At 63.6% G+C, this 50713-nt stretch carries 47 protein-coding genes and 2 pseudogenes; 23 read left to right on the plus strand and 26 right to left on the minus strand.

Features of this window, described 5'->3' with window-relative positions; all coding sequences use genetic code 11:
- A partial coding sequence (locus AB4099_RS32610; RefSeq protein ID WP_441481120.1) for an amino acid ABC transporter ATP-binding protein occupies positions 1 to 429 on the plus strand: 429 nt, incomplete at its 5' end.
- A gap of 183 nt (positions 430 to 612) precedes the next feature.
- Here the strand turns inward: AB4099_RS32610 and AB4099_RS32615 are convergent.
- The 6 genes from AB4099_RS32615 to AB4099_RS32640 all read right to left on the minus strand — a co-directional run bounded on the left by AB4099_RS32615 (position 613) and on the right by AB4099_RS32640 (position 7594).
- Positions 613 to 3645, minus strand: coding sequence for an aminotransferase class III-fold pyridoxal phosphate-dependent enzyme (locus tag AB4099_RS32615; protein ID WP_441481121.1), 3033 nt, complete (start codon positions 3643 to 3645; stop codon positions 613 to 615).
- A gap of 152 nt (positions 3646 to 3797) precedes the next feature.
- Entirely contained in the window at positions 3798 to 4583 is a 786-nt protein-coding gene (locus AB4099_RS32620) for an inositol monophosphatase family protein (protein WP_441481122.1), read from the minus strand.
- Positions 4584 to 4591: 8 nt separating this feature from the next.
- Entirely contained in the window at positions 4592 to 5332 is a 741-nt protein-coding gene (locus AB4099_RS32625) for an amino acid ABC transporter ATP-binding protein (RefSeq protein WP_113514317.1), read from the minus strand.
- A complete protein-coding gene (locus AB4099_RS32630; RefSeq protein ID WP_441481123.1) occupies positions 5329 to 6030 on the minus strand; it encodes an ABC transporter permease in 702 nt (233 codons plus the stop codon). The genes AB4099_RS32625 and AB4099_RS32630 overlap by 4 nt, the downstream gene beginning before the upstream one ends.
- On the minus strand, positions 6027 to 6722 hold the full coding sequence (locus AB4099_RS32635; protein WP_113514321.1) for an ABC transporter permease: 696 nt from the start codon (positions 6720 to 6722) through the stop codon (positions 6027 to 6029). Before AB4099_RS32635 ends, AB4099_RS32630 begins: the two co-directional genes overlap by 4 nt.
- 56 nt (positions 6723 to 6778) lie before the next feature.
- Positions 6779 to 7594 carry a transporter substrate-binding domain-containing protein gene (locus AB4099_RS32640; protein ID WP_441481124.1) on the minus strand — a complete coding sequence of 272 codons (816 nt, stop codon included), beginning with the start codon at positions 7592 to 7594 and terminating at the stop codon, positions 6779 to 6781.
- 207 nt (positions 7595 to 7801) lie between these two features.
- On the opposite strand from AB4099_RS32640, the gene AB4099_RS32645 reads away from it, so the two are divergent.
- On the plus strand, positions 7802 to 8902 hold the full coding sequence (locus AB4099_RS32645; protein WP_441481160.1) for a pyridoxal phosphate-dependent aminotransferase: 1101 nt from the start codon (positions 7802 to 7804) through the stop codon (positions 8900 to 8902).
- A gap of 55 nt (positions 8903 to 8957) precedes the next feature.
- Here AB4099_RS32645 and AB4099_RS32650 read toward each other — a convergent pair whose 3' ends face one another.
- The gene (locus tag AB4099_RS32650) at positions 8958 to 9824 is read right to left on the minus strand and encodes a helix-turn-helix domain-containing protein (RefSeq protein WP_441481125.1); all 867 of its coding nucleotides are present in this window, start codon (positions 9822 to 9824) and stop codon (positions 8958 to 8960) included.
- 74 nt (positions 9825 to 9898) lie between these two features.
- The gene (locus tag AB4099_RS32655) at positions 9899 to 11179 is read right to left on the minus strand and encodes a cysteine desulfurase-like protein (protein WP_441481126.1); all 1281 of its coding nucleotides are present in this window, start codon (positions 11177 to 11179) and stop codon (positions 9899 to 9901) included.
- A 319-nt stretch (positions 11180 to 11498) separates the two neighbouring features.
- Here AB4099_RS32655 and AB4099_RS32660 point away from each other — a divergent pair, with 319 nt between their 5' ends.
- From AB4099_RS32660 to AB4099_RS32675, 4 genes are all read left to right on the plus strand, one after another.
- Positions 11499 to 12341 (plus strand): hypothetical protein, encoded by an 843-nt coding sequence (locus tag AB4099_RS32660; RefSeq protein ID WP_441481127.1) that lies wholly within the window; start codon positions 11499 to 11501, stop codon positions 12339 to 12341.
- A gap of 186 nt (positions 12342 to 12527) precedes the next feature.
- Positions 12528 to 13028, plus strand: a complete 501-nt coding sequence (locus AB4099_RS32665) for a MarR family winged helix-turn-helix transcriptional regulator (RefSeq protein ID WP_113514331.1) — start codon at positions 12528 to 12530, stop codon at positions 13026 to 13028.
- A 139-nt stretch (positions 13029 to 13167) separates the two neighbouring features.
- The gene (locus AB4099_RS32670; RefSeq protein WP_441481128.1) at positions 13168 to 14271 is read left to right on the plus strand and encodes an HlyD family secretion protein; all 1104 of its coding nucleotides are present in this window, start codon (positions 13168 to 13170) and stop codon (positions 14269 to 14271) included.
- Positions 14264 to 15817 carry a DHA2 family efflux MFS transporter permease subunit gene (locus AB4099_RS32675; RefSeq protein WP_441481129.1) on the plus strand — a complete coding sequence of 518 codons (1554 nt, stop codon included), beginning with the start codon at positions 14264 to 14266 and terminating at the stop codon, positions 15815 to 15817. The genes AB4099_RS32670 and AB4099_RS32675 overlap by 8 nt, the downstream gene beginning before the upstream one ends.
- Here the strand turns inward: AB4099_RS32675 and AB4099_RS32680 are convergent.
- A complete protein-coding gene (locus AB4099_RS32680) occupies positions 15807 to 16799 on the minus strand; it encodes an Ldh family oxidoreductase (protein ID WP_441481130.1) in 993 nt (330 codons plus the stop codon). The two genes, AB4099_RS32675 and AB4099_RS32680, sit on opposite strands and share 11 nt — an antisense overlap.
- A 212-nt stretch (positions 16800 to 17011) precedes the next feature.
- Positions 17012 to 17482: a hypothetical protein gene (locus tag AB4099_RS32685; RefSeq protein WP_441481131.1), complete on the minus strand. Its 471-nt coding sequence runs from the start codon at positions 17480 to 17482 to the stop codon at positions 17012 to 17014.
- A gap of 397 nt (positions 17483 to 17879) precedes the next feature.
- On the opposite strand from AB4099_RS32685, the gene AB4099_RS32690 reads away from it, so the two are divergent.
- From AB4099_RS32690 to AB4099_RS32710, 5 genes are all read left to right on the plus strand, one after another.
- Positions 17880 to 18620 (plus strand): class I SAM-dependent methyltransferase, encoded by a 741-nt coding sequence (locus AB4099_RS32690; RefSeq protein ID WP_441481132.1) that lies wholly within the window; start codon positions 17880 to 17882, stop codon positions 18618 to 18620.
- A 230-nt stretch (positions 18621 to 18850) separates the two neighbouring features.
- On the plus strand, positions 18851 to 19366 hold the full coding sequence (locus tag AB4099_RS32695; protein WP_441481133.1) for a DUF305 domain-containing protein: 516 nt from the start codon (positions 18851 to 18853) through the stop codon (positions 19364 to 19366).
- Between the two features lie 12 nt (positions 19367 to 19378).
- A complete protein-coding gene (locus AB4099_RS32700) occupies positions 19379 to 20839 on the plus strand; it encodes a YncE family protein (protein ID WP_441481134.1) in 1461 nt (486 codons plus the stop codon).
- 88 nt (positions 20840 to 20927) lie between these two features.
- Positions 20928 to 21455 (plus strand): sigma-70 family RNA polymerase sigma factor, encoded by a 528-nt coding sequence (locus AB4099_RS32705; protein WP_441481135.1) that lies wholly within the window; start codon positions 20928 to 20930, stop codon positions 21453 to 21455.
- Positions 21452 to 22237, plus strand: a complete 786-nt coding sequence (locus AB4099_RS32710) for an anti-sigma factor family protein (RefSeq protein ID WP_441481136.1) — start codon at positions 21452 to 21454, stop codon at positions 22235 to 22237. The genes AB4099_RS32705 and AB4099_RS32710 overlap by 4 nt, the downstream gene beginning before the upstream one ends.
- Before the next feature lie 125 nt (positions 22238 to 22362).
- Here the strand turns inward: AB4099_RS32710 and AB4099_RS32715 are convergent, their stop codons facing one another.
- From AB4099_RS32715 to AB4099_RS32745, 7 genes are all read right to left on the minus strand, one after another.
- Entirely contained in the window at positions 22363 to 22866 is a 504-nt protein-coding gene (locus AB4099_RS32715) for a DsrE family protein (RefSeq protein WP_441481137.1), read from the minus strand.
- Positions 22867 to 22913: 47 nt separating this feature from the next.
- Positions 22914 to 23555 carry a hypothetical protein gene (locus AB4099_RS32720; RefSeq protein WP_441481138.1) on the minus strand — a complete coding sequence of 214 codons (642 nt, stop codon included), beginning with the start codon at positions 23553 to 23555 and terminating at the stop codon, positions 22914 to 22916.
- A complete protein-coding gene (locus AB4099_RS32725; RefSeq protein WP_441481139.1) occupies positions 23552 to 24592 on the minus strand; it encodes a TAXI family TRAP transporter solute-binding subunit in 1041 nt (346 codons plus the stop codon). Before AB4099_RS32725 ends, AB4099_RS32720 begins: the two co-directional genes overlap by 4 nt.
- 65 nt (positions 24593 to 24657) lie before the next feature.
- Positions 24658 to 27564, minus strand: a complete 2907-nt coding sequence (locus AB4099_RS32730) for a hypothetical protein (protein ID WP_441481140.1) — start codon at positions 27562 to 27564, stop codon at positions 24658 to 24660.
- A 327-nt stretch (positions 27565 to 27891) separates the two neighbouring features.
- Entirely contained in the window at positions 27892 to 28284 is a 393-nt protein-coding gene (locus tag AB4099_RS32735; RefSeq protein ID WP_113517434.1) for a hypothetical protein, read from the minus strand.
- Positions 28285 to 28474: 190 nt separating this feature from the next.
- A complete protein-coding gene (locus AB4099_RS32740; protein ID WP_441481141.1) occupies positions 28475 to 29659 on the minus strand; it encodes a MalY/PatB family protein in 1185 nt (394 codons plus the stop codon).
- Positions 29660 to 29667: 8 nt separating this feature from the next.
- A complete protein-coding gene (locus AB4099_RS32745; protein WP_113517432.1) occupies positions 29668 to 29898 on the minus strand; it encodes a hypothetical protein in 231 nt (76 codons plus the stop codon).
- On the opposite strand from AB4099_RS32745, the pseudogene AB4099_RS32750 reads away from it, so the two are divergent.
- A pseudogene (locus AB4099_RS32750) lies at positions 29897 to 30697 on the plus strand (class I SAM-dependent methyltransferase). The gene AB4099_RS32745 and the pseudogene AB4099_RS32750 overlap by 2 nt on opposite strands.
- Positions 30698 to 30877: 180 nt before the next feature.
- Here the strand turns inward: AB4099_RS32750 and AB4099_RS32755 are convergent.
- The 3 genes from AB4099_RS32755 to AB4099_RS32765 all read right to left on the minus strand — a co-directional run bounded on the left by AB4099_RS32755 (position 30878) and on the right by AB4099_RS32765 (position 32169).
- Positions 30878 to 31150 (minus strand): hypothetical protein, encoded by a 273-nt coding sequence (locus AB4099_RS32755; protein WP_162768345.1) that lies wholly within the window; start codon positions 31148 to 31150, stop codon positions 30878 to 30880.
- Between the two features lie 123 nt (positions 31151 to 31273).
- Positions 31274 to 31525 (minus strand): hypothetical protein, encoded by a 252-nt coding sequence (locus AB4099_RS32760; RefSeq protein ID WP_441481142.1) that lies wholly within the window; start codon positions 31523 to 31525, stop codon positions 31274 to 31276.
- Complete coding sequence (locus tag AB4099_RS32765; protein ID WP_441481143.1) at positions 31522 to 32169, minus strand: lysozyme; 648 nt, start codon at positions 32167 to 32169, stop codon at positions 31522 to 31524. The genes AB4099_RS32760 and AB4099_RS32765 overlap by 4 nt, the downstream gene beginning before the upstream one ends.
- 78 nt (positions 32170 to 32247) lie before the next feature.
- On the opposite strand from AB4099_RS32765, the gene AB4099_RS32770 reads away from it, so the two are divergent.
- From AB4099_RS32770 to AB4099_RS32805, 8 genes are all read left to right on the plus strand, one after another.
- Positions 32248 to 33711 carry an acyltransferase family protein gene (locus AB4099_RS32770; protein WP_441481144.1) on the plus strand — a complete coding sequence of 488 codons (1464 nt, stop codon included), beginning with the start codon at positions 32248 to 32250 and terminating at the stop codon, positions 33709 to 33711.
- Between the two features lie 353 nt (positions 33712 to 34064).
- A complete protein-coding gene (locus AB4099_RS32775) occupies positions 34065 to 34646 on the plus strand; it encodes a class I SAM-dependent methyltransferase (RefSeq protein ID WP_441481145.1) in 582 nt (193 codons plus the stop codon).
- A gap of 531 nt (positions 34647 to 35177) precedes the next feature.
- Positions 35178 to 35714 carry a hypothetical protein gene (locus AB4099_RS32780; protein WP_441481146.1) on the plus strand — a complete coding sequence of 179 codons (537 nt, stop codon included), beginning with the start codon at positions 35178 to 35180 and terminating at the stop codon, positions 35712 to 35714.
- Positions 35715 to 35768: 54 nt separating this feature from the next.
- Complete coding sequence (locus tag AB4099_RS32785; protein ID WP_441481147.1) at positions 35769 to 37385, plus strand: sulfatase-like hydrolase/transferase; 1617 nt, start codon at positions 35769 to 35771, stop codon at positions 37383 to 37385.
- A 157-nt stretch (positions 37386 to 37542) separates the two neighbouring features.
- Positions 37543 to 38424, plus strand: a complete 882-nt coding sequence (locus AB4099_RS32790) for a diacylglycerol/lipid kinase family protein (RefSeq protein ID WP_441481148.1) — start codon at positions 37543 to 37545, stop codon at positions 38422 to 38424.
- A 526-nt stretch (positions 38425 to 38950) separates the two neighbouring features.
- A complete protein-coding gene (locus AB4099_RS32795; RefSeq protein ID WP_441481149.1) occupies positions 38951 to 39916 on the plus strand; it encodes a glycosyltransferase family 2 protein in 966 nt (321 codons plus the stop codon).
- Positions 39917 to 39929: 13 nt separating this feature from the next.
- Positions 39930 to 40292, plus strand: a complete 363-nt coding sequence (locus AB4099_RS32800; RefSeq protein WP_441481150.1) for an EamA family transporter — start codon at positions 39930 to 39932, stop codon at positions 40290 to 40292.
- Between the two features lies 1 nt (position 40293).
- On the plus strand, positions 40294 to 41214 hold the full coding sequence (locus AB4099_RS32805) for a class I SAM-dependent methyltransferase (protein WP_441481151.1): 921 nt from the start codon (positions 40294 to 40296) through the stop codon (positions 41212 to 41214).
- A 6-nt stretch (positions 41215 to 41220) separates the two neighbouring features.
- Here AB4099_RS32805 and AB4099_RS32810 read toward each other — a convergent pair whose 3' ends face one another.
- Both AB4099_RS32810 and AB4099_RS32815 read right to left on the minus strand, forming a co-directional pair.
- Positions 41221 to 42036, minus strand: coding sequence for a phytanoyl-CoA dioxygenase family protein (locus tag AB4099_RS32810; protein WP_441481152.1), 816 nt, complete (start codon positions 42034 to 42036; stop codon positions 41221 to 41223).
- A 9-nt stretch (positions 42037 to 42045) separates the two neighbouring features.
- Positions 42046 to 42978 (minus strand): class I SAM-dependent methyltransferase, encoded by a 933-nt coding sequence (locus tag AB4099_RS32815; protein WP_441481153.1) that lies wholly within the window; start codon positions 42976 to 42978, stop codon positions 42046 to 42048.
- A 375-nt stretch (positions 42979 to 43353) separates the two neighbouring features.
- On the opposite strand from AB4099_RS32815, the gene rffA reads away from it, so the two are divergent.
- Genes rffA through AB4099_RS32830 form a run of 3 tightly spaced genes read left to right on the plus strand, consistent with a single transcriptional unit; the run spans position 43354 to position 45902 of the window.
- A complete protein-coding gene (gene rffA, locus AB4099_RS32820; protein ID WP_441481154.1) occupies positions 43354 to 44508 on the plus strand; it encodes a dTDP-4-amino-4,6-dideoxygalactose transaminase in 1155 nt (384 codons plus the stop codon).
- The gene (locus AB4099_RS32825) at positions 44509 to 45240 is read left to right on the plus strand and encodes a WbqC family protein (RefSeq protein WP_441481155.1); all 732 of its coding nucleotides are present in this window, start codon (positions 44509 to 44511) and stop codon (positions 45238 to 45240) included.
- Complete coding sequence (locus AB4099_RS32830) at positions 45237 to 45902, plus strand: class I SAM-dependent methyltransferase (RefSeq protein WP_441481156.1); 666 nt, start codon at positions 45237 to 45239, stop codon at positions 45900 to 45902. The genes AB4099_RS32825 and AB4099_RS32830 overlap by 4 nt, the downstream gene beginning before the upstream one ends.
- Here AB4099_RS32830 and AB4099_RS32835 read toward each other — a convergent pair.
- The 4 genes and pseudogenes from AB4099_RS32835 to AB4099_RS32850 all read right to left on the minus strand — a co-directional run.
- Positions 45860 to 46762 carry a glycoside hydrolase family protein gene (locus AB4099_RS32835; protein ID WP_441481157.1) on the minus strand — a complete coding sequence of 301 codons (903 nt, stop codon included), beginning with the start codon at positions 46760 to 46762 and terminating at the stop codon, positions 45860 to 45862. The genes AB4099_RS32830 and AB4099_RS32835 overlap by 43 nt on opposite strands.
- Before the next feature lie 5 nt (positions 46763 to 46767).
- Positions 46768 to 47430, minus strand: coding sequence for an acetyltransferase (locus AB4099_RS32840; RefSeq protein ID WP_441481158.1), 663 nt, complete (start codon positions 47428 to 47430; stop codon positions 46768 to 46770).
- Positions 47431 to 47449: 19 nt separating this feature from the next.
- On the minus strand, positions 47450 to 49396 hold the full coding sequence (locus AB4099_RS32845) for a hypothetical protein (RefSeq protein WP_441481159.1): 1947 nt from the start codon (positions 49394 to 49396) through the stop codon (positions 47450 to 47452).
- Between the two features lie 342 nt (positions 49397 to 49738).
- Positions 49739 to 50713, minus strand: a pseudogene (locus AB4099_RS32850) (hypothetical protein); the annotation flags it as partial.

Below are 50713 nucleotides of genomic sequence, written 5' to 3' on the forward strand. Positions count from 1 at the left end.
CTGGCCCCGATCTGGGTGCGCAAGATGCCGAAGAAGGATGCCGAGGAGATCGGCATGCACTATCTCAAGCGCGTCAAGATCCCGGAGCAGGCGCTGAAATATCCGGGCCAGCTCTCGGGCGGCCAGCAGCAGCGCGTCGCGATCGCGCGCTCGCTCTGCATGAGCCCCAAAATCATGCTGTTCGACGAGCCGACCTCGGCGCTCGACCCCGAGATGGTCAAGGAGGTGCTCGACACCATGGTGAGCCTGGCGGACGAGGGCATGACCATGCTCTGCGTCACCCATGAAATGGGCTTTGCCCGCCAGGTCGCCGACCGCGTCATCTTCATGGATGCCGGCCAGGTCGTCGAGATGAACGAGCCCAACGAGTTCTTCAAGAACCCGCAGCACGAACGCACCAAGCTCTTCCTCAGCCAGATCCTGCACTAAGCCGGGCTGGACCGGCAAAGGCGTGCGGATGGGTGCCGGAGACAGCCTATTGATACAAACATGATCGGATGCGGCGCTCCGATCCGTCGAGGCTTGTCGCCCTTTCTCCTCGGCATAGCGCACCTCTGTGCCCGAGCGCGGGCGCAGCCGCCACGATCGCGCGAAATCCGCTTTCGGCCACGATCATCCTAGGAGTCTGCTTTGGTATCGCGCTGTTTCCACTTCGCGCAGGCAGATATCTAGCCGAGCAAGCAGCATATCGACATCTTCGGCCTCGACTGTCAGAGGCGGCCTGATCTTCAGGATATTGTCCGCCGGTCCTTCGCGCCCGATCAGGATGCGCATGTCGCGCAACCGGTTCACGACATAGTCCGCGGCCGCCGTCGCCGGGGTGCGGCTGTTGCCATCCGTGACCAGATCGACGCCCAGGAACAGGCCAATGCCGCGGACGTCGCCGATGACCGGGTACTTCTCGCCCAGCGCCTGCAGACCGGTGAGCAGGCGCTCGCCCATTGCCTTCGCGTTGGCCGCCAGCCTTTCGTCCTCGACGATGTCGAGCACTTCGGCAGCGATCAAGCAGGACAGGGTCGAGCCGCCGAAAGTCGAGAAATATTCCGGTCCCTCTGCGAAACGGTCGGCAACGGCGCGGGTCGTGATCACTGCACCGATGGGATGGCCGTTGCCCAGCGGCTTGCCCAGCACCACGATGTCGGGCCGCACGGCCTGCTGCTCGAACCCGAAATAGAAGTCGCCGAGCCGGCCCAGCCCGGTCTGCACCTCATCGGCGATGCAGATGCCACCGGCCCGACGGATGCGCTCATAGACCTGCGCGAGGTAGCCCGGCGGCGGGATGATCTGGCCGCCGACGCTCGGGAAAGTCTCCGCGATGAAGCCGGCCACCTTGCCGCCCCGCCGTTCGATCGCTGCCAGAGCCTCGTCGACCTGCTCGGCATAACGCAGCGCCCTGTCGGGATCGTCGCGTCGGAACCGCCCGCGATAGTCATCCGCGACGTCGACCAACTGCACCCATGGCTTGCGGCCGCCCATGCCGGGCTTGTTGAATTTATAGGCCGAGATGTCGATCGCACCGGTGGTGTTGCCGTGATAGCCGTGATCGGGCGTGACGATGTCGTAGCCGCCGCTGGCCGCGCGTGCGAGGCGAAGCGCGAGTTCGTTCGCCTCCGAACCCGAATTGACGAAGAAGCAGATCTCCAGCTCCTCGGGCAACTTCGCGGTCATGCGCTCGGCCAGCGCGACCTGAGCCGGGTGCAGGTAGCGTGTGTTGGAGTTCATCCGCGCCAGCTGGTCGGCCGCAACGGTCCGGATGCGTGGATGCGCATGGCCGACATGGGGAACGTTGTTGTAAGCGTCGAGATAGGGCCGTCCCATCTCATCGAAGAGGTGGTGGCGCCAGCCGCGCAGGAAGGTGACGGGGCGCCGATAGCTGAGCTTGAGATTGGCGCCGAACCGGGCCTTGCGCTCGGCCAGTAACGCAGCTTCATCGATCGGCCGATAGGCGGCCCGGTCGTCCGGAAGGTTGAGCAGCGCAGCCGGATTGGGGCAGATCGCCTGCCAGAGCTCCCAGTCGTCCGGGTCCGCGACACCTGGCCAGTCATGGCCCATTCCGTCCAGCGTCAGGGCGAGCTGGAAATGCAGATGCGGTTCCCAGCCGCCGTTCCCGTCGGGTGTTCCCAGCCGCGCGAACACTTCGCCCGCAGTCACCTCGCGGCCGGGACGAAGCGTCTCGCACAGAGCCGGGTCGAGATGGCCGTAGAGCGTATGGAAGACGTCGCCCTCGGGGGTCTGGTGCTCGAGGATCGCAACGCCGCCATAGTCGAGATGGCCGGTGCGGTTCTCCACCATGGCCACCCTCCCCGCCAGCGGCGCATGGATCGGTTGCCCCGCCGGGGCGAAGACGTCGATGGCCATGTGGATGGTACGCCGGTTCGACGCCCGCCACGGTCCCTTGCGGAAAGCGCGGTCCGTGTAGACCAGCCTTGGCTCGCCATATTGCCCGAGCCAGCGGCCCCCATCCGAACCGTTGCGCGGGCCGAGATGGCGGGCCTCGTCTGTACGCAGGTTGAACGGGTCCTGGGGCACCGTGCTCGCCGCGACCGAGAGCTGGCCGACGGATACGTCGTCCAGTGCCTCGCCGATCACCGGGGCAAAGGTTCCCCTCTGCCGGTCGAGCCAGGCGGCCACGCGGTCTGCCGAGTCGGTTGCCGGCAGTCCGCATGCGACGCGCAAGCGCGCCCGCATGAGCGCGCCGTCGAGCGCTGCGTTCTCCAGCAACCGCCAGGCGGGTGCCTGCGAGATGGTCACATAGGCGTCGCCGGGGCGTCCGGCCGCTTCGATCGTCGAGTTCACGACGCTGACGGCAAGACGCGTGCGCAGCAGCAGCCAGATCAGGTCGATCTCGGCTGTGGTCAGCGGCGAGGCGCTGTGATAGCCCGCGACCAATGCCGCAAGGGCCGCCTCGGGCGTCTCATGGTCGAGGATCGCATAAGCGCCGGCGATCGCCAGTTCGCAGACCCTGGGGCCGACCGCCATATCGCCGAAATCGATCAGCCCGCTGATGCGCGTCGGCTCCGCGAGGCCTGGCACGACAAGGATGTTGAAGTCGTTGAGATCGTTATGGATCACCTGCGATGGCAAGGCCCTCAGCGACGGGAGCGCGGCCTCGTAGTCGGCCAGGATGTCCTCGATCAGCCGGCGACGCGCGCCGTTTCCGAGGACATCGAGATGCGCGCCGATCCAGCCCGCCTTCGTCAGGTCCCATTTTGCCGCATCCGCCGTGGCCGCCCCTTCGAACCGGGCAAGCGCAAGATCGAGCCGCGCGGCCAGTGCGCCAAACGACGACAGGACCGCCAGCTGCTGCGGCCCTGCCTCGCCCATCGGGATGCCTTCAAGCGCTCGCTGGACCCACACCATCCTCGGTTGCCGGCGGTCGTCCGCGACATGCTGCCAGGCACGACCGTCCCGTGCCGGTAACACCTGCGGCAGCGGCAGCGTGGGATCGGCCGTGAGGGCGTGAGCGATGGCCGCGCATTGCTGCTCGACCAGAGCGGCATCGCCATGAGGGCGCATCGCCTTGATGATAATATCGCCTTGCGGGGCTGCAGCGCGGAAGTTCAGGTCATGCTCGCCGCCAAGCTGCCGCAGCACCCCTGTGCCCCCGAACTGTTCCGCGATGGCGCGCAACCAATCGTGGTTCATCTGAAATCTCCTGAACTCATGGCGCGCTTCGACGACGCTTGCCGTGAGGGCTGGAGCCCCAAGGCAATGAGCGCGCCCGGCGCGGGGGGCTCAACCGACCCGGATATCGTCTCGCAGGCGCATCTCGTTCAAGGGCCGGACAGACGGGTCGATCAGGAAGAAGGGTTGAGCTGCGCGAGCGCCAGCCCGTGCAGCGTGCGGTCACCGGCGGCGGCGATCTGTCCCTTCCACGAAAGGTCGATGGCTTTGCCGGACCAGTCCGACACGACACCCCCGGCTCCCTCGATGATGGCGATCGGGGCGAAGACGTCGAAGGCGTCCAGGCCGCCGTCAACTGCGATGTCGGTATTGCCGCGCGCCAGACAGCCATAGGCATAGCAGCTGCCGCCGTATTGGGTGAAGGCGACGGTCCGATCCAGCCGGTCAACCGCACTCCGCTCGGTCTCAGTCAGGAAGCGGGGGTTGGAACTCGTCAGGAAGGCCTGCTCCAGCGAGCTGCGAGGCCTGCAGCGAATAGGTCGGCCGTTATGCTCCGCGCCGGCTCCGGAAATGCCGGAGAGGCGCTCGCCGGTCGCCGGCAGGTCCATCAGCCCCAGCCAGGGGCGACCTGCGCGCGCGACGCCGATCAGGATGCCGTAGACCGGGATTCCGGCAATGAAAGCGGCGGTGCCGTCGATCGGGTCGATGACCCAGACGAATTCGCGATCCAGCCCGTGCGAGCCGAATTCCTCGCCCAATATGCCGTGGTCGGGATAGGCGACCTCGATGCGCTCGCGCAGGCGCTTTTCGATGGCGCGGTCCGTGGCGGTGACGAAGCTCTGGTCGGCCTTGATGTCGATCTTGTGGGCCGTGCGCAAGGCCTCGGAAACGATGGCGCGGCCCTCGTCGGCGAGTTGCTGGGCGAATGACAGGAGTTCGGAAGCGATGGGGTCGGTCATGTCTGTGCTCAATGTGAAAGGATCTGGCCAAGGAATTGCCGCGCGCGTTCGCTCTTCGGCTTCGAAAAGAAGTCCTCGGGCGCGGCGGCCTCGACGATCTCGCCGGCGTCCATGAAAATGATCTTGTCCGCCACGGACCGGGCAAAGCCCATCTCATGGGTGACGCACACCATCGTCATCCCGTCGCGGGCGAGGTCGCTCATCACGTCCAGCACCTCCGAGATCATCTCCGGATCAAGGGCCGATGTCGGTTCGTCGAACAGCATGACCTGCGGGTTCATGCAGAGCGCACGGGCGATCGCCACGCGCTGCTGCTGGCCGCCGGAAAGCTGGCTGGGATACTTGTCGGCCTGGTCGGCGATGCGCACGCGTGTGAGATAGGTCATCGCCGTATCGCGCGCGGCCGCCTTATCCTTCTTGCGCACGAGGCGTTGGGCCAGCATCAGGTTCTTCAGCACCGTCAGATGCGGGAACAGGTTGAAGCTCTGGAACACCATGCCGACCTCGCGGCGCACGGCGATGGAGCTGCGCTCGCCTTCGAGAACGACGTCGTTGACCGTGATGCGGCCACTGTCATGCGTCTCCAATCCGTTGATGCAGCGGATCATCGTCGATTTGCCCGAGCCGGACGGCCCGCACACGACCAACTTCTGCCCCTTGGCGACGGTGAGGCTGACGTTCTTCAGCGCCTGGAACGCCCCGAATTGCTTGCATACATTGTCCAGAACGATCTGCTCCGGCGGTGTCATGCGGATGCCCCTCTCTTCGTGTATTTGCCGAGGTAATCTTCAAGCTTGCCAAAGCCGACCTGGAAGACCCACGCCATGGCCAGGTAGATCAGTGCCGCCGCGATGAAGATCTCGAACGGGGCGAAGGTGTTGGACACGATCGTGCGGGCAACCCCGGTGATATCGAGAAGAGTGACCGTGCTCGCCAGGGCCGTTGCCTTCATCATTGAGATGAACTCATTGCTATAAGCCGGCAAAGCGAGGCGCACGGCGATCGGCGTCACGATATAGATGAAGCGTTGCGGGGCACTCAGGCCAAGCGCTCTCGCCGCCTCGTTGACGCCCTTGTCGACCCCCAGAACGCCGCCCCGCAGGATTTCGGATATGTAGGCGGAGCTGTTGAGCGAGAGCGCGACGACGCAGCAGCCGAAAGGCTCGCGTAGCACCGGCCACAGCACGCTTTCCCGGACGAAGTCGAGCTGCGGCAGCCCGTGATAGATGATGAAGATCTGCACCAGGATCGGCGTACCGCGCAGGAAGTAGATATAGCCCATGGCCGGCCAGGCGAGGTACCAGCGGCCGCTGATGCGCATCAGCAGGATCAGAACGGCAAGCACCAGGCCAATCGCCGTCGAATAGGCCATCAGCTTGAGTGTAATGCCGAGCCCCGCGGCGATCTGCGGCAAGCTCGACAGGATGAGGTTGAAGTCGAAGTTCATCGCACCCTCTCCAAATGGCTGTTCGCATACCGCTCCAGCCACCATGTCAGGATGGTGATGACCGTCGTGATGGCGAGGTAGATCAGCGCCACGGTCATGAACATCAGGAAGGGCTTATGGGTGACGGCGGTCGCCATCTGGCCGACGAAGACGATTTCCTCCAGCCCGACGATCGAGATCAGGGCGGTGTCCTTCATGATCGACAGCATGTGATTGCCAAAATTCGGCAGCGCGAGCCGCCACATTTGCGGCATGCGCACGTAGAAGAAGGTCTGGCCTTTGGTTAGCCCCAGCGCGTGGGCCGCCTCGACCTGGCCGTGCGCCACGCCCATGAAGGCGCCCCGGAACGTCTCGGTCATATAGGCTCCGACGATCAGCCCGATCGCGATCGCGCCAGCCCAGAAGGGCGGGACGTCGACGAACTTGATCTGCGGATCGTAGATCTGGGCGATCCGGGTCAGCACCACGGCCGTTCCGAAATAGAACAGCAGCAGCACCACGAGCTCGGGCGTGCCACGAAAGACGACCGTATAGGCCTTGGCGAGAACCTGCGCCGCCCGATTGCGGGAGAGCTTGGCGCTCGCGCCAAGCAATCCGAAGATGACGGCGAGGACCAGCGAGGCCGCGAAGACCTTCAGGACCATCACGGTCCCGAAGAAGAAATCGTCCCACCAGCCGGAAAGTGCGGCCATGTATCATTCCCCCCGATCATGGCGGACCGGCACGGCCGGACCGCCATCAGCCATGCTCAGTTGACGCCGACGCCCTTCCAGTTCTCGGGGCTGATCGAGAAGGGGAAGTATTTGTGGCCGTATTTCTCGAGCGAGCCGTTTTCGATCAATGTCTTGAGTGCGCCGTTGACGCGCTTGACCAGATCCTCCTGGCCCTTGCGGATGCCGATGCCCACGCCCGTGCCGAAATACTCCCTCTCGTCGATGGCGGGTGAGACGAACTCGAACTTCGCTCCCTGATCAGTGCTGAGGAATTCGAGATAGGCTTTCATCGGATTGGTGATGGCGACATCGACACGGCCGTTGCGCAGGTCGAGCAGCATGGCCTGGGCGCCGTCGTAGAGCCGGATATTGGCGCCGGGCAACTTTGCTTCGATCCACTTCGCGTAGGTGGACGCACGCTCGACGCCGACCGTGAGGTTCTTGAAGCTGCTCTGTATCGGCTTACCCTTGTCGTCAAAGAGCTTGAGATCCTTCCCCTTCGGACCGAGGAACCGCCCGATCGAGACGCGATAGGGGACCGAAAAGTCCATCTTCTGGAGCCGCTCGTCGGTGATGGACATCGATGCGACGATGAGGTCGAACTTGTTGGTCAGCAGCGCTGGGATCATGCCATCCCATTGCTGGCAGACATATTGGAGGTCGGCGCCGATGAGTGCCGCGACGCCCTTGGCGACGTCCACGTCATAGCCGGTCATCTCGCCGCCGGGCGCGCGGAAGTTGAACGGCGCATAGGTGCATTCCATGCCGACCCGCAGCGTCTCCGCCTGGGCAGTCGCGGTCGCGATCGCGCTGACCGCCGCGAACGCTGCCGAAAGAACCAATTTCCTCATCGTCATAGCGGCTCCCCTTCTTTGATTATCGCCGATATTCGAAGTCGTGCCGACGAGCGTCGCCCCCCGCACACAGCTAGCCGGCATACTATTCCAGCGTTTCCGGCGCGGGTGTTATCCCCCTCAGGGAGGATGGTGCGGCGGTGAGGAGGCTGCGTAGTTTCGCGGCATCGTGCTCGTTTGCCTGGGAGGCCGGTCTTGAAATTCGTGCGCATGCCGATCGAAATTGAAGCGCCAGAGCAGCTCGGATACGATACGATCCGTCGGAATCTGTCAGAAAGTTCGGTCGCCGACCGCAGGTTGGGCGAACTCAACGTCAAGCTGGACGATGTCCTGCTCTGCTATGGCGATCATAAGGGCAGCATCGACCTGAGGGATTCGGTGGCGAGCCTCAGTGCCGGTCTCGACGCAGAAGACGTCCTCATCACGGCCGGCGCCTCGGCCGCCCTCTTCATGGTCGCCACCTCGCTTCTGGATAGGGACCAGCATCTCGTCGTGGTGCGCCCGAACTACGCGACGAACATCGAGACGCCGCGCGCGATCGGCTGCGACATCACCTTCATTGATCTCGATTTCGAGTCGGGCTTCCGCTTGGATATCGATCGGATCGAGGCGGCGATCCGGCCCAATACCAGATATGTTTCGGTAACCTATCCGCATAATCCCAGCGGCGTGATGATCTCGGAGGCCGAGCTGCGCGCCATCGTCGCCCTCGTCGAAAAGAAGGGCTGCTTGCTCCTGTTCGACGAGACCTATCGTGAGATGACATTCGGCCAGATGCTACCGGTGGCCGCGACGCTCAGCCCCCGCGTGATCAGCGTCTCCTCGCTGTCGAAGACCTATGGCATTCCGGGTATCCGCATCGGCTGGCTGATCTGCCGCGATCCAAAGCTGATGCAGCTCTTTCTTGCCGCCAAGGAGCAGATCGGAATCTCGGGCAGCATGATCGACGAGTATGTCGGCTACATCGCGCTGAGCCAGCGCAGGGACTGGCTCGAGCCCAACAACCTGTTGATCCGCAAGGGCTTCGAGCTGGTGAAGGCATGGATCGAACGCGACGAGTTCGTCGAATGGGTCGAGCCCCAAGGCGGCTGTGTTTGCCTGCCGCGGATCAGGCCTGATGTGAAGCTCGATCTGCCGACCTTCTATCATCGTCTTTACAGTGTCCATGGCACCTATGTCGGTGCCGGACGCTGGTTCGAGATGCCGGACAACTATTTCCGCGTCGGCTTTGGCTGGCCGACGCTGACGCAATTGTCTGAGGGCCTGGATGGCATTTCCGCGGCGATCCGCGACGCCAGGGGCTGAGGAAGGCCGGTTCTGCCGCCCGCCGCAGGATCATGCCTGCGGCCGGCGGTCTCGTTCAGCGTGCGGGGACTATACTTGCCGCTCCGCTGGAGCGGCTCGACACCTCATCCTGCCTCTGGAGCGACATCAGGAACAGAGAGAACAGCTCCTGTTGCGTGGAAAGGCCGAGCTTGGCGTAGAGGTTCTGGCGGTGGGTCTTCACCGTCGTCACCGAAATGCCGAGATTGCGGCTGATCGACTCGCCCGAATGGCCCTTCAGGATCAGGTGGGCTACATCGCATTCGCGCGGGCTGAGTTTCCCTTTGCCGAAATCGCCCAGCAAGAGGTCGAAGGAGGCCCAATGCGTGTCACGCTTGCTGTCCTGGCGGCAATGCTGCCAGATTCGGCGGTAGATTGCCCCGATCAGAGGCTCGATGGTCCGCAGTGCCTCGCAGTCGGCATCGGAGAACCCGCCTAGGCTGGCCAGCCGATAAAAACTGATCTCCGCCAGCTCGTCCTGGGGGAGTTCGACGGCGACGACCACCTCCTCCATCCCCGCCGGCCAGCCATAGGTGCGGTAGCCGAGTTCCTCGTCCACCTGTTGTTGGACCTTGAAGTGCCGGTAGTGGTCGGAGGTGAAATAGGCGTCCGGTGCGAGCTCCCGCAAGCGGTAGATGCCCGCTTTCAGCCCGTTGAGATAGGCATTGTAGACCGGATTGAGGATGTAGGTTCCGGCGATGTAAAGCTCGAGCGCTCGCTTTCCGGAGCGGTTGGCGAAGGTGTCGGCCACATAGACGGGGGCGGCCTCGCGCCGATAGACCACCGACATCGCCAGCTTGAAGGGGACGATGCGGTTGATCGCGTCCAGAAGCAAATAGGGGCTGTCGGAACGATCGAACCGATCGATTGCGCGAGCGGCATCCAAGCTGAATGCCGCGATCATGCCCGCGTGTATCTCCCGATTCAACGCACTCAGTCCTCGTCCAGCTGCGTGACCCGCCTGTACTGCCGCCGGACTCAGGCTAGCATGGCCGCATCCTGCCCAACAATCTTGGCAATCGCAGCAAGGGTCCGGTCGATCTCTTCGATCGTGTTGTAATGGGCGACACCCAGCCGAACGACGCCTTCGTCTTCGTCGAGCCCGAGCAGGCGCGCAGGCTCGAGCGCATAATTGTGCCCCGACCAGGCGCAGATGTCCTGCTCCGCCAGAGCTTTCGCAATGACATGGGTCGAGACATGCGCATGCGTGAAGGAAATCGTTGGCACCCGGTGAGCGAGGGAGGCTGCATCGGTGATGCCGCGGACGGTGACATGGGGCAGCAGCAGGAGCCCCTCGATCAGGCGGCGCGACAGCACGTCCTCATAGGCCTCGAAGCTGCGATAGGCGCCCAAAAGCTTCTCGCGACGCGTGCCGTGGTGGCCGGTGGCCTCACCCAGCCACTCGAGATAGTCGACCGTGGCGGCAAGTCCGGCCAGAAGCTCCGTCTGCGGGGTGCCCGTTTCGAAGCGCTCCGGCAGGGCGTCGCTGGCGCAACGACACTTGTAGGGCTCCAGTTCGGCCAGCAGGCTCTCGCGACCCCATACCATGCCAAGGTGCGGGCCGAAGAACTTGTAGGACGAGCAGGCCAGGAAATCGCAGCCCAACGCGTGGACTTCGGGAAGCCGGTGCGGCACCAGCTGCACCGCGTCGACATAGACCAATGCGCCGGCCTGCTTCGCGATGGCCGTGAGTGCGGCGACGTCGTTGATAGAGCCCGTCATGTTGCTGGCATAGTTGAGGGCGAGCAGGCGCGTGCGGTCGCTGAGGAGTGGCCTGAGGTCCTCCGGCTCGATGCGCCAGCTGTCACGGTTGAAGGGCAGCCATTTGACCTCCAGCCCCAGGTCCCGCGCCATCAGCAGCCAGGGCGAGACGTTGCCCTCATGTTCCATGCGGGTGAGGATGATCTCGTCGCCGGGCCGGAACCGCCTGCCGATCGAGCGGGAGAGCTGCAGCGTCAGCGTGGTCATGTTCTGGCCGATGACGATCTCGCGCTCGGATGCCGCCCCAAGCAGGTCGGCCACCGCCCGGTGCGCCTTGAGCCAGATGGCATCAGCCCGCCTGGAGCCGGCGAAGAAACCGCCCAGATTGCTGCTGGCACAGGCCATGGCTGTGCTGACCGCGTCGATCACCTGCTGCGGGACCAGCGTTCCGGCGGGATTGTCGAGATAGATCGGCGGATTGGCGACCTTGGACAGAGCAGGAAATCGGCTGCGCACACTCTCGACGGGGAACGTCTTGGACGGGGCTTGATCGTTCATTGCATAGCCTCGGATAGGATGCGGAGTGGACCCGCACCGCCTGTCATCGTGCGGATCCCAGCTACCCCATTCGATCTCTTGCGCACCATCATCCCTAAGGGGGAGGTCGCTGAGCCGGCGCGATTTGATCCGCGCGCTGTCCGTCGTCAGACGATGTGCTCAGGAACGGAGGTGCTGGCTCATCTGGGTTTGAGGTTAGACCCCCCTGTGGACGACATCCGGTTTCGGGCATGTCAGGTTTTGGCGCAATCGGGGGCGCGCCTGGCTCACGTGACGAACGTCCGCTTTCCACCCGCCTGCGACCTCGGGAGGTCTGCCTATGGGTGAAGCCTGGCAACCTTCCGCGAGCAGGAAGGACGGCCGGGCCACCCCGATCCGCGGCTTCACATCACGCGAGGCTGGCGGCACCTACGCGTTCCACGCGCCGGACGACAAGGACTACTCCATCTGGTTCCAGAGCGAGGGCCAGAAGTACAAGGCCCGGGTGATCTACCACGGCGAGCCCGGGGACAATCTGGCGGCGCTGCCGCTCGTGTCCGGGCCGTTCATGAACGCGCCCGGTGGCCATGACGGGCTGGTCGAGATCCGCCATCCCGGCTCGGAGCGGGCACCGCTAGTGCTCGACTACCGCAGCGCGGGGCGGCCGAGGCGCATCGACAACCGCGCCAGCGATCCCCTGCCCTGGATCGAGCGGGCGATCGCGCTGTTCGAGATCGCACAGCATTTCGCCGAGACGGCGCGGCGCAAGGACGCGTTGGCCGCGACGGTCGATGCGGTGCAACTCTATGACGAGTTCCTGCGGCTGAACACCGACCAGAACGGACCGATGCTCGCGCCTGCCGTGCTGCGGGCGCTGGGCGTGATGGGCGTGGATTTCAGCGTGCCGGAGGGCGAACTGAAGGAATGGCTGGCGAACCCGCTTTTCACGCCATACCCGGCGATGGCCCAGGCGCTCCTGCTGTTGGGGCGGAAACTGAAAGCTCCGGTCTTCCTCGACGTGATCACCCACAATTACGAGAACACGACCGGCGTCACGTCGCCGCGCACCGTCGCGGGCGTGCGGCTTGATCGGCTGAAGGCTGCCATTCTGGAGGCCTCGAACGTGCGCCATGGAACGAATGTAGGAGATTTCGAACAACTCCTTGTCCCGATCGCTGCATGATCCGTCACCGCGGCCTCGCCCACTCCGGAACGGAATCGACGTGATGCCGCGCGACCATGCCGGCCGAGCCTTGATCGGGGGCTGAGCCGCATATCGATGCCCCAGCGCGGGGAGCCCCCCAGTGAAACCGGCCCGCCGGGGCGAGGCACATTGCAGAACTTAAGCTAAAATAATATATGGGTGCTTATGAACAGCACGCCTAAAGCCCTGACCAAAGAGCAGCCCTCGCGCACTGTCGGCTTCCTCCTGCACGATGTCGCGCGACTGCTGCGCAAGCGCTTCGAGCAGAATGCCCGAGGGTTCGGGTTGGAGTTGACCCGGTCGCAATGGCAGGTGCTTGCCTATCTCGACAAGAACGAGGGCATCCGGCAGGGCGGCCTCGCCGAGCTGCTCGAGGTCGAGCCGATCACGCTGGGCCGCATCCTCGACAAGCTCGAAAGCTGCGGGCTGATCGAACGCCGGCACGACGCCACGGACCGGCGCGTCTGGCGGCTCTCCCTCACAGAAAAGGCTGGGCCGACCCTCGCGACGATGCGCGAGCTCGGCGAGATCACTCGCGCCGAGGCCTTCGCCGACATCTCCGAAACCGAGCGCGAGGCGCTCCTCGCCCTCCTCACGACGATGCGTGGGAACCTCTCGGCGGCCTGTGCGATGCCGCCAGCCGAAGGACAGAAGACCCATGGATGATGCAGCGGGACAACCCGAACCGGTCCGGAACGACGGCTCAGATCCTTCTCCGGCCAGCAACGTGACCGAAATCCGCCGCCCCGAGCCGAGGCTGCCTCCTGCTCAGCCAGCACCTGTCGCCAAGGCTCCCGAGAGCACAGTGCAGGCGTCAATTGCCCCTGCCGACGCCGCTCCCGGCGCCAAGTCGCGCAATCTGAAGCGCTCCATCCTGTTCGCATTGCTGCCCGTCGCGCTTGCCGCTGGCGGCTACTGGTACGTCGCCGGTGGGCAGGTCATGTCGACCGACAACGCCTATGTGCAAGCCGACATCGTCGGCATCTCGACCGACGTCGCCGGCATCGTCGGCGAAATCGACGTGCGCGACAACCAGCAGGTCAAGGCCGGGGACGTTCTGTTCAAACTCGACGACGCGCAGTTCCGCTTCGCCCTCGACCGGGCGAATGCGCAGATCGGCGTGGTCCGCAACGATCTTGAAGCGCAGAAGGCGAACTACAAGGCGATGCAGAGCCAGATCGCCCAGGCCAGGACCGATATCGATTACTACACCACCGCCTTCAAGCGTCAGCAGGACCTCGCGACCAAGGCGGTCGCCTCGCAGGTGACCTACGATTCAGCCAAGCACGATCTCGATGGCGCCGTGCAGAAGCTCGCACAGCTCCAGAGCCAGCTCATCGCTATCGCCGCCAGCCTGAACGGCAACCCCGATGCGCCGATCGAAGATCACCCTCGCTACAAGGACAGCGTCGCAGCCCGGGCTGAGGCTGCCCGCCAACTCGACCACACCGTGGTCAAGGCGCGGATGGACGGCATCGTCACCAATGTGCCCTCGCTGCAGAAGGGGCAGTACCTTGCCGACGCGACAGTCGGCTTCAGCCTGGTCTCGGCCGACCATGTCTGGATCCAGGCGAACCCCAAGGAGACCGAGTTGACCTGGGTCCGCCCGGGACAGAAGGCCAGGGTCTATGTCGACACCTATCCCGGCGCCGAATGGACCGGCACGGTCGACAGCATTAGCCCGGCCTCGGCCGCGAGCTTCTCGCTGCTGCCGGCCCAGAACACCAGCGGTAACTGGGTCAAGGTCGTCCAGCGCATCGCCATGCGCGTCAAAATCGACACGCCCGTGGGCAAGCCGCTCTTGCGCGCCGGCATGAGCGTCGTGCTCGATGTCGATACCGGCCGCGCCCGCGGCCTGCCCAGCTTCGTCTCTGACCTCTTCGGCAAGACCGAGACTCACAATGGCTGATAGCGTCGCCACGGCGGCGACCCCTGTGGTCGCCAATCGCGGCGCCATCACCGTCTGCGTGATCCTCGCCGTGATCATGCAGGCTCTCGACACGACGATCGCGAATGTCGCACTGCCCTATATCCAGGGCAGCGTCTCGGCCAGCGCCGACCAGATCAACTGGGTCCTGACCTCCTATATCGTCGCGGCCGCGATCATGACGCCGCCATCGGGCTTCCTTGCCGCCCGCTTCGGCAGGAAGCGCGTGCTCTCGGTCGCGATCATCGGCTTCGTCGTCGCCTCGATGCTCTGCGGCGCCGCGCAGTCGCTGACCCAGATCGTCGGCTTCCGCCTGCTGCAGGGCTTCTTCGGCGCGGCTCTGGTGCCGGTGTCCCAGAGCATCCTGCTCGACATCTACACGCCGGAGGAGCGCGGCTCGGCGATGGCGCTGTTCGGCGTCTCGGTCATGGTCGGCCCGGTGCTCGGCCCCGTCATCGGCGGCTGGCTGACCGAGAACATTTCCTGGCGCTGGGTCTTCTACATCAACCTGCCGCTCGGCGCGCTGGCCCTGGCGGGTGTCGGGATCTTCGTCACCGAGACGAAATCGAACGCCTTGGCCAGGCTCGACTGGCTCGGCTTCGGCGCGCTCAGCCTCGCCATCGCCTCGCTCCAGCTCTTCCTCGACCGCGGCGCCCAGCTCGACTGGTTCTCGTCGCTCGAGATCATCATCGAGGCGACGGTCTGCGTCGCCGCGATCTACATCCTTGTGGTCCACACCCTCACGGCAGAGAACTCCTTCATCAAGCCGCGCCTGTTCCTCGATCGCAATTTCAGCGTCGGCATGATCTTCATCTTCATCGTCGGCATCACCTATCTCGCTTCGCTGGCGTTGATGACGCCCTATCTGCAAACGCTGATGGGCTATCCCGTCGTCACCGCCGGCATCGTCATGGGCCCGCGCGGCATGGGCACGATGCTCTGCATGTTCCTGGTCGGACGGCTCATCGGCAAGGTGGACATCCGCATCCTGCTCGGCGCCGGCCTGGCCGTCAGCGCCTGGGCGATGTACGACATGGCCGGCTGGACCCCGGACGTCTCGCAGCAGACGATCATCGTCACCGGCTTCATCCAGGGTGCGGGCCTGGGCCTGCTCTTCGTGCCGCTGACCACTGTGACCTTCTCCACGCTGCAGCCGCAGGATCGCGGCGACGCCACCGGCCTTTACAACCTGTCGCGCAATATCGGCTCCAGTGTCGGCATCTCGATCGTCAGCTATCTGCTCACCCGCAATGTCCAGGTGAACCACGCCGAGATCGCGACTTACGTCACGCCGTTCAACCGCATGTTCGAGATGCCGGCGATCAAGGACGCCTGGGATCCGCTGACGCTGGCCGGCCGCGCCGCGCTCGACGAGGTCATCACTCGGCAGGCGATGATCATCGCCTATATCGACGATTTCAAGCTGCTGATGATCCTGTGCCTCGCGGCCATGCCGTTCCTCGCCCTGCTGGTCACCCCGAAGCAGGAGAAGGCGCCGTCGGATGACCATCCGATGGTCATGGAGTAGCGCTCCGCTGGCTCCGCCCGAGGGGGTATCGCGCGATCGCCTCCAGCAGCGCGTCGGGCAGTTCGATATCGCTGCGAGCCGGCCTTTGTCCGGGGACATGGACGCCCTTCGCCTCCAGGCGCGCGAGATGCGCAGCCAGCCGGGCTGAAAAATCCGGGGCGAAGAGGCTCGGCTTCAGCGCGACGACCAGGAGCCCGACGCCGGGCGACCGGCAGCCGTCGGCGAAGGACGGCGCATCGAGCGACCAGTTCGCGCCGGTCAGCCCTGCCGCCAGGGTTTCCACCATCAGCGCGATATTGGCGCCGCGTTCGCCGCCGAAGGCGAGAAGCGCTCCCGTCAGCGCCGCGCGCGGATCGGTGGTGGGGCGGGCGCTCGCATCCACGGCCCAGCCCGGCGGAATCGCCTCGCCAGTCCCGGCTGCGCGCCTGATATTGACGAAGGCCGTCGCGCTCGAGGACTGGTCGATCAACAAGGGTGCGCCCCCCTCGACGGGCGCGGCAAAGGAGAGCGGGTTGGTGCCGTAGACCGCCCCCTGGCTCTTGCCCGCCGCCACCAGCGCCGGCCCATTGGCAAGCGCAAGCCCGATCAAGCCCGCTTCGGCGAGGCGACGGGTGTAGTAGCCGAGTTCACCGACGGTATAGCTGTTCGCCTGGCTCAGCAGCGCAAGGCCGTAAAGCCCGGCGCGCTCCAGCAACGCATCGAAGGCGAGATCGAAGCCGAGCTGGGCGATCCCTCCCCTGGCATCGATCCGGATCGCCACCGGGGCTGGAAAACCGATCTCGGGAATGGCCGAGCCCGCGATCCGTCCGGCCACGAGACTATCGAGATAGTCCAGGAGATGCGCGAAGCCGACGGACGGACGCCCCGCGAGCTCCGCGGCAATCGTCGCATCCGCAAGCGACGCCGCGGCGGCTTCACTGGCTCCAGCCGCCAGCACGGCACGGCGCGCCATCTCGCGCGCGCCTTCAATCGTCAATCGCATCATCGTCCTCGAGCGGGGGCAAAGGCCAACGCCGGGTATACGATGGAAGAGCAGGCCCCCGTCCAGCTTTGCTTTGCGTTACGTCACACGGTAGCTGGCGCTATCCGCACTGACATCGCCGCCGCGACGATAAGCTGGACCTTGCGTGTTCGCTTTCACCGCCATCCCCAAGGGGATGACGACAGCGCAAGACGGCGAGATCGGCGAACCGATCAAAGACAGGTCTTGATCCCGTTCTTGACGATTTCGGGCCATTCCGGGCCGAGGGCCTCGCGCGCGTCGAGGGCGTTCTCGTAGCCCGGCTCACCCTCCCTGAACATCATGATCTCGAGTTGCCTGTCATGGGTGCCACTCACGATGGTCGGGCCGGGAACATAGGTGCTCGTGGATCGATAGGTATTGCCGATGATCGCGCCGCGCGTCTGGACGCTGCCAGGCATCTGGCTGACCGAGACATTGTTCTGAGACGCTGCACTGCCGATGATGTAGCGGTCGTACCCTGCCTTGATCGTCTCGATAGCGGCACTCTTGGCCGCGACTTTCGCCGCGCCCAGAGCGCCGCAGGACGGCGCAGCGCCGGCATCGATCGTCATGGTGTTCTGCGAGGTTCGCGTCGCCGTTGCACCGGCACAGCCACCAACCAAGACCGCGCAGCCCAACGCGGCAACCAAGAGCTTCATCATCAGTCCCCCACCCCCGGCGATTCGTTCTCTTCAGGCGCCGATCCTGCCGTCGCGTAACGACACAGGTTGTGGCAGGCAATGGCCAATCGCGCCCACAGAGACGCAATTATCTCAGGCGCCGGGAAAGACTGCTGCAGCGGCTGCCGTTTGAACCGGAGGACGGATTGGGCCGCGCTGCGGCGTTGACAGGGTTCGTGCCGTTCCCGATAAATCCGGCATGGTCGAGACGGATACGCATATCGTTGCCCGGGCTGCCGGCATCCCAACAGGCGGGATGCGGGACAGCCGATCGCCGCGTTAACACACGCGTATCGCGCCCCTGCAGCCTCGCCGGAAACGGACGAGGCCATTTTCACGCCTGTGCCTCGTCCCATCGAACTTTGATGGAGTGAATGAATTGGCACAGAACATCTATGACAACCCCGAATTCTTCGCCGGCTACAGCCAGTTGCCCCGGCAGGTTCATGGTCTGGCCGGCGCGCCGGAATGGCCGGCGATCCGCGCCATGCTGCCAGACCTGACGGGCAAGCGCATCGTCGATCTCGGCTGCGGCTTCGGCTGGTTTGCCCGTTGGGCGCGCGAGCACGGCGCCAGGTCCGTGGTCGGATTGGACGTCTCGGAGAAGATGATCGCCCGGGCGATCGCGGATACCTCCGACGCGGGCGTCACATACCGGATTGCCGATCTCGAACTGCTGGACCTGCCCAAGGCTGCGTTCGACTTCGCCTTCAGTGCGCTCACCTTCCACTATATCGCTGATTTCGGGCGCTTGCTGCGCATGGTGCACCGGTCTCTCGCGCCGGGCTCGCGTTTCGTGTTCACGATCGAACACCCGATCTACATGGCCGCCGCGCATCCCCGTTGGTGGGCGGACGAGGACGGCCGCAAGACCTGGCCGGTGAACCGCTACGCGATCGAAGGCGAGCGCCGGACCAACTGGTTCACCGACGGCGTGCTCAAATATCATCGAACGCTGGCGACGACGCTCAACACGTTGATCGCAACGGGATTCTCGATTTGCCATGTCGAGGAATTTGCCCCGACAGCCGATCAGATCGCCGAGAACCCCGGCCTGGCGGAGGAATGCGAGCGGCCGATGATGCTGCTGATCTGCGCGGAGCGATCAGCGGCCGAGTGATCGGCTGCGGCCATTCGCCAAAACCACGTCCGCAATGGGGGAAGTCCGTTGCGGACAGGTTGGGCCGGGGGTCTCGTGAGGGACGTCCGGGCGGGAGCCTGGACATGCCCCCGTGGGCAGGGTCGGACCGCCTCCGGATTGCGGCAAAGAAATTTTCCAGCGGTCCGGAATATTCACGCCTCGCCTGAGTCCACCTCTGAAGGATCGGTTTTCTTCAAGGGAGTAGGACCATGCAGCACCACGCCTTTGCGCGGTTAGCGGCCTGCGCCGTCGCGGCGGCACTCTGTCTCGCTGCGCCACCGGGTGCGCGCGCACACGACCAGAGCCACGGCCACCCCGGCGCGGCCGCGGCCGCACCGGCCGCGGTCTATCCCCGGGAGGCCCCCTTCCTCGCCGAGAACGCCGCCGCCATGGACAAGATGATGGCGGAAATGGACGTGAAGCCGACAGGCGATATCGATGCCGATTTCGTCGCGATGATGGTCCCGCACCACCAGGGGGCGATCGACATGGCGCTCGCCGTGCTGCGCTACGGCAAAAATGAGCAGATCCGGCGCCTGGCGCAGGAGATCATCGTCACCCAGCAGCAGGAGATCGCCGCGATGCGCCTGGCGCTCGGCCAGCCGCTGCCACCCTCCGCTGCCGCCCCGACGCAGGTTTCGACGAAACCCGCCGAACCCACGCCCCATGCGCACGGCCCGTCGGCAACATCGCACGGGCCGGCACCCGCCATGCAGATGAAGTAGGAGCCAAAGCTCATGAAACGCAGTCTTCTCGCGGGCCTCATGGCCAGCACCATGCTCGCCTGCACGCTTCCGGCCATAGCGGGACAGGCGCCGGCTCCGGCCGGAGCGCCGGATATCCCCCTGAGCAGCCGCGACCGGGTCTATGCGGCCGAACAATTCTCCAACACGGTCTCGGTCACCGATCCGGCCTCCAACAAGCTCGTCGGGGTGATCCGGCTCGGTGATCCGCAACCGGGCAATTTCAGCCCGCTCTACAAGGGCCAGGTCCTCGTCCACGGCATGGGCTTTTCGCCTGACCGCAAGACGATCGCCGTCGTCTCGATCGGCTCGAACGCCGTATCCTTCATCGACACCGCAACCAACATGGTGAAGCACACCACCTATGTCGGGCGTTCGCCGCACGAGGCCTTCTTCACCCCGGACGGCAAGGAGGTCTGGGTCACGGTGCGCGGCGAGGATTATGTCGCGGTGCTCGACGGCGTGAGCTTCGAGGAGAAGGCGCGGATCAAGGTCCCTGCCGGACCGGGCATGCAGATCTTCTCGCCGGACGGCAAATACGGCTACATCTGCTCGTCCTTCAATCCCGAGACAGTGGTCGTCACGGTCGCCGACCACCAGATCGTTGGGCACGTGAAGCAGGATAGTCCCTTCTGCCCCAATATCGCCGCGACGCCCGACGGGCAGCAGGTCTGGTTCACCCTGAAGGATATCGGCAAGACGCAGGTCTTCAGCGCCTTGCCGCCCTTCGATCTGATCAAGACGCTCGATACCGGGCCGATCACCAACCACGTCAATTTCGCGCATAATGCCAACGGCACCTTCGCCTATGTCACCATCGGCGGCCTGAACGAGGTCAAGGTCTTCCGGACCGACACGTTCGAGCAGGTCGCGACCATACCCGTCGGCAAGCTGCCACACGGAATCTGGCCGTCGGGAGACGGCACGCGCCTCTATGTCGGGCTCGAGAACGCCGACGCGCTTGCCGCCATCGATACCCTCACCAACAAGGTCATCGCCACGATCCCGATCGGCCAGGCGCCGCAGGCCGTGAACTATGTGCCGAATGCCGTACCGGACGGCGACGGCGCCGCAGGCCTGCAGCCGCTCGGCCTCGCCGGGCAGACGGCACAGCTTGCGCTCGCTCCGTCCAAGGCCGGCGGTGCGCAGCGTCAGGCCCCGACCAGCGTCACGCTGTTCGACCAGGGCCTGATCCAGATCCTCCAGGCCTCGGTCACCGGTCTGGAGCCGCGCAAGCCCTATCTCCTCGCCTTCGCCCGGAATCCCGAGGGACGCGGGCCGCTGCAGCCGCTGTCTGCCTTCATGACGAACCCGGCCGGTTCGGCCATCGTCAATGCGAGCGGACCGATCCGCCAGATCGTACAGAGCGACGCGAGCAGCGAGCGGCGCTATCTTGTGATCGCCGAGGGCAGCACGACCCAACCCGGCGCCGTCGTCCAGGTCCAGGCGCACTGAGCCCAAGTGACGAGCCCAGATCATGGCGCCGCCGACGAAAACGGCGGCGCCATGGGCAGAGCGCCCAGCCGCTCCCGGGAGTCCCGTGATGGAGAATATGGTTCGCCTGATCGAGCCGCTGATACCGGCCTTGCGACGGTATGCGCGCGGGCTGCTGCGCGATCGCGCGGCAGCCGACGATCTGGTTCAGGACTGCCTCGAGCGCGCCATCGGCCGCTGGCACCAGCGCCGCGCCGATGGCGACCCTCGCACCTGGATCTTCACCATCCTGCACAATCTGGCGATGACCCGGCTGCAGCGCACGGCACATCGGCCGCGCCATATCGGGCTCGACGAGGCGGATGCAAGCGGGCTTGCGGTGTCCGCACGCCAGGAGGACGGGCTGCGCTACCGCGAGCTGCTGGCGAAGCTGGCGCAACTGCCGGACGAGCAGCGCACGGTCCTGCTGCTGGTCACGGTGGAGGAGCTCTCTTATGCCGAGACGGCCAAGGTGCTCAACATTCCGGTCGGCACCGTGATGTCACGCCTGTCGCGCGCGCGCGACAGGCTCCTGAGGATGATGTCCGACGAGGCGCGGCCGCAGCCCGGCCGCCCGCATCTGCGGAGCGTGAAATGAGCCACCGCCCGATCACCGAAGACGAGCTGAACGGCTTCATCGACGAGACGCTCGATGCCAGGCGTCAGGCGGAGATCGTCGCCTATCTCCAAGCGCACCCCGATGTGGCGAAACGCGTCTCCGGGATGTGCGAACAGCGCGACATGTTGCGCGCTGCGCTGGGCCCGGTCGCCGAAGAGCCGCTGCCTCCGGAACTCGATCTCGCGCGCCTGGTCGAGACGCGGCGGCGGCCGAGGCCGAGGCAGCGTCCGAGATGGGCGGCGGCAGCGGCGGCCATTGCGCTCGTCATCCTCGGCGGAGCCGGCGGGTGGGCGCTGCGCGGCCTCTCCCAGTCCCCGCTCGAAGGTGTGGCGGCGCTCGCCCACGAAGCCGTCGCAAGCTACGCCGTCTATGCGCCGGACCGGGTTCGCCCGGTCGAGATCCGGGCGGATGATCGCGCGCAGCTCGTTGACTGGGTCTCGCAGCGGCTCGGCCGGCCGATCACCGTACCCGATCTTTCAGGCTCGGATTATCGCTTCATGGGCGGGCGGATCGTGGCGACGGCGCATGGCCCGGCGGCACTGTTCATGTACGACGACGACAAGGGCAGCCGCCTCGTGATGCTGGCGCGACCGATGACGGTCGACGCGAACGCCCCCATGGCTCGCCACACGGTGGATGGCGTGAGCGGCTTCAGCTGGTCCGACAATGGGCTCGGATACAGCCTCGTCGGAGCCACGCCCGCAGAGGCGCTGCACCCGCTCGCCGATGCAGCGCGCCGGCAGATCCGCGACAACGCTTGACTGTCACGCCATCCAAGGAAAGCTCCAATCAAACCCCGCGTGTCCCCTGGCCTCCGCGGTTCGATGGTGGCCGCCCCCGGCTCGCAGACTAACGGCCAGGACGACGGCAGCCTTCATCGCATTGGCTACGGCCTGACATAGGTCCAGCCCTTCTCCTGCAGCTCCATGACCCGCACCACGCCGGATTTGACGAGCGTCGCCTCGGGGATCAGGCCGATCTCCTTGTTCTCCATCTTGCTCATGTTCTCCTGGGTGTTGCCGCAGGCCTTGAAGGAGATCGACGGCGTGCTCGCCGATATCGCCTTGATCCGCGCCTTCACCGGCGAAGTGTCCTCGCGCAGCATATGCAGGCCGGGACCGAAGGTGACGATCTCGATCTCCACCTTCTCGCCGAGGTCCTTGTAATATTGCGCCACGTTCGTCGCGTTGTTGAGCGCGAGGTTCATCGTCGCCGGCTCGTTGGTATTGACCTGCAGGATCAGGTGATGCGGCGTCTTCTCGGCGGCAGCCGGCTTCGCGGCCTGCGCCGTCGCCTGTTTCTTCGGCTGCGCCAGCGCCGGCGGCGCGGCGATCAGCAATGCTGCGAGGCCGGCCAGCGTGACCCTCATGGCCTTGGCATATCCCGTCATGGTCGTTTTCTCCCGTGCTTTGCGGACTGCGAGGTAGATGGCGAGGACTATGGATTCCGCGGCCGGGCGATCGCGCCCGGCCAGTTGCAGGCTGCGGCGACCTTCTCCCGCACCCGCTTCAGACCGCCGAGCGCGAAGGAGCCGTCATGGGCGGGGCCGATCCGCGGGGAGAGCCGAATGGTGAGATCGCCCTCCTCCGGCAGCGCCAGCAGGAGCTGCGCGATATCGGCCCTGAAGGCGACGCCAGCGCCAAAGGAAGGCGGCGCCGCCGAAAGCTGCACCGGCTGGCCGTCATTGACGCGGTAGGAGATGGTGTAGTCGCTGCCGCCCCTGGCGAGCGCCGGTCCTGAGACCACCAGCTCGGTGCGGCCGCCGCGGCAATGGATGGCGAGCTGCGTCAGTGCGCCGTCCGCCCCGGCCCGGGCCGAGGCTGTGGCGGTGACGATCGGGCTATAATTCACCGGCGAGGTGGTTTCGCTGATGATCCAGTTCTCGCCCCCGCGCGCCTGAGGCGCCGCCGGCTCCAGGCGCCGCGAGAGCGTGTCCAGGCATTTCAGCCGCTCGGCCTGCGCCATCTGGGAGCAGGCGCGCAGATGCGCCATCGGGTCGGGCGCCGCATCGGGTGCGCCTTGCGCGAGCGCGATCCCGCTTGCGGCGGCGAAGGCGATCGAGAGCGGGATCGGGTTCATTGCAGCGCCCGCGGCGCACGCGCCTGACGGTCGAGCCATTGCTGAGCCGCCGAGAACCGGTCGAGCCCGGGCACGGTCGCCGCCAGATTGATCGACTTCCATTTCGGGTCGAAGCCCGGCGCCTGCAGCTGGTCAACCCGGGTAAACAGCATGTCGACGAAGCGGGCGACGCGCTGATAGCGGTTGGTCTGGGGCTGCCAGTTGAAGGCGACGAGCGCGGTCGGCACCGCGATGGTCGAGACCCGCTCGCCCTGCTTGATCAGGCCGGGATATTCGCCGGCCTCCAGCACCGCCGGCAGATAATAATCCTCGAACTTGCTGTCATAGGGCACGGGCAGGAACTTGAAGCCCGGTTCGAAGCGGCCGCGCACGAAGGCATCGACCGGCTTCGAGGTGATGAAGACGACCGCCGCTATCTCGCCCTTGCGCATCTGCTCCAGCGCGACCTGATGCGGAATGAAGGTCTTGTCGGCGTTGATGCCGAGGCGGCTGAAGATCAGCGGGCCGGAATAGGCGGCCGCCGTGCCCTGAGTGTTGAAATTCACCTTCTTGCCGGCGAGATCCTGCAGGCTTTGGATCTCCGGCCGGACGAAGATATGCAGTTCCGAGGGGAAGAGATTGAGGATGTAGCTGATCTGCCGCCGGATCTGCGGCCCCTGGTTCTTGTACTCTTCCAGCGCGTCGGAATTGATGATCGCCGTGTCGATGCCGCGCAGATAGAGCAGCGAGTTCAGGTTTTCGGTGGCGCCGCGGGTGACGATCGGCAGGACGAGCAGGTTGGGCCCATCATCGACGACGCGCGCCATCTCGGCCGCAAGCCGCAGCGGCGCCCCCTCGATCAGGCCGCCGGCAAGGCCGACGGTCCAGGCGTTCATCCGATCCTTTTCCGTCTCACGCGTGGGCGCGCGTCGCGGCGAGGCCGCGCGCAAGGGCTCCAGCCTGGTTGTCTGCGCCTGCAGATCGCCGGGCGGGAGCGCCGGGACGAGCAGGGTCAAGGCGGCGAGCAGCAGCAGGCATCGTCCCGGAAACAGCATCATTCCCGAACTCCCCTTTGGACGTCCACATTCGGCCGTTCGGCCGCCGTCACCCCCGCCCGGGCGTGTTACTGACGCAAGCCGTTCAAGCGCTCCTTCGCCTCCTGGATGCCGCCGGCCTGTGCCTTCGCATAAAGCTCGCGCGCCCTCGCCGCTTCGCCGCGCGTGCCATAGGTCTTCCACGTCGAGAGAATGGCGGGGTCATAGGTTTCCGCGAGCATGAAATGTGCCCGGGCGCTGCCGGTTTCCGCGGCACGCTCGAGCACCACCCGCGCCGCGCCGATATCGCCCTGGCCGATCAGCACGCCGGCGCGCGCGATCAGCCGCGCCGCTTCCGCACCGGCCTGCGGCTCCGTCGCCACCGGCGGGGGCGCAACCGGCCGAGGCTCCGGGACTGGCCTCGCGAGCAGGCTGGAGGGCGGATTGGCCGGTGCAGGCTCGGGCGCCGCGCGCGCAACGGCTGCGCCCCTTGCCGCCTCGAGATCCCGCGCCATCACGGCCACCCTGCCGCGCTCGTCCTGGAGAGCCTGGCGCAGCTCCGCCAGGGTGGTTTCCCCGGCCTGCCTGGCCTGTGCCGCTTCCGCGCCCGCTTTGCGAAGCGTTTCAACTTGGCGCAGCGCTTCGGCTTGAATCCCGGCGTCGTGCTGAATCGTCGCCAGCTCGGCGGCGAGCGCGGCGCTGCGGGTGCGTTCCTCGTCAAGCGCCTGGCGCTGCTGCGCCGTGCCCGTGGCCAGGGCCTCGCGCACTGCCGCGATCTCGCGCGCCAGCCCCGCCGCCTTCTCCTGCTCCTGCTTCAGCGCCTCTGCGGTTTTCGCGACCTCCCCTTGCCTGACCTGGTCGGCCTCCTCGCCTGCCTTGCGCAACGCTGCTGCTTGCGCCCCGGCTTCGCGCTGCGCCTTCGCCAGTTCATCGGCCAGTGCCGCGCTGCGGGCGCGCTCGTCGTTGAGCGCCTGTCGATGCTGCGCCGTGCTCGTCGTCAATGTCTCGCGCGCTGCCGCGACCTGGAGCGCCAGCGCTGCCGCCCTCTCATGCTCCTGCCTCAGTGCGTCCGCGGCCGTCTCCGCCTGTGCGGTCCTGCCAGCCTCGGCCAGCCTGAGCTGGGCTGCGTCCTCATGCGCCTTGCGCAGCTCCGCAGCCTGCGTCCCGGCTTCGCGCTGTGCCTTCGCCAGTTCCTCGGCGAGCGTGGCGCTGCGGGCGCGTTCCTCGTCGAGCGCCTGGCGCTGCTGCGCTGAGCTCGTTACCAGGGCCTCGCGCACGGAAGCGACCTCGACGGCGAGTGCCGCCGCCTGCCCGCGCTCGTCGCCTTGCGCAGTCACGCCGGTTGCGACCTCCGCCGGCCTGGCCTGGGCGGCCTCCTCGCTCGCCTTGCGCAGTTCTGCCGCCAGGATCTCCCTGTCGCGCTGCGCCTTCGCCAACTCGTCGGCGAGCGCGGCGCTGCGGGCGCGCTCCTCGTCGAGAGCCTGGCGCTGCTGCGCCGTGCCGGAAGCCAGCTCCTGCCGCGCGGCTGCGACCTGCTGGGAGAGTGCGGCCACCTGCTCGCGCTCCTGGTTCAGGGCATCGGCGGCCTTGGTGGCATCGGCGGCCCTGGTGGCGTCTGCGGTCCTGGTGGCGTCTGCGGTCTTGGCGGCATCCACCGTCCTCGCGGACTCCGCCTGCCTCCTCAGCTCTGCCACCTGCAGCTCGGTGTCGCGCCGGACCTTCCCCAGCTCGGCTGCGAGCCCGGCACTGCGTGCGCGCTCCTCGTCGAGCGCCTGGCGCTGCTGCGTCGCGCTGGCGGTGAGGTCCTGCCGCGCGGCCGCGACCTGCTGTGCGAGAGCGGCTGCCCGCTCACGCTCGCTCTTCAGCTGTTCGGCGTTCTCACCCGCCTTGCGCAGTTGCGTCGCCTGCAGCTCCAGATCGCGCTGTGCGGTCACCAGTTCATGCGCCAGAGCCGCGCTGCGGGCGCGTTCCTCGTCCAGAGCCTGGCGCTGCTGCTCCGTACCCGCGCGCAGGGCCTCGCGTGCGGCGGCAACCTCGCGCGCCAGCGCAGCCGACTGCTCGCGCTCCTGTCCAGCCATGGCGACGGTCCTTGCGGTCTCCGCCTGCTTGAGTTCGGCGGCCTGCTCGGCCGCCTTGCGCCATTGCTCGGCCTGCATCCCGGCGTCGCGCTGCGCCTTCGCCAGATCGTTGGCGAGCGCCGCGCCACGGGCGCGCTCGCCATCGAGGGCCTGGCGATACTGGTCCGTGCTGGCCGTCAGCTCCTGCCGCGCGGCCGTGAGTTCAAGCGCCTGTGCTGCCGCCTGCTCGCGCTCCCGTCGGAGCGCTTCCGCGCTCCTTGCGACCTGCGCCCGCAATTGCAGGAGATCGAGCTGTTCCAGGGTACGCCTGGCATCGACCGGATCCTCCGCCCGGGCTTCCGGCGGCTGCGCAGCCGGGAGCGGCGACGTGAGCGCCTGCTGGCCGCCTGCTGGCGTGCTCGGCCGGCCGGCCTCTGTCTGCCGTGGTGCCGCGGGCGCGATCAGGGCGTCCTTGTTGCTGACGTCCTTGGTCCCTCCGTCCTGACTCCTGGCCTGCTGACTTCTGGCCTGCTGGCTCCTGGCCTGCTGGCTCTTGCCGTCCTGGCCCGGAGACGGAGCGGCTCGGGTCGCGACCTGCTGGCCGGCCTTGTCGCTGTCGCGCTCCACGGGGCTGCCGAGAACATAGAAGAAAAGCAGCAGCGCCGCCGCCATCAGCGTGGCGGCGGCGAAGGGCAGAGAGCGGCGCCATACCGACCGTCGCCCTTCGAGGTCACCCGGCGCTTCATCCTCCCGAAGAAAGTAGTTCTCATGAGCGAGTGGATGCCAATGCGTCGGCGTGATCGCGACCGGCTCGTTGTTCTTGCCGACCCATTGCGCTGTCGCAGACAGCCAGTGAGCAACGTCGTAGGTTCCACTCGAATCATCCTCGAGGATGATGAATGTCCCGTCTTTCGGTGCGGTTTCGATCGCGTTGCGCATTTGGCAGACGCCTGTTCAGGCGGTCTTATCGGACCATGAAATCTCCATTCGCCTGCCCGGGAACGCCAATCCACCCCGGCAGCCCGCGCGAATGTTACACACGATGAGCCAATGACGCCACAATTCGCCCGGCTCAGAAGACAACCCACAGTATTGGCGCTTGTTCCTGCCGCGCAAACGGGGCGCGCAGGCCCGATCGGCGGGGGCGCAGCCGCCTTGTCCCAGCCATGGCCGGCACGGCATGGCTGCAGCGCGGGCTCAGCCGCGCCGCGTGTCTCATCATCGATGGCAGCGCAGGAGGGTCAGGGTCCGTGCCTGCCCCGCGCCTCAGAACATGAAGCCCGGGCCGCCCCAGGGCCCGAAATCGAAGGCATCCTGCGCCATCGCCGCCGTCATCTGGCGTTCGTCGGCCAGTTTCTTGGCGAAGACCATCTGGCGGAACTGGGCATAGGCCGTCTGGTCGCCGAAATAGACGCATTGGCAGACGATCGGGTCGGCATAGACATAGACCATCTGGTTGTTCTTGACCTGCTGGACGAACTTGTTGGGCGGGAACTTGCGCAAGGTCGCCTGGCGTTCGGGCGTATTGGCCGGCTGGGGAACGAAGCCCGCCGCCGAGAGCATGTCTTCCTTGTTCTGCACGGCCTCGGTGGTCGACTGGCACCCGGCCAGCGCCAGGCCGATGGTCAGAACCAGCCCCGCCAAAGAACATTGCTTCATCGATTATTCCTCCGCCCCGGAATGGGAATGCGCCCGGACGTTCCCCAGCGCGAGGCGAACCATGGACCGGCCGTTGCGGCTTTCAAAGCGCGGCTGGTGCAACCCCACCTCACCGTCCGGGCTCCGGCGCCGCCCCAGGCCAGCAGGGCTGAGGTAGCGCCAGGCGCCGGGAGGATGTGGAAGGCCGCTGCTACTGCATGTCGGCGAAAGCATCCTTCAGGCGCGACACGGCCTCGGCGACATTGGCGCGCTGCGTCGCCAGGTTGAAGCGCAGGAAATTGTCGCCGCCGGAGCCGAAGGTCGCGCCATGGCTGGCCGCGATCTTCGCCTGTTTCTCGACCCGCGCGATGAACTCCTTCGACTCCATGCCGGTGCCGGAGAAATCGACCCAGGCGAGATAGGTCGCCTCCAGCGGCATCGAGCGCAGGCCGGGAATGCTGTCGACGCCTTCGTCGAAGAGCCGGCGATTGCCGTCGAGATAGGCGACGAGCTCGTCGACCCAGGCCGCGCCCTCGGGGCTGTAGGCGGCGGTCGCCATCGCCATGCCAAACGAGTTCGGCGAGATGCCGAGCGCGTTCATGCGCGCCCGGAACGGAGCCCGCAGCGCCTCATCGGGGATGATGACATTGCCGGAATGGCAGCCGGCGATGTTGAAGGTCTTGGTCGTCGCCGTCATCATCACCAGCCGGTCGATGATCTCGGGCGCCGCCACGGGCATGGCGATGTGCGTGTGACCCGGCATGACCAGATCATGGTGGATCTCGTCGGAGACCAGGATCAGGTCGTGACGCACGCAGAACTGCGCGATCTCGCGCAGCTCGTCGCGGGTCCAGACCCGGCCGCCGGGATTATGCGGCGAGCAGAGCAGCAGCATGCGCTCGTTGCCGGTCATCTGCGCGTCCCAGCCGGCGATATCGAGGAGGTAGCGACCACCCTCGTTCACGAGCTTGCATTCGACGACCTGCCGGCCCGCCGCCTTAATGATGCGGGCAAAGGCGTGGTAGACCGGGGTCATCACGATGACGCCGTCGCCGGGGTTGGTATAGGCATCGACGCAGAGCGCCGTGCCGTTCACCAGCCCATGAGTGGTGAAGATCGCCTTCTCATCGAACTCCCAGCCATGGCGGGTCTTCATCCACCAGCGGATGGCCTCGTTGCTCGCCCGTTCATCGCCGAAATAGCCGTAGATGCCATGCGCCGCCATGTCCTCGACCGCAGCTTGCACGCAGGCGGGCGGCCGGAAATCCATGTCGGCCACCCACATCGCCAGCCCACCGGCGGGCGAAACCCCGTAATGGGTCTCCATCGTGTCCCATTTCGCGCAATGCGTGCCGCGGCGGTCGATCCACTGGTCGAATGTCTGAGCGATGGTCATCAGGGTCCTCAGGTGAAGGGCCGTTTCGGAGAGGCCGTGTCGAAGGAGAAGCAATGCCGCGTCGGAGCGCCCAGCGCCAGCAGGACGCGCGCAATCCAGGCGAGCGCGGCGCGCGCGCCTTGTCGTTCCCGGAAGTTGCTGCGCCTGCGCCGAGCGGAGCAGCTAGGGCCATAGCAGGCATTGCCGGCGCTCGCTATGGTCTCAGCCGGGCCGCCGAGACAGGGATGGGAACGCCGCATGACAGCCATCATCACGGACAATGCCGAGCAATATAGCGACAGCCGCAAGCTTGCGGCGCGGGGCCGGCTCCACAGCCAGTAGAGCATCTCCGAGACGGGCTGGTTTCCATGGGTGGCCGGGCAATTGCCGCTGCGCTCCGGAGACCATGTCCTCGATATCGGCTGCGGCCCGGGCTGGTTCTGGGCCAGCGTGGTGGATCAGCTGCCGCGGCCGATCAACCTGACGCTCGCCGATCTCTCGCTGGGGATGGTCGAGGAGGCGCTCGGGCGCTGCCAGGCCTTGTCGCTCGGATCGGTCCGCGGAGAAGCGGCCGACGCGGCTGCGTTGCCCTTTGCGGACGAGTCGTTCGATGCCGTCATCGCCATGCATATGCTCTACCATCTGCCCGATCCCGCCGCGGCCATCGCCGAGATGGCGCGCGTCCTCAAACCCGGCGGCTGTCTTGCGGTCCCGACCAACGATATCGGCAATCTGCAGGCGCTCTACGAACTCACCACGGTCTTTGGCAGCGACCCGGTCGATCCGGCAGGAGCGAGTTTCGGCTATGCGGCCGCCGAGCGGCTGATGCGAGCGCAGTTCGGCACCGTGAGCTTTGCCCAGCAGCCGGCGCGGCTGCGGGTGACCTCGCCTGACGACGTCTTCCTGGCGCTGACCTCCTATCCGCCGGGAGACAGGGCGACGGAGGCAGAGCTCGCCAGGTTTCGCGACGCGATCGAGGCCGCCTTCGCGCGAGGGAACGGCGTGCTCGAAGCCGAGAAGCAGATCGGGCTGTTCCTGAGCCGGAAGGCCCAGGGCTAGGCGAGCGTCTCTCGGCGGAGCGTAGTCTGCTTCGCCCCCTTGCCCTTGCCCCCTGCCCTTGCCGACACGGCCGGCAGGCCAGGATTCACAGAGCCAAACGCAAAAAGGCGCCCGCCGGCCCCATGACGGGACCGGCGGGCGAAATGAAATGGGGCTGATGGCCGTTGCGCGTATCCGCGCCTATCGCGGCGGCGGGCGCACGCCTTCGAGGATCTGGCGGATCACGCGGATATCGCCTTCGATGGTCGAGAGGCGATTGTTCGCCGCCTGCTCGGCATTCTCGCGCTTGGCGAGCTGCGCCTCGACGATGGCGATCCGCATGTCGTGGACATCGTCCTTGGCGCGCAACTGGCCATAGGACAGGCTGACGGTCACGATCACCGCCACCAGCGAGACGATCGTCATCCCGATCGAGAGAATGTTGCCGAGGCTGACAGAGAGGCGGGGTTTCACGGCGTCCATCCGCATTGCCTTTCGCCATGCTCGTTATGCTTCACGACATCCGCCTTCTCGCGGGTGCTCATCGCCGCCACAGCATGGGCTGTCGGCCGGAACGGGCGGGCGGTGTCGCAGAAATCACCGGCCATCCCGGCGCAGCCAGCGATGAAGGCGCTGCTCGAGAGCAGCAGGGCCAAGGCTGTCGATCTCATCGTCACGCTTCCCTTTGTCAGTGATGGCTGTTCGGCGCGCGCGCTCCTGCTCGGCCTGAAGGATTGCTTTCCCCTCGCGCCGGCCCTTCGCGTAGGCTCCGAGCAGGAGTGCGAGCAGCGCGCCAAGCGCTGCGATGGCCCCGGCAAAGCGGCCCCAGAGTGCGGAAAGCGCGCTCACGCCGCCGCCTCCTGCTGCGCGCGATGCCAGCGCCAGAGCAGGAAACCGCCCCCACACACGAAGGCGAGCGCCAGCACGAGCTGCGCCGGCCCGCTGGTGAAGGCCTGGAGCAGGCCTGAGAGCGGCGTCGCGACCTTGATGGCATTGTCTACAGTCACGACCGGGGGTTTTGCGGGGCGCGCCGCGACCGTGTTGCCCGAGACATGCGAGCCGCGCGCCCAGAGGCCGGCCTCGGCCGAGCGCCGGTTGACCAGGCCCTCGAGCCTTCGCCCGCCGGCATGGACCCATTTCATCAGCTCGGATGGCACTGCGTCATAGCTGCCGGCGTTGAGCCTTTTCAGCAGCGTCGAGCGGGCGAGCGCGCCCTCGCCGACATTGAAGGCAAACGAGACGAGCGCCGCGAACTGCCCCTCGTTCAGCGGCACCTTGACCCGGGTCGCGACGGCGCGCTCGAACCGGGCGAGATCCCGCAGCAGCAGCCGCTCGGCCTCGCCTTGCGTGATCCGCTGCCCCGGCCGGACATGGGCGCCCGTCGAGCCATAGCCGATCGTCAGGACGCCGGCGACGTCCTTGTAGGCGGTCAGCCGGCATCCCTCCCAGCGCTTGATCAGCGCCAGGCCTTCATCGCTGATGCGACGTGTCATGGTTTGTGCTCCGTGCATAAAAAGGCCCCGCTACTGAGACCGGGCGGGGCAAGGAAAGTCGCCTGAAGGCGGCGCGTGATGGCGCAGCGTGGCGGGTTACTCGCGAGTTCGGGGAGGCAACTTCAGCCCGCCACTATTTGGCATGAAGGCCATGACAGCTTGGCGCCTCTCCGCATCCGCTCCCGATGTGCCGCCAGGGAAGACCGGTGTGTTCACCACTGTGTCGATGGCGATGAACGGCCTCCGACCTCAGCGATATCCGGAATCTCAAAGCCTGCGCTTGCGCGCCGAGGCCGTCATAAAGTCACAGAAAACCGGCACCTCTGTCATGGCGACGATATCGCCCATCAAGGTCAGGCAGCAGGAACTTATCGTGTTGCGTCGCCGCGATCAGACATTGACAGCAAGGTGCTCGTGGCCCGAAACGCCCCACTTCCCGCCCTAACATCGATCCGGTTCGTCTTCGCCATCATGGTCGTAGCGACGCATTTCGCGGGCTATCATCCGACGATTGCGGCGCCTTGGATGGGCCCTCTGGGGAACATCGCCGTGAGTTGGTTTTTCATCCTCAGCGGGTTCATCCTGGCCTACAATTTTCCGAAATTGTCTGGCGGCTCTGATGTATTAAAATTCGTCATCTCGCGATTTTGGCGGTTGTTTCCAGTTCAGGCCGTGACGTTATTGGCGTCTCACGCACTGTTCGATAGCAGTCGCCACCTCGTGCAAATCGCGCCATCCTATCTGGCTGCCAGCTTAACGCTCACTCACGCCTGGTCGGCCAGCACATTTGCAGCGCAGGCATTCAACGTCCCGGCCTGGAGCATCTCGCACGAGTGGTTTTTCTATCTCATATTTCCGTTGCTCATCGCTCGCGGCTGGGTCCTGGCGCTGGCCATCACTGCCGTTTCGTCCGTCACAGCGATCGGGTGGGCGACCAGCATTGGTTGCTGGAATAGCCAGGCCGCGTTCCAGGCAGCAGGCGATTCCTACGCGCCCACTTGCCATTCGATTGCATTCTACTGGCCGCCCGCCCGATTGTGGGAATTTGCCCTCGGGATTGCGATCTGCGCCGCGGCGGCCAGGTTTCGTAGATTACCGACAGCTCGACTGATCCAGCCCGCCCTCGTCGTTCTGGCCGTGGCAGCATTCTATTATCAACAGGAGATCGTGGCCGTTGGGCCAAGTGGGTTCTTTGTCCGCTTCTTCGGTTTGTGGGTGGTCAATGTCGGCGTTGGATGCACTCTCATCCTCGCGCTGAGCCTGCCCGGCCCCGTCGCTGACGCACTGAATTTTAGGCCGTTGTTATTTGCAGGCGAGATCAGCTTCTCCGTCTATATGACCCACATGCTGATCCTTCGTTACGCCGACATGCACCATCTCGGGAGTGAACTGCCGGCGCCTGTATTATTCATCATCGTCTGCGCTGTTTCTTCCGCAGTGAGCGCGGGCATATTCCTCTTGATCGAACAACCGTCACGTCTATGGCTGAAAGCCATGTTTGCTCGCATGCCCGGGCGCTCGGAAGCCAGGCTGCAGACTTGAACCTCGAAATTCGACTCCGTCCGAACCGTCGCCGCCACGTCAGGATCGGCGCCGAAGAACGCGGCGAACGTCTGCGCAGGGCTTTTCGTCAAAGCGGCGGGGGCCTCCAGATCGGGAAAGCCGTCCAACGGCGGCGACCTCTTCCGCTTCGGAACTTTATTGCCGGGGCATTGCCGTGCTAGGGGCGGGAAAGACACACCCTCACGGAAGTACTCATGGCAATTGCTCAGCGGATTCTGGCGTCAGTTTCATACCGTAGCCGCAAGATTCTTGGCCTGTTGCCTCCCGAGCCTCTGCCGCCGCCCCCTCCTCCCCCGCCGCCCCCCCCGTCGATCGAGGATTTTCCGCGGGACTTGCATCTGGGCTGCGGCGGCCGGCGCGCCGAAGGCTTCTGCAACGTCGACATTACGCCTCAGGAATCCGTCGACATCGTCGACAGCGTCGTCACGCTGGAAAAGTTCCCGGACGATTACGCGTCGTCGATCTATGCCTGCCACGTGCTCGAGCATTTTTCTCACACCGAGGCGGTCGAGGTGCTGTCGACCTGGCTTCGCGTGCTCCAGCCTGGTGGAACGATCCGGATCTCTGTTCCCGATATCGACAAGATCGTGAAGATCTACGTCAAGAACTGGGACCATTTCCAGAAGGATGGGCATTCGCCCTGGGTGGGCCTGCTCTATGGCGGACAAACCGACCAGTACGACTTTCACAAGACCGGCTGGAACTTCTGCTGGCTCTCCCACATCATGCGCAATATCGGCTTCGTCGACATGGCGGAGTATCCGCATGAACCGCATTTCATCGCAGAGGACTTCTGGGACAACTCAATGGCCCACGCTCCTTTCGGGGAGTTCTTCTCGCTCAACCTGACAGCCAGGAAGCCGCTGGAGCCGGTTCAGCCGGAGATGCCGGAGGCGCCGCCTGCAGCCTCGTGACGCTCACGCAATGAACGCTGCATCACCCTCGAGTGCGTGGGGTTGATGCGGCGCTCTCGATCTCCAGATTGGCGCGTATCGGGCGTCACTAGTCGCCCCACTCGCCGCGATTGAAGGCAAGCGAGGCGCGCGCCGCGAACTACCCCTCGCTCAGCGGCACCTTGACCAAGGTCGCAGCGATGCGCTCGAACCGGGCGAGATCCTGCAGCAGCCGCCGCTCCGCCTCCTCCGGCGCAATCCGCAGCCCTGGCCGGACATGCGGCCCAGTTTAGCCGGGGCCTATCGTCGGCGCCCCGGCCACGTCCCGATAGGCGCCGAGCCGGCATCCGTCCCAGCGCTTGATCAGCGCCAGGCCTTCATCGTTGATACGACGTGTCGCCTCTGCGCTCCGAGCAAAAAAGGGCCGCCGGTTGGGGCGACCTGGGGGCTGATAGGGGGGCGTGGGTCGAGATCAAAAAATTGCTGGCTAACCGAAAGCGAAGCAAGTAGAGAAATTTCTGGTTTATCGTCAGTTGGGCCGGCTTGTTTATCTTGGTTGAGAAAGTGATAGAGACAGATCGGTCGATTGCCGCGATGAATGTGCCCGGCCCGCGAGATCCGAAGTTGGGCAAGATACGTTTTGACGTGGCCGGAAATCTCAGCCTGTTAGTCGCCCAATTCAAGCGCTATCCTATCTCAGTTTCTACTTCTCTCGCAATCGCTCTGCTCTTTTCGGGCTTCAGTGCATTTACAAGTCTATCGAAGCCACCGGAGATTGCCGGAATCTGGCGCGTCGAACTCGCAGAACACGTCCCGCCATTGCTGCAAGATTGGTGGCAGCCGGGTTCAACGTTCTTTGCGATGTCAAATGGTCGGATCGCCGAGGTTCCGCGCCCCGGAGAACGTCCTGACATATACGCTCTAATCGGACCGGATCTATGCTGGATCCGCTGCTATACCCTAACAACGATCAGCCTCGACTATCGTGTCGCTCCACCAACCAACTACGACGTCGATGTAAGGCATTTGCCATCTCGCTTGGAGTTTTTTGGCCCCGCCGGCATGCGAATAGTGGCCATCAAGCAATAAATTTGACCTAGAACGGCGATTCCGATCGGGCAAGACGGAGCGGGAGAAGAAATCTTGAAGGCGCCTACGCGTATATACTTTATTCTCGTCGCCGCTTCATTCTTGGCGACAACGGTTGCGATTTTTGTCATTTCAAGAAACGAACTCATTCTTCAGGCGTCCGTCTCGGCATTTTTTGTGTTGTTTTCTGCCCTCTTGCTTTCCGCCTATCTAACCAGGCTGCCTTTATTCGTATCCACGTCTTTTCTTACGATAATTCTTGGATTAATCAAAATAAATGAAGTAAAATACAATTATCTCCGCGAAGTGCTACACCCCATTGATGCAACACTTATTTGGCGCTGGGTGCGAGACGATTTTTCACTAATCTATACATACCCTGGAATATTTTTCTCTTCGCTTGGAATCATATTTCTGATTGCCCTTGTGATGTGCGGTTGTGTAGCTCTTGATCTTCGCAGCGCGGGGAAATCTGGATTCAAGTTCGGAAGCCACTTGGTAGCGATTATTCTTTCCATCTCGTTCATTGCGACCGCATCTAGCTTCTTCACAGGGTATTATTATACTGGATTAAATAATCTACGGTATTACTCTCAGCTATCGGTAAATACCGGAGTTCGCATCTCATACTTGGCCCATAGCATTAAGCAGATGCTGGATGTCAAAGACAATGCCAAAAGAATATTCATTAGCAATGGCATGGATTCAGAAAATCACAAGACTCAAGCAACGATAAATTGCGCCAATAATTGCCCTGACGTTATTATTTATCATGTAGAATCGGTTTTTGACCCCGCTTATCTAAACGAATACAAAGGCAATAATCCTATACATTTTGCGTTTAGCCAAAATTTTCATAGTATGAACGGCTCCCTGCGCACTAATGTCTTCGGCGGCCGCAGCATGATCTCGGAGTTTGAGCTGCTTTGTGAGCAGAGCCACCGGCCGCTCGGCATGGCAGGATCCTATCCCAATCTCTTTCTTTCGCCCTTTCTGACGAATTGCATGCCTGAGAGGCTGAAAAACGCGGGATACAGGACAATTGCTTTATACTCGACGGCATCGAAAACCAATCACGCTGGACGCATGTTTGCGAGCTATGGCTTTGAACAGTTCCTTGATGCAAAGGATCTAGATCTTCCCAATGAATGGTCGCAGATTCGGGACGGCCTGCTCATCGAGAAAGCGCTGTCAATTCTCTCTACCCCGAGCGATCGGCCGAGGATGATATTTGTCTCCGGCATGTATAATCATGGCCCTCACAACAAGAGCAAAATCGAGCGCCTATATCCCGGCCCATACGATGCGACCAAGGCTTCCAACGGCGCCGTCGCCGATTATATCAATCGCTTGAATGACAGTCTGACGCAGTTCAGGGCGCTCGAAACCAAATTGGGCGATCACAAGCGGCGCGTCGCCCTGCTGTACTACGGGGATCATCAGCCGAGCATCGGCGCCACTTACAGCTCTTCGGCACTTGATAAATTTGCTGCCGACATGCCGTTCATTACGTTCTACCGAATGGCAGATAATTGGCGGAAAGGGGGAAGCACTGAATCCTCGGAGTTAAAGGACATTACCTCTCTTGTCGGAAGCTTTCTCCATTGGTCAGGCATCCAACCGCCGGTACAGGAAGCCACTGAACGGGATCGAGGCGCGGTAAAGGACTGACACGGAAGTCAGCCGGAAGGTCGAAGCAGGGTCAATCTACAAATCGCCGGCTTGGCAAGATTGGGCGGGAGTACGATGTTCGCCCCGCGGCGGGCATCGCGACCGAACGATTCTTTCCGAGAACCGAAGCGATAAGTGCCAATACGGATTCCGAACGATGTTTGTTCTATTCAACCCTGTTGCCGGAAGGGCTCGTGGGTTCTCAGTTTGCGATCTCGCAAGGCTCTTTCCCAACGCGACCGTCGTCGAGACCAGGATGGCCGGGGACGCGGAAAGGCTCGCGCGACAAGCTGCCGACAATGGGCACGACTGCATCGTGGCTGTCGGAGGCGATGGCACCATATCGGAAGTCGCGTCGGGAATCATCGGATCGCGTGCCGAACTCGGCGTACTGCCACTCGGCACTGCGAATTTGTTCGCGCGGGAACTCGGCATCCCGCTCGATATCGCGGAAGCCGCTCGCATCATCAACGAGCGATTTTCAGCCCCGGTCTATCCGGGATTGTACGCTGCTACTGGCGCTCCAGAGCGAGTATTTGTTCAAACTCTAGGAGTTGGGTTTGATGGCTCGGTTGTCCGGCGTCTAAACAAGGACGCGAAGAAGATCATTGGTAAACTCGCTTACGTCATCGCGGCCATACAGTGTCTGCTGCTGCATCGAGACCAGAAATTCTCAGTGCGAATCGATGGAGGCCCCGATGAAATGGTTTCGGGCTTGCTGGTAATGAACGGCAGATTTTATGCAGGGCCCTTCATCATCAGCGAGAATGCCACACCGAGGACATCGGGCTTCATTGTTGCACTTCTGCGTGAAGGAAGCCGCTTCGCGCTGTTGAAATCGGCATTCTGTCTCGTCACAAATCGGTTTTCGTCACCTTCGTTCATTGAAATGAGACGCGCCAACCGGATCTCCATTCGGGGAAACCCAGATGTGCAGATCGATGGCGACCTGGCGCTGCCGCCTCCGGCAGAGATCCGCGCCGCCGGCTCGTGCGTTCATGTTCGCGTCCCCCGGTCAACAACAGCGAAAGTCTTCTGAACGCTGCCCTGACGGTGTTTCATGCCTTCGTAGCCACGCGGCGCGACAAGAGCAAACGCGGCGCAGGATGCGCCGGGCATGACGCTTGCGACCTAAGCAAGGCTCCGCATTCACCTAGGCGCCTCCCGTTCGGCCGAGCAGTCGCGCTGACGTTGCCCCCAGTTCTTATCCAGTGCAGATCGTTTCCGGCTGTTGTGGAGCCCGTTCGGGGGGTAAAAGAACGACACGGAAGTCAGCAGGAATGTCCCAGTGGGTAGGAGCTATCGCGCTGCTATTTGAGCGAGCGTTTCCTCGACATTTGCGCTACCCACTTTCACGCGCTCTGCGCCTTTCCGCCAGTCATTGCCCCGCGTCAGCGGTTGAGGACGCCCCCGGTCCGTCCTGGCCTTGCTTCGCTATGGAAGACAATGCGACCGGAGGCAGCATTGTCGATAGGTAACCGGCATTTCCAGCCGCTTCCAAAAGGGCACGAATTAGAGTTATCAGGACCGCGCGTGCGCGTCGCATGCTACAGGCTTAAACTTGCATGAACGAGCACCAAACGAAACTCTCTGTCGTCACAACGTTGTACCGGTCAGCTGGGACAATCATGGAATTCTACGAGCGCTGCATGCTCGCGGCCTCTCGCCACTTTCAGGACGTCGAGCTTGTACTGGTGAACGATGGCTCTCCCGATGACAGCCTGGCACTTGCATTGGACCTGAAGGACAAGGACCCGCGTGTGGTCGTCGTCGATCTGTCCCGAAATTTCGGTCACCACAAGGCCATGATGACCGGGTTGACGGTCGCTTCGGGAGACTTCGTCTTTCTGATCGACAGCGACCTCGAGGAAGAGCCCGAACTCCTCGAAACGTTCTGGAACCGGCTTCAGAAAGGCGACTGCGATGTCGTGTATGGCGTTCAGGAGACGCGCCGTGGCGGTTGGTTTGAGCGGATCACCGGAGACGTGTTCTTCTGGCTAGTGGATAGGCTGAGCGACCAGAAGCTGCCGCGCAATCTCGTCACGGCGCGCCTGATGACTCGGGATTATGTCCGTGCACTGATCCGGCACCGTGATCGTGAGTTTTTCATCGCCCATCTCTGGCTGCTGACTGGATTTCGCCAAGAGCCTTTGACGATCCGCAAGTTGGCGTTGTCGCCGACGACCTATTCAATCGCGCGGCGGGTAGAGATGCTGGTGAAATACGTCACCACGACCTCGACCAAGCTGCTCTACATGATCCTTTATCTCGGTCTTGCGACTGCCTGCCTGTCGGCAGCCGGCGTCCTCTACATTATTGGCCGCTACCTTTGGACCGGGGTTGCCAGCGACGGCTGGACTTCGCTGATTGTCTTGGTCTGCTTCTTCGGGGGGCTTACGATCCTGATCCTCGGAATCCTTGGGATCTACATCGCGAATATCCTCTCCGAGACGAAGCGACGCCCCTATGCAGTCGTGCGCCGGATTCATCGGCACCCGGCCACCGTGCCGACGGCCAAAGCGCATTCCTGAGGCTACGAAGAATATGGAAAAGTATCTCTACATAGCTGCGACGCTGGTACTGACTGCTTACGGCCAACTGGTGGTGAAGTCCCGATCGCTCGCCATTGCAGCCAAGGGCATGTCGAGCCGGATGGACTATCTCTTCGCCATGTTCACCGACTTCAGCGTGATCTCGGGTCTCGTAGCCGCCGTCGCTGCGAGCGCCTGCTGGACGCTGGCCATCCAGCGCACGTCTCTGAGCGTCGCTTATCCCTTCATGGCGCTGACATTCTTCATCGTGCCGATCGGTTCGGTACTTCTCTTCGGAGAGCGCCTGTCGATGCTGCAGGTCGTTGGCCTCGTGACGATTGTCATTGGCGTGACCGTAAGCGCGGTTGGAGCCTGAGATGGGAGCGTCGCGCATCTGCCCGGCCTGCGGCATGCAGCACGCCGTCGCGAAAGGCGAGGCCGTCTGGCCGGAAGTCTGGGCCTGCGGCGCCTGCGATCATGTCCCGCCGCGTCTCGACGGAATTGTCGCCTTCGCGCCCGATCTCGCTGATACGCTGACCGGCTTTGATCCGAAGTCCTTCTCCACGCTCAGCAAGAGCGAAGACGGTCATTACTGGTTCGAGCCGCGCAATCGCCTCATCACGGCGCTGATCGGGCGCTATTTTCCCACTGCTCTCCGTTACCTGGAAATCGGCTGCGGCACAGGCTTCGTCCTGCGCGGCGTGCACGAGGCTCTGCCCAACGCGGCCCTGGTTGCGTCGGAGATCCATCCGTCGGGCCTCGCTCATGCGCGCCGTCGCCTCGCGGACTCGGCGTCCGTTCAGTTCGTGCAGATGGATGCGCGGCAGATCCCGGCACGTGAGGCGTTCGATCTTGTGGGCGCCTATGACGTCATCGAGCATATCGAAGAGGATGAACGCGTGCTGGCGGAGCTTCACGCCGCCCTGGTGCCGGGCGGAGGCGCGGTCATCGCCGTGCCGCAGCATCCCTTCCTGTGGAGCCAGGCCGACGAGCTCGGCCATCATGTCCGCCGGTACAAGCGTGGCGAACTTGACGCGAAAATGCGCACAGTCGGGTTCGAGATTCTCTTCTCGGGCTCTTATACAGCCCTGCTGCTCCCGCTGATGGCAGCCAGCCGGGTGCATCGGTCGCGACCGGAGCAGTTGGAAGCCATGTTGAAGCGCGAGTTCGCTCTCGCGCCTTGGGTCAATGCCGTTTTGCGGGCGGTCCTCGAAGGCGAAGTCACACTCACGCTGGCGGGCATGCGGTGGCCCGCCGGAGGCAGCAGGATCGTGGTCGGCCGCAAGCCCGCCGCCTGATCGCAGTCATCGGCGGCGCGAGGCGAAATACTCGTCCATCGACCGCGGCGTCCTGACCCCGTAGCCCAGCAATTGGCGCACCCCCTGATCCTCGGTGAAGGATTCGCCCAGGAGAGCCGGCAGGTCGATCTGCTGTCGAATGATCGGGCTAGTATAGACGTGGTTCACGGCACGCCGATCCCTGGGCGTCCGATTGGTCGCGCCCGTGTGATAGGTCATGCAGTCGAGGAGAATGTAGCTGCCGCGCGGCGCCGTGACCTGCAGGGCAGCGCTCTGTACGAAGCGGGAGGATGGAAACTCTTCCTGCTTGTGTGTTGCAGGCAGGACGATCGTCGCGCCGTTCTCGAAGGTGAAATCGTCGACGCAGAACAGCGCATTGATAGCCATCGGCCTGGAGAACACGACGTGCTGGTAGGGCAAGTCCCGATGCCAGGCGCCCTGATTGTACTCCGCGGCATTCGCCGGATTGATGATCCCGTTCTGCTGCGAAAGCACAACATAGTCGCTGATCGCGCGCCGTACGACGGTCAGCACGCGCTGATTGGTCGCCAGAGCGAGCAGGCGGCGATCGTGTTGGAACGCAACCCGGATCGTGTTGTGCTCATCGATCGTTCGAAGAACATCCCGGCCACCCGCGGCCTCCTCGGCGTGGAGGCGGGCGGCATCGAAGGCCGCCGACAGCTCGTCGAGCTCGGCTGGCGAGTAGCCGCCGTCAAGGACGGCATAACCAAGGGTTGAAAGCGTCTCGCAGGCGTCATCGAGGTCATTTTCTGCGGCGACCCGACGATGAATGCCGTAACTGCGCTCGGTAATGGCGGCCATAAGAGGCTCCTAGAATTGAATGGTATCGGGCATGACAAGGGGCTCACCACCGTCGCGTCGGATGCGGCCGGCGATCGCAGCCTTCGCCAGCGGGTTGACGGCCACGATCGTGCGGTAGCCGCGAGCATGATCTGTGGGCTCGTATTGCTCCACCCGGCCGAGGTCCCAGGCGTCGGCCGGATTATCGACAACGAGTCGCTCGGCGCGGGCCCATGTGCGCGGCGCATAGGCTCGGATCACCGCAGCCATTTGCCCCGCTCCGAAGATCTGAACGCGGCCGCCTAGGGTGTCGAGCCGATCGCACCAGAGGTCATCGAGCTCTTGCCAGGCTGCCAGATATCGGGCTGCATCATCCGGGTTTGCGGCCGGTTCCCGTTCGCCGACGCTATCTCCCTTCTCCAACACGAACCCCTGGAAGCAAGCGAGCGCTCCGTCGAGGGTGAGCGTCTTGGAGACGCGGAGCCCGGCCGCAGCCCCGAATGCAGCAAACGCGGCAGGCGAGAATGTCCACAGGTGATCGAAGAACAGCAGCTCGCAGTTCGCCGGCGTCGCGATCGGGCAGACGATGACCGCCTTTCCTTCCGGACGAAGGCGCGCAGACATCGCCGCGAGAAAGCCGGCGGGATCGGGCGTATGTTCGATCGTATTGATCGACACCACCACATCGAACTCGTGCCAATCCGGCCCTGTGCGATCGTCGAGCAGCCCTCTTGCCAGCATGACCTTGCCTGAGACTCCGGAAACCTCATCAGGTAGCGCCGGATCGAGACCGCGGACCTCATGCACCGGCAACATGCGCGCCAGGAAACGAGCGGTCGCGCCGGAGCCGCAGCCGACGTCGAGCAGACGGCCAAGGCCGGGCATTCCGTCGAGGGCGTCTGCCACCACTCTGGCGTAAGCCTCGCCGCGTGCGTCGTCGGCGCCGCTCGATTGGGCGGGCAAGCCGTATTCCCGGGCATAGATTGCGGCCACTTCCGCCGGGGCGAGAGGCTCGCGATGACGAATGAGCCCGCACGTTCGGCACGCTACCTTGTCCAATTTGCGCCGCATGACCCGCCCGTCGCTCAGGACGGATCTGTCGGCAGAGGGGATCGGAAGAGCCAAGACGCTTTGGCTGTCGCAGGCTGGGCAATGATCAACCTCAGCTCGGCGGCAATCGATTTGGTCGGCCAACACAGCGTCCTAAGTGTAGCGGGACAAGCCCCTTGTCGCGAGTAGACATAGCGAGCGCCGACTGCCAAAACAACCCGCGAGCATGGGCTGCGAGACTCTCTGAGGACTGCGGCGCGGGATTCGACGCATTCGGAAAGCGAAACTGTGAACAACCTTCGAAGCGAGAAGATCCCCTTCGGGCGGCCTGCAATCGTCGGGAAAGAATTCGAATACATCGCTCAGGCCATTCAGAACGGCACCATCGCGGGTGGCGGGCCGTTCATGCGGCGCTGCGAGGAGTGGCTTGAGCAGGCCCTGTCTGCCCGCCGCGCGCTGATGACCCATTCCTGCACCGCGGCCCTCGAGATGGCCGCGATGTTGTCGGAAGTGGGTCCGGGGGACGAGGTGATCATGCCATCGTTCACCTTCTCCGCCACGGCGACCGCCTTTGTCCTGCGTGGCGCAACGGTGGTCTTCGTCGACATCGACCCCGACACGCTCAACATCGATCCGGCTCTCATCGAAGCGGCCATCACCAGGCGGACGAAAGTGGTGGTCCCCGTCCACTATGCAGGCCTTGCCTGCGACATGGACGCCATCATGGCCATCGCCCGACGGCATGACCTGATTGTGGTGGAGGATGCAGCGCAGGCCCATCTCTCGACTTACAAGGGCAAGGCCCTCGGTACGATCGGCGACCTCGGCTGCCTGTCCTTCCACGAGACCAAGAACATCATCTCGGGCGAAGGCGGAGCGCTGATCCTCAACAACGAGCGTCTGCTCGATCGCGCCGAGATCATTCGCGAAAAGGGCACGGACCGCAGCCGCTTCTTCCGGGGCCAGGTCGACAAATACACCTGGCAGGATATCGGCTCATCCTATTGCCCAGGCGAGATCGTCAGCGCCTTCCTCATGGCGCAGCTCGAACAGGCCGACGCCATCTGCGCGCGGCGGCGCGCCATCTACGACCTCTACCGGGACCTGCTGGCGCCACTGGCGGCGGACGGCACGATTACCTTGCCGCGGGCGACCGGCACCGAGGTCAATGGCCACATCTTGTGGATTCTACTGGAATCGGAGACCGTCCGCGCTGATCTCATTCGCTATTTGAGCGGACACAACATCAACGCCGTCTTCCACTACGTCCCGCTTCATTCGGCGCCGGCCGGGCGGAAATTCGGACGTCCGTCGGGAGATCTCGCCGTCACCGATGGGATCAGCAACCGACTCTTGCGCCTGCCCCTCTACTACACGCTCGACGACAACGAAATTCACAGGGTTGCGCAGGCCATCTTCGCCTATTTCGGGCGCCCGTTCTGAATGAGGCGCGTTGCGATCATTCAGTCGAGCTATATCCCATGGCGAGGCTTCTTCGCGGCCGTCGCCCTGTGCGACACGTTCGTGTTCTTCGACAGCGTGCAATTCACCCGGCGCGACTGGCGCACGCGCAACGCCATCAAGACGTCACAGGGCGTTCACTGGCTGTCCGTGCCCGTGATGCAGAAGGGCAATTTCCACACTCCGATCGATGGCGTGCGCATTGCCGATCCGAACTGGTGGCGGACCCACCTCAAGAGCATCGAAATCGCCTATCGCCGCGCCGGCCATTTCGACGATATCTTTCCATTTGTCAGGCATCTGTTCGAGTCGGTGGCGGACCTACCGACACTCTCCGAGGTCAACCAGACCATGACGACAGCCCTGTGCCGGGCCCTTGAGATCGAAACGCATTTCGTCCGCGACATCGACCTTCTGCCCCGGGAGACCATGACAGCGATGCAGCCGACGGAACGGCTGGCGAAGCTCTCGGCTGCCGTCGGGGCGGAAACCTATCTCTCGGGCCCCTCCGCCAGGAGCTATCTCGACGAGGGCAAATTCAATGCGCTCGATATTCAGGTCGAGTGGATGGACTACAGCCGGTTCGGGGAGCCTTATCCGCAAATCTGGGGCGCATTCGCGCCGGCGGTATCGATCGTCGATACACTCCTCAATCTGGGATTGGCGCAGACCCGGGCCATCATCCTCGGCGAAACGGCGGGGGCAGCAGCATGAGCGGCGCGTCGGATCAGATTCATTCCGCGGTCCGCGATTATTATACCGCGGCGATCGAGCGCCATGGGCCGACAGCGAAGGGCGTGGATTGGAAGGATGATGCCTCTCACCGGCTGCGGCACGAGCAGTTCCTGCGTCTCCTGACGGGCGACCCGGCCGCATCCGTGCTGGATCTGGGCTGCGGCTATGGCGACTTCCTGCGGCTGCTGCGGGACGAGGGCCACGCCGGCAGCTACCTCGGTTGCGACCTGTCGTCCGCCATGATCAAAGCGGCGCGGCAGACGTTTGGTGAGGGGCCGGACCGGCGCTGGTGGGTCGGCGACGATCCGGCCGATACCTGCGATTTCGCCATCGCCAGCGGCATCTTCAACGTGCGGCGTGGGGCTGATGCGTCAGCCTGGGCGCGCTATGTCGACACGACCATCGACAAGCTGGCCCGCCTCGGGCGCTGCGGCTTTGGCTTCAACATGCTGTCGATGTCCTCGGATCCGGAGCGTCGCCGCGAAGATCTGCACTATGTCGACCCGGTGGCGATGCTGCAGACCTGCCTCGAGCGCTACGGCCGGCAGGTCGCCATCCTCCAGGATTACGGCCTGTGGGAGTTCACCGTTCTCGTCCGTCATTCCTCCCAGAGGGCGAGCCCGAAGCCGGTCGCGCCATAGCCGCCGCCGTTGTAGAGGAGCCAGAGCCGGCCGGCATGGGCGAAGGCGCCGGGATAGGTCGCTGCTCCGCCTTCCCAGCCCCCGCTGTCTGGTGTCGGCATCCTTTCATTAGTTCGACGCCAGGAGATACCATCCGGGGAAATGGCGTGGCTGAGACCGTAGGCGCCATGCCCGCGCCGCGCGAACCACATCTGGAAGCCGTCCCGCGTCGCGAGGACGGAGGGGCGCACGACAGCGATGTCGTCTCCTTCCGGGCCGAGCACGACCGTCGGATTGCGCGTCCAGGCGATGCCGTCGACGCTGGTCGCCCGCCTGATGGCATGGGACATATCGGCCCTGTCCGCGCCCCAGGCGAGGTGAGTTCCGTACCACATGGTCCAGGCGCCGGGGGCCGTGTTGAGAACCCAAGGATAGGACAGGCTGTAATGGTCGACCGTGTCGCGATCCATGATGGGACCGACGGATAGCCGCTCGAAGCGCCCATGCTCCAGGGAGCCCACCGCCATGCCTATGGCATTGCGCCACGGCACCGAGCCGCCGACATTCCAGCCCATGTAGTAGAGTCGGTCCTCCGTCTCACCGCGCACCACGCTGCCAACGCCCAGGCCGCTGTCGTCGAAGGCTCCCAGCGGCCCCGGCTCAAGGATGGGGGCCGGCGGCGCATCCTCGACCCGCGGCTGCTCCGCGACACGGATCACCACCGAGCCGACCGAAGACCGATTTTGCGCATCCCGTCCGGAATAGAAGACCCTGACGAGGTCGCCGGAAAGCGGGGCCGCGACCGGCAGTGCCGCATGGGAGGCGAGCGCGGGATGCCGACCGACTGGCGTGAAAACCAGACCGAGCTTGCGCCAGGCCATCGCCGTCAGATCCGCCGCAAGCGGTGGCTCGGCACCTTTGAAATCTCGGTGGCGGGAGGCGACAGAACTGAACTGTCGGGAATATCGGCCAGGACCAGGCTGCCCGCACCGATGACACAATCCGCCCCGATCGTGACGTGGTCGCGAATGGTGACATTGACACCGATAAAGCACCGGGGCCCGATGGTTACGCCCCCCGAAACAACCACATGGGACGCAATGAAGGTGTCCTCGGCGATCGAGCAGTGATGGCCGATATGGTTGCCCGACCACAGAGTGACGTTCTCGCCGATCCGGGCGTACGGCTGGATGGTGTTGTCTTCCAGGATGAACTGGTTGGGTTGCGGCACGAAGTCATCGAATGTCGTCGCGCGGGAGCTGACATAACTTGCAATCCCGTAGCCCTTGGCACGTGCCTCCGCCACCTTGTCGCGCCGGAGCTTGTTCAGTTTCGTGTAGCTCACGGCGACAAAGACATCGGTGCTCTCGGGTGAGAAATGTCGCTCGACCTCCTCCCATGCGATCACCGGGTGGCCATTCCACGAGGGCGCCGCGACATAGGCTGCATCGACGGTGTACCCGACCACCTGCCGACCGGCATCCCTGCTCAGGTAATAGGCGGCCAGCTCCGCGATGTTCCCCGAGCCGAAGATGACTATGTCCTTCAACGTGAGCGCTCCTTTAAGGCTATCGAAGTTCCAACAGCTTGAAATCCTTGTTCTCATAAAGAAGCGTAGAGCCTGGCGGATTCGAAGCCGTATGTTTCACGATAGCATAATAATTTCGGTATGATTTGGTGTCCGGCAAATCCGCCGGTGAGATACGACCATCGAGCACGTCCTGATTACGTGCCAAGCGCTCGCTTCTTTCTTGGGCGTGAACATAAAGAGCGCTGTTTAACAGCCCCGCCACGTATGATTGACGCTGACTGAAGACAGCGTAGAAATTTGCGCCCGCTTGTAAATCCACCACCGTGCCAGTGCTGTCCGTAAAGATGAGGGAATCCTCAGGAGTTCGATCACGCGCAGCCAACCAGATATCTCGAAACTCGGGCGTCAACCAAGTATCCGACGCGTACGGTCTGGAGTCTCCGGTCTTCATGGGCCAGACGCCGGCATTGATCAACGCAATTGCTGCTATAAAAATCGAGCATCCGACGAATGGTATAACTTTGACCAATCGCGACGGCCGAGCAACAGCAATAAAACATGCTCCACCCATGCAGATAAGCCAAGCAACGCTCATCTGAAACTCGCCCGGATCGACGACCAATGTTGAAAACAGCAAAGAGATCGACGAAATTACAAACAAAACGGGACAACGACGATAAATCTCCTTGTCGCGCAAAATAGAAATACCGGAAATGACGACAGAACCAAGCAAAGCTGTCGTAAAGAACAATGGGAAAACTAAAAATAAACCAACGCACGCGACAACCATTATGCGCAACGACCCACGCATACAGAACGCCGCCGCAAGAACAAGCGCGACACTCCCAACGTCTCTGGAAAGAAATCCCAAATTTGTCTTCATGAACAAATTCGACAAGGAAGAAAAATTCTGAAAGGTGAACGGTCCAATAGGCGCCGAAACAAAATAAAACCAGACAATTGGACCGAAACGCCACAACATATACGCGGAATAAACGAACATCAATGAGGCCAGAAGAATGCTGGCAAAATTCATTTCAGAATATACTTTTCTGAGATGCCTGATATCTTTTGGAGAAGCCGCGAGAAGAATTAATGGAAATATAGCAGTAACTTTCCCCAACGCAGACCCGATGGTCAATAAAAACGAATCTCCAAATATACGATTCAATCCTCTATTTTCCCGATTCCACATATACCAAGACAAAAAGAATAGAGGAAACGTTATTGAAGCAGGGATAGAATTGACCATCCATGATGGATCGTACAGCGAGCCAAGCATGAACGCGAGAGCGCACGCAACAATCCGCTGAGGGGCAACAACTGGGTAGGCGACCATATAGAGGCTCAGGCCAAATGTTTGGACGTAAAACGACGCCCCCCACCCTGCCAGAAACAGGAAGGGATCGATATCTATATACCGCGACACAGCCGCCCCAATCATGGAGGGCACCGTATTACTTAACGATATGGAATCACCAAGGACCGCGAGATTGGGCAAGGGCAGGAAATTATGCCGGAATGTGTCCAGTATCCCAGCGTAATAAACCATATCTGCAAGGGGACGCGCGGCTAAGGTCGATGTCGGGCCGTGCCACAGCAGAGCCATGAACGTACCAAATGCGGCGGCGAATGGCAGAATACTGAGCGCCACCCGTAGCGCGCGATGCAATTCGATTTTGAATGAAGGCTGCACCGGACTTGCAAGCGGCACCAGCGTGGCGAGAAGCAAAACTGGGGCTGCAATGCGTCCCAGCGGATGTGCAAGAGCAATCGCGGATGCCGCACATAACGATATTATTCCGAGCGGAAAACCATATAAAAACTCCTCTTGAACGGTCCTGGAACTTCGCCGCCAGGTCGCGAGGCGAAAGATGCCCATACCGCTGGCAAGCGACAGCGCACCAACAACAAGCCCAAGCGCAACGTGCCAGAGCGCAGCAACAAGCAGCGCCGAATCGGGCGCGTTAATCGGATCGTTCACCAAGGCTTTTCATTCGGATTGAGGTTGGGGCACTGTCCTTAGCGTGCGAGCAATGACGCGGCAATGACCTCGGTGGGCACCACCATGCGCGGCTCTTCGGTATCCGCACTTTTTCTGTCTCGGCCGACTGAAGCGAACGCTATAGGCTGGATGAGGGCTTGCACATCCTGCGACTACAGCGACGGCGGGACGTAGGCCGATGGCGTGTCCAGGCCAACATTTCCTCCCAGAGAGCCGCGGTGTCGGCTTCAGATACCGCCTTCGCCCTAACCGCTTCAGTCATGATCGTTGCGGCCGTGTTTTCGGCGTTGGCGTAGTCAGCGGAGAGGATGGTGTATGTGCTCATCCCTTGATTTCCTGAACCACGAGAACTGCCTTTGCCACACCGCCATAGTAGCGCGAGCCGATGCCGCCGTTCATTGCGACATTGCCCATCTGGCCGCCGACCCTGACCGAATACGTGACGTTCCCGGTCGTCGCCGGGGCGTCTAGCGTCGCGGGGATTACTAGCAGCTGCGTCGATGACGAGAGGACGCTGACCCCGAACACATTGATGCAAGTTGAGCCCCGGAACAGGGTTGCCGTCACGCCCTGCGTGGTTCCGGAGCTGACAAAGCCTGAGAACTTCAACAGCACCGTATTGGTCGCGCTGGCGATATTGATGACCTGGCTGCAAACCTCCGTCCCTTCCGAGCTGGTCGGTGTGGTGTCGTCGACTGGAATAGTCGTCGTGAGCGTTGTGTTTGCGCTGTAGGCATTCGCGAGGGTCTGAATTACCGCCCCGGTCGAAGCAACCGCTGACGCAGTCAACGCCCCGCCCGAAAGCGTCAGGCCAGCCCCCACCGCGATTTCCTCGGCATCGCCACTGCCGGCCGTCGTGCGCCCGAGCAGCCTTGCCGTACCAATGTTCTGCATCTTGGCGAAGGTGACGGCGTCGTTGACGATGTCCCCTGTCGCCACGCCCGCTGACGCGATCGCGCTCAGCCTGACATTCATCGGCTGGTAGAACAGGTTCGCGTCGCCATAGGTCACCAGCGAGGTCGGGCCGCCGCCGCCGATCGTGCGTTTGGCGAAGCTGTTGGCGCCGGTCTGCTCGACAGCGCCTTGCGAGGTATCGAGCGTGGCGAGCACGTCGATCTTCGTTGGCCGGTTCTGGATATGGGTCCAATCCGTGGCGCCGGTCGAGAGGTCCTGCAGCCGCGTGCGGATAAAAGCCTTGCTCCCGCGGTTCTGGAGAAGCACGTCGTAATCGGTCAGCGCCGGCGCCGGCATTTCGCCGATCGGGCTGAAATCGGCCGTGAAAGCATAGGTTCCCGC

Origin of the sequence: Allobosea sp. 2KB_26 (genome assembly GCF_052115715.1) — a bacterium.
Classification (GTDB): Bacteria; Pseudomonadota; Alphaproteobacteria; order Rhizobiales; family Beijerinckiaceae; genus Allobosea.

Excerpts from the sequence above, each read along its gene's own strand:
- AB4099_RS32615 (WP_441481121.1), bottom strand. The coding sequence starts at position 3,645 with ATGAACCACGATTGGTTGCGCGCCATCGCGGAACAGTTCGGGGGCACA.
- AB4099_RS32620 (WP_441481122.1), bottom strand. The coding sequence starts at position 4,583 with ATGACCGACCCCATCGCTTCCGAACTCCTGTCATTCGCCCAGCAACTC.
- AB4099_RS32625 (WP_113514317.1), bottom strand. The coding sequence starts at position 5,332 with ATGACACCGCCGGAGCAGATCGTTCTGGACAATGTATGCAAGCAATTC.
- AB4099_RS32630 (WP_441481123.1), bottom strand. The coding sequence starts at position 6,030 with ATGAACTTCGACTTCAACCTCATCCTGTCGAGCTTGCCGCAGATCGCC.
- AB4099_RS32635 (WP_113514321.1), bottom strand. The coding sequence starts at position 6,722 with ATGGCCGCACTTTCCGGCTGGTGGGACGATTTCTTCTTCGGGACCGTG.
- AB4099_RS32640 (WP_441481124.1), bottom strand. The coding sequence starts at position 7,594 with ATGAGGAAATTGGTTCTTTCGGCAGCGTTCGCGGCGGTCAGCGCGATC.
- AB4099_RS32650 (WP_441481125.1), bottom strand. The coding sequence starts at position 9,824 with ATGATCGCGGCATTCAGCTTGGATGCCGCTCGCGCAATCGATCGGTTC.
- AB4099_RS32655 (WP_441481126.1), bottom strand. The coding sequence starts at position 11,179 with ATGAACGATCAAGCCCCGTCCAAGACGTTCCCCGTCGAGAGTGTGCGC.
- AB4099_RS32660 (WP_441481127.1), top strand. The coding sequence starts at position 11,499 with ATGGGTGAAGCCTGGCAACCTTCCGCGAGCAGGAAGGACGGCCGGGCC.
- AB4099_RS32665 (WP_113514331.1), top strand. The coding sequence starts at position 12,528 with ATGAACAGCACGCCTAAAGCCCTGACCAAAGAGCAGCCCTCGCGCACT.
- AB4099_RS32675 (WP_441481129.1), top strand. The coding sequence starts at position 14,264 with ATGGCTGATAGCGTCGCCACGGCGGCGACCCCTGTGGTCGCCAATCGC.
- AB4099_RS32680 (WP_441481130.1), bottom strand. The coding sequence starts at position 16,799 with ATGCGATTGACGATTGAAGGCGCGCGCGAGATGGCGCGCCGTGCCGTG.
- AB4099_RS32685 (WP_441481131.1), bottom strand. The coding sequence starts at position 17,482 with ATGATGAAGCTCTTGGTTGCCGCGTTGGGCTGCGCGGTCTTGGTTGGT.
- AB4099_RS32695 (WP_441481133.1), top strand. The coding sequence starts at position 18,851 with ATGCAGCACCACGCCTTTGCGCGGTTAGCGGCCTGCGCCGTCGCGGCG.
- AB4099_RS32700 (WP_441481134.1), top strand. The coding sequence starts at position 19,379 with ATGAAACGCAGTCTTCTCGCGGGCCTCATGGCCAGCACCATGCTCGCC.
- AB4099_RS32705 (WP_441481135.1), top strand. The coding sequence starts at position 20,928 with ATGGAGAATATGGTTCGCCTGATCGAGCCGCTGATACCGGCCTTGCGA.
- AB4099_RS32710 (WP_441481136.1), top strand. The coding sequence starts at position 21,452 with ATGAGCCACCGCCCGATCACCGAAGACGAGCTGAACGGCTTCATCGAC.
- AB4099_RS32715 (WP_441481137.1), bottom strand. The coding sequence starts at position 22,866 with ATGACGGGATATGCCAAGGCCATGAGGGTCACGCTGGCCGGCCTCGCA.
- AB4099_RS32720 (WP_441481138.1), bottom strand. The coding sequence starts at position 23,555 with ATGAACCCGATCCCGCTCTCGATCGCCTTCGCCGCCGCAAGCGGGATC.
- AB4099_RS32725 (WP_441481139.1), bottom strand. The coding sequence starts at position 24,592 with ATGATGCTGTTTCCGGGACGATGCCTGCTGCTGCTCGCCGCCTTGACC.
- AB4099_RS32730 (WP_441481140.1), bottom strand. The coding sequence starts at position 27,564 with ATGCGCAACGCGATCGAAACCGCACCGAAAGACGGGACATTCATCATC.
- AB4099_RS32735 (WP_113517434.1), bottom strand. The coding sequence starts at position 28,284 with ATGAAGCAATGTTCTTTGGCGGGGCTGGTTCTGACCATCGGCCTGGCG.
- AB4099_RS32740 (WP_441481141.1), bottom strand. The coding sequence starts at position 29,659 with ATGACCATCGCTCAGACATTCGACCAGTGGATCGACCGCCGCGGCACG.
- AB4099_RS32745 (WP_113517432.1), bottom strand. The coding sequence starts at position 29,898 with ATGCGGCGTTCCCATCCCTGTCTCGGCGGCCCGGCTGAGACCATAGCG.
- AB4099_RS32765 (WP_441481143.1), bottom strand. The coding sequence starts at position 32,169 with ATGACACGTCGCATCAGCGATGAAGGCCTGGCGCTGATCAAGCGCTGG.
- AB4099_RS32770 (WP_441481144.1), top strand. The coding sequence starts at position 32,248 with ATGGCGCAGCGTGGCGGGTTACTCGCGAGTTCGGGGAGGCAACTTCAG.
- AB4099_RS32790 (WP_441481148.1), top strand. The coding sequence starts at position 37,543 with ATGTTTGTTCTATTCAACCCTGTTGCCGGAAGGGCTCGTGGGTTCTCA.
- AB4099_RS32795 (WP_441481149.1), top strand. The coding sequence starts at position 38,951 with ATGAACGAGCACCAAACGAAACTCTCTGTCGTCACAACGTTGTACCGG.
- AB4099_RS32800 (WP_441481150.1), top strand. The coding sequence starts at position 39,930 with ATGGAAAAGTATCTCTACATAGCTGCGACGCTGGTACTGACTGCTTAC.
- AB4099_RS32805 (WP_441481151.1), top strand. The coding sequence starts at position 40,294 with ATGGGAGCGTCGCGCATCTGCCCGGCCTGCGGCATGCAGCACGCCGTC.
- AB4099_RS32810 (WP_441481152.1), bottom strand. The coding sequence starts at position 42,036 with ATGGCCGCCATTACCGAGCGCAGTTACGGCATTCATCGTCGGGTCGCC.
- AB4099_RS32825 (WP_441481155.1), top strand. The coding sequence starts at position 44,509 with ATGAGGCGCGTTGCGATCATTCAGTCGAGCTATATCCCATGGCGAGGC.
- AB4099_RS32830 (WP_441481156.1), top strand. The coding sequence starts at position 45,237 with ATGAGCGGCGCGTCGGATCAGATTCATTCCGCGGTCCGCGATTATTAT.
- AB4099_RS32835 (WP_441481157.1), bottom strand. The coding sequence starts at position 46,762 with ATGGCCTGGCGCAAGCTCGGTCTGGTTTTCACGCCAGTCGGTCGGCAT.